This window comes from Pseudomonas sp. IAC-BECa141, from assembly GCF_020544405.1.
Classification (GTDB): domain Bacteria; phylum Pseudomonadota; class Gammaproteobacteria; order Pseudomonadales; family Pseudomonadaceae; genus Aquipseudomonas.
The window spans coordinates 1,723,354-1,778,719 of record NZ_CP065410.1; the positions used below are offsets into that span (position 1 = coordinate 1,723,354).

At 61.5% G+C, this 55,366-nt stretch carries 60 protein-coding genes and 1 pseudogene (2 of these 61 running past the window's edge); 51 read left to right on the forward strand and 10 right to left on the reverse strand.

Features of this window, described 5'->3' with window-relative positions; genetic code table 11:
• The 22 genes from I5961_RS07780 to flhB all read left to right on the forward strand — a co-directional run.
• On the forward strand, positions 1–176 hold the 3' portion of the coding sequence (locus I5961_RS07780) for a flagellar protein FliT (RefSeq protein WP_085683003.1). It extends 121 nt beyond the left edge of the window; only the last 176 of its 297 coding nucleotides appear in the window; its start codon lies off the left edge, out of view; its stop codon occupies positions 174–176.
• A gap of 172 nt (positions 177–348) precedes the next feature.
• Positions 349–1,824 carry a sigma-54 dependent transcriptional regulator gene (locus I5961_RS07785; RefSeq protein ID WP_003222863.1) on the forward strand — a complete coding sequence of 492 codons (1,476 nt, stop codon included), beginning with the start codon at positions 349–351 and terminating at the stop codon, positions 1,822–1,824.
• Between the two features lie 110 nt (positions 1,825–1,934).
• Positions 1,935–3,146 (forward strand): sensor histidine kinase, encoded by a 1,212-nt coding sequence (locus I5961_RS07790; protein WP_085703342.1) that lies wholly within the window; start codon positions 1,935–1,937, stop codon positions 3,144–3,146.
• 5 nt (positions 3,147–3,151) lie between these two features.
• On the forward strand, positions 3,152–4,543 hold the full coding sequence (locus I5961_RS07795; RefSeq protein WP_227234837.1) for a sigma-54-dependent transcriptional regulator: 1,392 nt from the start codon (positions 3,152–3,154) through the stop codon (positions 4,541–4,543).
• A gap of 128 nt (positions 4,544–4,671) precedes the next feature.
• Positions 4,672–5,001: a flagellar hook-basal body complex protein FliE gene (gene fliE / locus I5961_RS07800; RefSeq protein ID WP_227234839.1), complete on the forward strand. Its 330-nt coding sequence runs from the start codon at positions 4,672–4,674 to the stop codon at positions 4,999–5,001.
• Between the two features lie 15 nt (positions 5,002–5,016).
• Positions 5,017–6,804, forward strand: coding sequence for a flagellar basal-body MS-ring/collar protein FliF (gene fliF, locus I5961_RS07805; protein ID WP_085699463.1), 1,788 nt, complete (start codon positions 5,017–5,019; stop codon positions 6,802–6,804).
• Positions 6,797–7,816 carry a flagellar motor switch protein FliG gene (gene fliG / locus I5961_RS07810; RefSeq protein WP_007958288.1) on the forward strand — a complete coding sequence of 340 codons (1,020 nt, stop codon included), beginning with the start codon at positions 6,797–6,799 and terminating at the stop codon, positions 7,814–7,816. The genes fliF and fliG overlap by 8 nt, the downstream gene beginning before the upstream one ends.
• A gap of 4 nt (positions 7,817–7,820) precedes the next feature.
• On the forward strand, positions 7,821–8,627 hold the full coding sequence (gene fliH, locus I5961_RS07815; RefSeq protein WP_227234840.1) for a flagellar assembly protein FliH: 807 nt from the start codon (positions 7,821–7,823) through the stop codon (positions 8,625–8,627).
• Positions 8,617–9,975, forward strand: coding sequence for a flagellar protein export ATPase FliI (fliI, locus tag I5961_RS07820; protein ID WP_085699459.1), 1,359 nt, complete (start codon positions 8,617–8,619; stop codon positions 9,973–9,975). The genes fliH and fliI overlap by 11 nt, the downstream gene beginning before the upstream one ends.
• A 6-nt stretch (positions 9,976–9,981) precedes the next feature.
• Entirely contained in the window at positions 9,982–10,431 is a 450-nt protein-coding gene (fliJ, locus tag I5961_RS07825) for a flagellar export protein FliJ (RefSeq protein ID WP_085699457.1), read from the forward strand.
• Between the two features lie 101 nt (positions 10,432–10,532).
• Entirely contained in the window at positions 10,533–10,832 is a 300-nt protein-coding gene (locus I5961_RS07830) for an STAS domain-containing protein (protein ID WP_011333053.1), read from the forward strand.
• A 5-nt stretch (positions 10,833–10,837) separates the two neighbouring features.
• Positions 10,838–12,541 carry a fused response regulator/phosphatase gene (locus tag I5961_RS07835; protein ID WP_085699455.1) on the forward strand — a complete coding sequence of 568 codons (1,704 nt, stop codon included), beginning with the start codon at positions 10,838–10,840 and terminating at the stop codon, positions 12,539–12,541.
• A gap of 30 nt (positions 12,542–12,571) precedes the next feature.
• Positions 12,572–12,919, forward strand: coding sequence for an Hpt domain-containing protein (locus I5961_RS07840; protein WP_085699453.1), 348 nt, complete (start codon positions 12,572–12,574; stop codon positions 12,917–12,919).
• A 105-nt stretch (positions 12,920–13,024) separates the two neighbouring features.
• Complete coding sequence (locus I5961_RS07845) at positions 13,025–14,386, forward strand: flagellar hook-length control protein FliK (protein ID WP_227234842.1); 1,362 nt, start codon at positions 13,025–13,027, stop codon at positions 14,384–14,386.
• Between the two features lie 212 nt (positions 14,387–14,598).
• Positions 14,599–15,102: a flagellar basal body-associated protein FliL gene (gene fliL / locus I5961_RS07850; RefSeq protein ID WP_085699449.1), complete on the forward strand. Its 504-nt coding sequence runs from the start codon at positions 14,599–14,601 to the stop codon at positions 15,100–15,102.
• A gap of 9 nt (positions 15,103–15,111) precedes the next feature.
• On the forward strand, positions 15,112–16,080 hold the full coding sequence (fliM, locus tag I5961_RS07855) for a flagellar motor switch protein FliM (RefSeq protein ID WP_003222890.1): 969 nt from the start codon (positions 15,112–15,114) through the stop codon (positions 16,078–16,080).
• A 57-nt stretch (positions 16,081–16,137) separates the two neighbouring features.
• Positions 16,138–16,596, forward strand: a complete 459-nt coding sequence (fliN, locus tag I5961_RS07860) for a flagellar motor switch protein FliN (protein WP_085699447.1) — start codon at positions 16,138–16,140, stop codon at positions 16,594–16,596.
• Positions 16,597–17,055 carry a flagellar biosynthetic protein FliO gene (gene fliO / locus I5961_RS07865; protein ID WP_007951949.1) on the forward strand — a complete coding sequence of 153 codons (459 nt, stop codon included), beginning with the start codon at positions 16,597–16,599 and terminating at the stop codon, positions 17,053–17,055. It abuts the gene before it with no gap.
• Entirely contained in the window at positions 17,055–17,813 is a 759-nt protein-coding gene (gene fliP / locus I5961_RS07870) for a flagellar type III secretion system pore protein FliP (protein ID WP_039765605.1), read from the forward strand. Before fliO ends, fliP begins: the two co-directional genes overlap by 1 nt.
• Entirely contained in the window at positions 17,810–18,079 is a 270-nt protein-coding gene (gene fliQ / locus I5961_RS07875) for a flagellar biosynthesis protein FliQ (protein WP_007951951.1), read from the forward strand. Before fliP ends, fliQ begins: the two co-directional genes overlap by 4 nt.
• A gap of 3 nt (positions 18,080–18,082) precedes the next feature.
• Entirely contained in the window at positions 18,083–18,868 is a 786-nt protein-coding gene (gene fliR / locus I5961_RS07880; RefSeq protein ID WP_085699443.1) for a flagellar biosynthetic protein FliR, read from the forward strand.
• A 3-nt stretch (positions 18,869–18,871) separates the two neighbouring features.
• Positions 18,872–20,011, forward strand: a complete 1,140-nt coding sequence (flhB, locus tag I5961_RS07885; protein WP_085703347.1) for a flagellar biosynthesis protein FlhB — start codon at positions 18,872–18,874, stop codon at positions 20,009–20,011.
• A gap of 225 nt (positions 20,012–20,236) precedes the next feature.
• Here the strand turns inward: flhB and I5961_RS07890 are convergent, their stop codons facing one another.
• Positions 20,237–20,611, reverse strand: a complete 375-nt coding sequence (locus tag I5961_RS07890; protein ID WP_227234843.1) for a DUF6124 family protein — start codon at positions 20,609–20,611, stop codon at positions 20,237–20,239.
• Between the two features lie 553 nt (positions 20,612–21,164).
• Here I5961_RS07890 and I5961_RS07895 point away from each other — a divergent pair.
• From I5961_RS07895 to I5961_RS07965, 15 genes are all read left to right on the forward strand, one after another.
• Positions 21,165–21,896 carry a hypothetical protein gene (locus I5961_RS07895; RefSeq protein ID WP_227234845.1) on the forward strand — a complete coding sequence of 244 codons (732 nt, stop codon included), beginning with the start codon at positions 21,165–21,167 and terminating at the stop codon, positions 21,894–21,896.
• 197 nt (positions 21,897–22,093) lie between these two features.
• Positions 22,094–24,223: a flagellar biosynthesis protein FlhA gene (gene flhA, locus I5961_RS07900; RefSeq protein WP_085699437.1), complete on the forward strand. Its 2,130-nt coding sequence runs from the start codon at positions 22,094–22,096 to the stop codon at positions 24,221–24,223.
• A gap of 11 nt (positions 24,224–24,234) precedes the next feature.
• Complete coding sequence (flhF, locus tag I5961_RS07905; protein WP_085605801.1) at positions 24,235–25,575, forward strand: flagellar biosynthesis protein FlhF; 1,341 nt, start codon at positions 24,235–24,237, stop codon at positions 25,573–25,575.
• 113 nt (positions 25,576–25,688) lie between these two features.
• A complete protein-coding gene (fleN, locus tag I5961_RS07910) occupies positions 25,689–26,519 on the forward strand; it encodes a flagellar synthesis regulator FleN (protein WP_003222917.1) in 831 nt (276 codons plus the stop codon).
• Positions 26,516–27,256: an RNA polymerase sigma factor FliA gene (gene fliA / locus I5961_RS07915; protein ID WP_085682981.1), complete on the forward strand. Its 741-nt coding sequence runs from the start codon at positions 26,516–26,518 to the stop codon at positions 27,254–27,256. Before fleN ends, fliA begins: the two co-directional genes overlap by 4 nt.
• A 167-nt stretch (positions 27,257–27,423) precedes the next feature.
• On the forward strand, positions 27,424–27,795 hold the full coding sequence (locus I5961_RS07920; protein WP_003183998.1) for a chemotaxis response regulator CheY: 372 nt from the start codon (positions 27,424–27,426) through the stop codon (positions 27,793–27,795).
• An 18-nt stretch (positions 27,796–27,813) separates the two neighbouring features.
• A complete protein-coding gene (locus tag I5961_RS07925) occupies positions 27,814–28,602 on the forward strand; it encodes a protein phosphatase CheZ (RefSeq protein ID WP_007951961.1) in 789 nt (262 codons plus the stop codon).
• A gap of 39 nt (positions 28,603–28,641) precedes the next feature.
• Positions 28,642–30,921, forward strand: a complete 2,280-nt coding sequence (locus tag I5961_RS07930; RefSeq protein WP_085699435.1) for a chemotaxis protein CheA — start codon at positions 28,642–28,644, stop codon at positions 30,919–30,921.
• Positions 30,922–30,970: 49 nt separating this feature from the next.
• Positions 30,971–32,107: a protein-glutamate methylesterase/protein-glutamine glutaminase gene (locus I5961_RS07935; RefSeq protein ID WP_227234847.1), complete on the forward strand. Its 1,137-nt coding sequence runs from the start codon at positions 30,971–30,973 to the stop codon at positions 32,105–32,107.
• The gene (locus I5961_RS07940; RefSeq protein ID WP_064384022.1) at positions 32,107–32,847 is read left to right on the forward strand and encodes a flagellar motor protein; all 741 of its coding nucleotides are present in this window, start codon (positions 32,107–32,109) and stop codon (positions 32,845–32,847) included. Before I5961_RS07935 ends, I5961_RS07940 begins: the two co-directional genes overlap by 1 nt.
• Before the next feature lie 12 nt (positions 32,848–32,859).
• Positions 32,860–33,750, forward strand: a complete 891-nt coding sequence (motD, locus tag I5961_RS07945; protein WP_085699430.1) for a flagellar motor protein MotD — start codon at positions 32,860–32,862, stop codon at positions 33,748–33,750.
• Positions 33,751–33,793: 43 nt separating this feature from the next.
• Entirely contained in the window at positions 33,794–34,582 is a 789-nt protein-coding gene (locus I5961_RS07950; RefSeq protein ID WP_227234849.1) for a ParA family protein, read from the forward strand.
• 2 nt (positions 34,583–34,584) lie between these two features.
• Positions 34,585–35,538 carry a CheW domain-containing protein gene (locus tag I5961_RS07955; protein ID WP_227234850.1) on the forward strand — a complete coding sequence of 318 codons (954 nt, stop codon included), beginning with the start codon at positions 34,585–34,587 and terminating at the stop codon, positions 35,536–35,538.
• Positions 35,539–35,611: 73 nt separating this feature from the next.
• Positions 35,612–36,097, forward strand: coding sequence for a chemotaxis protein CheW (locus I5961_RS07960; protein ID WP_065260749.1), 486 nt, complete (start codon positions 35,612–35,614; stop codon positions 36,095–36,097).
• The gene (locus I5961_RS07965; RefSeq protein ID WP_227234852.1) at positions 36,098–36,490 is read left to right on the forward strand and encodes a DUF2802 domain-containing protein; all 393 of its coding nucleotides are present in this window, start codon (positions 36,098–36,100) and stop codon (positions 36,488–36,490) included.
• 112 nt (positions 36,491–36,602) lie between these two features.
• On the opposite strand, the gene I5961_RS07970 is transcribed toward I5961_RS07965, so the two are convergent.
• Both I5961_RS07970 and I5961_RS07975 read right to left on the reverse strand, forming a co-directional pair.
• On the reverse strand, positions 36,603–36,932 hold the full coding sequence (locus I5961_RS07970; RefSeq protein WP_227234853.1) for an EscU/YscU/HrcU family type III secretion system export apparatus switch protein: 330 nt from the start codon (positions 36,930–36,932) through the stop codon (positions 36,603–36,605).
• Complete coding sequence (locus I5961_RS07975; RefSeq protein ID WP_227234855.1) at positions 36,929–38,503, reverse strand: flagellar hook-length control protein FliK; 1,575 nt, start codon at positions 38,501–38,503, stop codon at positions 36,929–36,931. The genes I5961_RS07970 and I5961_RS07975 overlap by 4 nt, the downstream gene beginning before the upstream one ends.
• 197 nt (positions 38,504–38,700) lie before the next feature.
• On the opposite strand from I5961_RS07975, the gene ccmA reads away from it, so the two are divergent.
• The 13 genes and pseudogenes from ccmA (at position 38,701) to I5961_RS08040 (ending at position 46,936) form a co-directional block, all read left to right on the forward strand.
• On the forward strand, positions 38,701–39,336 hold the full coding sequence (gene ccmA / locus I5961_RS07980; RefSeq protein WP_007959232.1) for a cytochrome c biogenesis heme-transporting ATPase CcmA: 636 nt from the start codon (positions 38,701–38,703) through the stop codon (positions 39,334–39,336).
• Positions 39,333–40,001, forward strand: coding sequence for a heme exporter protein CcmB (gene ccmB, locus I5961_RS07985; protein WP_007959235.1), 669 nt, complete (start codon positions 39,333–39,335; stop codon positions 39,999–40,001). The genes ccmA and ccmB overlap by 4 nt, the downstream gene beginning before the upstream one ends.
• 78 nt (positions 40,002–40,079) lie before the next feature.
• On the forward strand, positions 40,080–40,835 hold the full coding sequence (locus tag I5961_RS07990) for a heme ABC transporter permease (protein WP_227234857.1): 756 nt from the start codon (positions 40,080–40,082) through the stop codon (positions 40,833–40,835).
• Complete coding sequence (gene ccmD, locus I5961_RS07995; protein ID WP_011333085.1) at positions 40,832–41,008, forward strand: heme exporter protein CcmD; 177 nt, start codon at positions 40,832–40,834, stop codon at positions 41,006–41,008. The genes I5961_RS07990 and ccmD overlap by 4 nt, the downstream gene beginning before the upstream one ends.
• Positions 41,005–41,460, forward strand: a complete 456-nt coding sequence (gene ccmE / locus I5961_RS08000; RefSeq protein ID WP_227234859.1) for a cytochrome c maturation protein CcmE — start codon at positions 41,005–41,007, stop codon at positions 41,458–41,460. The genes ccmD and ccmE overlap by 4 nt, the downstream gene beginning before the upstream one ends.
• 3 nt (positions 41,461–41,463) lie before the next feature.
• Entirely contained in the window at positions 41,464–43,452 is a 1,989-nt protein-coding gene (locus I5961_RS08005) for a heme lyase CcmF/NrfE family subunit (protein ID WP_227234860.1), read from the forward strand.
• On the forward strand, positions 43,449–43,985 hold the full coding sequence (locus I5961_RS08010) for a DsbE family thiol:disulfide interchange protein (RefSeq protein WP_011333088.1): 537 nt from the start codon (positions 43,449–43,451) through the stop codon (positions 43,983–43,985). Before I5961_RS08005 ends, I5961_RS08010 begins: the two co-directional genes overlap by 4 nt.
• Positions 43,982–44,452 (forward strand): cytochrome c-type biogenesis protein, encoded by a 471-nt coding sequence (locus I5961_RS08015; protein WP_227234862.1) that lies wholly within the window; start codon positions 43,982–43,984, stop codon positions 44,450–44,452. The genes I5961_RS08010 and I5961_RS08015 overlap by 4 nt, the downstream gene beginning before the upstream one ends.
• A complete protein-coding gene (gene ccmI / locus I5961_RS08020; protein ID WP_085699414.1) occupies positions 44,449–45,651 on the forward strand; it encodes a c-type cytochrome biogenesis protein CcmI in 1,203 nt (400 codons plus the stop codon). The genes I5961_RS08015 and ccmI overlap by 4 nt, the downstream gene beginning before the upstream one ends.
• Before the next feature lie 25 nt (positions 45,652–45,676).
• Complete coding sequence (locus I5961_RS08025; RefSeq protein ID WP_085682968.1) at positions 45,677–46,084, forward strand: hypothetical protein; 408 nt, start codon at positions 45,677–45,679, stop codon at positions 46,082–46,084.
• The gene (locus tag I5961_RS08030; RefSeq protein WP_170929746.1) at positions 46,084–46,254 is read left to right on the forward strand and encodes a hypothetical protein; all 171 of its coding nucleotides are present in this window, start codon (positions 46,084–46,086) and stop codon (positions 46,252–46,254) included. Before I5961_RS08025 ends, I5961_RS08030 begins: the two co-directional genes overlap by 1 nt.
• A gap of 66 nt (positions 46,255–46,320) precedes the next feature.
• Positions 46,321–46,532: pseudogene (locus I5961_RS08035) on the forward strand (type II toxin-antitoxin system HicA family toxin).
• Entirely contained in the window at positions 46,532–46,936 is a 405-nt protein-coding gene (locus I5961_RS08040; RefSeq protein ID WP_227234864.1) for a type II toxin-antitoxin system HicB family antitoxin, read from the forward strand. Before I5961_RS08035 ends, I5961_RS08040 begins: the two are co-directional and overlap by 1 nt.
• 46 nt (positions 46,937–46,982) lie before the next feature.
• Here I5961_RS08040 and I5961_RS08045 read toward each other — a convergent pair whose 3' ends face one another.
• Entirely contained in the window at positions 46,983–48,170 is a 1,188-nt protein-coding gene (locus tag I5961_RS08045) for an MFS transporter (RefSeq protein ID WP_227234866.1), read from the reverse strand.
• Positions 48,171–48,411: 241 nt separating this feature from the next.
• Between I5961_RS08045 and I5961_RS08050 the strand changes: the two genes are divergently transcribed.
• Positions 48,412–49,032 carry a DUF5666 domain-containing protein gene (locus I5961_RS08050; RefSeq protein ID WP_227234868.1) on the forward strand — a complete coding sequence of 207 codons (621 nt, stop codon included), beginning with the start codon at positions 48,412–48,414 and terminating at the stop codon, positions 49,030–49,032.
• 54 nt (positions 49,033–49,086) lie between these two features.
• On the opposite strand, the gene I5961_RS08055 is transcribed toward I5961_RS08050, so the two are convergent.
• From I5961_RS08055 to I5961_RS08080, 6 genes are all read right to left on the reverse strand, one after another.
• Positions 49,087–50,085 carry a sulfate ABC transporter substrate-binding protein gene (locus I5961_RS08055; protein WP_085699406.1) on the reverse strand — a complete coding sequence of 333 codons (999 nt, stop codon included), beginning with the start codon at positions 50,083–50,085 and terminating at the stop codon, positions 49,087–49,089.
• Positions 50,086–50,189: 104 nt separating this feature from the next.
• Positions 50,190–51,014: an ion transporter gene (locus tag I5961_RS08060; RefSeq protein ID WP_064378643.1), complete on the reverse strand. Its 825-nt coding sequence runs from the start codon at positions 51,012–51,014 to the stop codon at positions 50,190–50,192.
• A gap of 21 nt (positions 51,015–51,035) precedes the next feature.
• The gene (locus I5961_RS08065) at positions 51,036–51,950 is read right to left on the reverse strand and encodes an urea transporter (protein ID WP_085703354.1); all 915 of its coding nucleotides are present in this window, start codon (positions 51,948–51,950) and stop codon (positions 51,036–51,038) included.
• A gap of 151 nt (positions 51,951–52,101) precedes the next feature.
• The gene (gene pyk, locus I5961_RS08070) at positions 52,102–53,517 is read right to left on the reverse strand and encodes a pyruvate kinase (RefSeq protein ID WP_085703356.1); all 1,416 of its coding nucleotides are present in this window, start codon (positions 53,515–53,517) and stop codon (positions 52,102–52,104) included.
• Complete coding sequence (locus I5961_RS08075) at positions 53,514–54,788, reverse strand: glycerate kinase (protein ID WP_114881924.1); 1,275 nt, start codon at positions 54,786–54,788, stop codon at positions 53,514–53,516. The genes pyk and I5961_RS08075 overlap by 4 nt, the downstream gene beginning before the upstream one ends.
• 161 nt (positions 54,789–54,949) lie before the next feature.
• Positions 54,950–55,366: the 3' portion of a 2-hydroxy-3-oxopropionate reductase gene (locus tag I5961_RS08080; protein ID WP_227234870.1), read on the reverse strand. Its footprint extends 477 nt past the window's final position; only the last 417 of its 894 coding nucleotides appear in the window; its start codon lies off the right edge, out of view — the gene reads right to left on this strand; the stop codon is at positions 54,950–54,952.

A 55,366-nucleotide genomic window follows, 5' to 3' on the forward strand; every position in this document is an offset into this window, starting at 1 on the left:
TCATGAGTGAGGCGTCTCTTGATGAGGTAGCGCTGCGGGACAATCTTGAGGAGTTGCTGCACGTTTACAAGCAGCTGCTTGAAGTCGCCATGGGTGAGCGTCAGGCGATAGTCGACGAGATGTCGCAGATCACCCAAGCGCAGAATGCGGCAAAGGTTTACCATCTGTTTGGTTAATTAACCCTCAGTTAATCCAGACATGTGCGCCATAAATTTGACTGTGCACGGTTTTTTGACTTAACTAGTGGCTGTTTTCAGATTTCAGGCGTCTACAGGCACAAGGTGTCCTGCAAGCGTCTCGCTTGCCCCTCATTTTGGGCATTGAGTTGACTAGGGAAGTTGCTATTGCATGTGGCGTGAAACCAAAATTCTGCTGATCGATGACGATAGCGTCCGCCGCCGCGACCTGGCGGTGATCTTGAATTTTCTTGGCGAAGAAAATTTACCCTGCGGAAGCCATGACTGGCAGCAGGCAGTCGGCTCTTTGTCGTCTAGTCGTGAGGTCATTTGCGTACTGATCGGGACGGTCAATGCTCCTGGTGCGCTTTTGGGCCTGTTAAAGACACTCTCAACCTGGGATGAGTTCCTTCCGGTTTTGCTGATGGGCGATAATTCTTCGGTTGACTTGCCCGAAGACCAGCGCCGCCGGGTACTTTCGACCCTCGAAATGCCGCCGAGCTACAGCAAACTGCTGGACTCCCTGCACCGCGCCCAGGTCTATCGCGAGATGTACGACCAGGCCCGCGAGCGCGGCCGTCATCGTGAGCCCAACCTGTTTCGTAGTCTCGTCGGCACCAGCCGCGCGATCCAGCATGTGCGTCAGATGATGCAGCAAGTGGCCGACACCGACGCCAGCGTACTGATCCTCGGCGAGTCCGGCACCGGCAAGGAAGTGGTTGCGCGCAACCTGCATTACCATTCCAAGCGCCGCGACGCGCCGTTCGTGCCGGTCAACTGTGGAGCAATCCCGGCCGAGTTGCTGGAAAGCGAGCTGTTCGGTCACGAGAAGGGTGCCTTCACCGGCGCGATCACCAGCCGTGCCGGTCGTTTCGAGCTGGCCAACGGCGGTACGCTGTTCCTCGATGAAATCGGCGACATGCCGCTGCCGATGCAGGTCAAGCTATTGCGTGTGCTGCAGGAGCGCACCTTCGAGCGCGTGGGCAGCAACAAGACCCAGAGCGTCGACGTGCGCATCATCGCGGCGACCCACAAGAATCTCGAAAGCATGATCGAGATCGGCACCTTCCGCGAAGACCTCTACTATCGCCTGAACGTGTTCCCGATCGAGATGGCGCCGCTGCGTGAGCGCGTCGAAGACATTCCGTTGCTGATGAACGAGCTGATCTCGCGCATGGAGCACGAGAAGCGCGGTTCGATCCGCTTCAACTCTGCTGCGATCATGTCTCTGTGCCGCCACGGCTGGCCGGGCAACGTCCGCGAGCTGGCCAACCTGGTGGAGCGCATGGCGATCATGCATCCGTACGGGGTGATCGGCGTGGTCGAGCTGCCGAAGAAATTCCGCTACGTCGACGACGAAGACGAGCAAATGGTCGACAGCCTGCGCAGCGATCTGGAAGAGCGTGTGGCGATCAACGGCCATACGCCGGACTTCACCGCCAACGCCATGCTGCCGCCGGAAGGTCTTGACCTGAAGGACTACCTCGGTGGTCTGGAGCAGGGCTTGATCCAGCAGGCGCTGGACGACGCCAACGGCATCGTGGCCCGCGCCGCCGAACGCCTGCGCATTCGCCGCACCACGCTGGTGGAGAAGATGCGCAAGTACGGCATGAGCCGTCGTGAAGGAGATGAACAGGCGGATGATTGACGCCTGTTTTTCAACTGCTTCATTTATAGGCGGTTTTTTTTAGGCACGGGTATTGCTACATCCCTCGCAACGTTCCGTTTAACTGACGGTCAGCCAAGCGAGAGAGCACAATGCCCCAAGCCTCCCAGATGTCTTCTGTCCCCGAGTCCTCGGGGCAACTGCCGTCCGTAGAGCAGGCGAGCCGCCAAGGGCTTGAGCAGGCATTCGCCCTGTTCAATCAAATGTCCAGCCAGCTGACCGACTCCTACAGCATGCTCGAAGCCCGGGTTACCGAGCTCAAGGGTGAGCTGGCCGTAGTCAGCGCCCAGCGCATGCAGGAACTGGCGGAAAAAGAACGGCTGGCCAACCGTCTGCAAAACCTTCTCGATCTGTTGCCCGGTGGCGTCATCGTCATCGACGGTCACGGCATCGTGTGCGAGGCCAATCCCGCCGCCATAGAATTGCTTGGCCTGCCGCTGGAAGGCGAGTTGTGGCGCCATGTCATCGCCCGTTGCTTCGCGCCCCGTGAAGATGACGGCCACGAAATTTCCTTGAAAAACGGTCGACGCCTGTCGATTGCCACCCGCTCGCTGGATGCCGAGCCGGGGCAGTTGGTGCTGCTCAACGACCTGACTGAAACCCGTCACTTGCAGGATCAGTTGGCCCGCCACGAGCGACTGTCGTCCCTGGGGCGGATGGTCGCGTCGCTGGCTCATCAGATTCGCACGCCGTTGTCCGCCGCATTGTTATACGCCAGTCATTTGACCGAGCAGCAATTGCCGGTCGCCACCCAGCAGCGTTTCGCCGGGCGCCTCAAGGAGCGCCTGCACGAGCTGGAGCATCAGGTGCGCGACATGTTGGTGTTCGCTCGCGGTGAGCTGCCGCTGACCGATCGCGTCACGCCCGGCGCCTTGATGCAGTCGTTACAGGCTGCGGCGCTGACCCATGTGCAGGATCTGCCGATTCGCTGGCAGTGCGACAGCCACGCCGGCGAGTTGCTGTGCAACCGCGACACGCTGGTCGGGGCGTTACTCAATCTGATTGAAAACGCGATTCAGGCGAGTGCCGGCGAGGTGCGTCTGAAGGTGCATTGCTATACCCGCGACAACACCTTGCGCCTGTGTGTGAGTGACAGCGGCAGCGGTATCGATGCGGCAGTGCTGGCGCGGTTGGGCGAGCCCTTTTTCACCACCAAAGTCACCGGCACCGGCCTGGGCCTGACCGTGGTCAAGGCCGTGGCGCGTGCGCATCAGGGAGAATTGCAGCTGCGTTCGCGGGTCGGGCGCGGTACGTGCGCGCAGGTCATCCTGCCGTTGTTTTCTGCTGTACAGGGAGCTGAGTGAAGGTCATGGGCATCAAGGTTCTGCTGGTCGAGGATGACCGCTCGTTGCGCGAGGCGCTGGCCGATACGCTGTTGCTGGCCGGCCACGACTACCACGCAGTGGGTTCGGCCGAAGAGGCGCTGAAGGCCGTCGAGCGCGAAGCGTTCAGTCTGGTGGTCAGCGACGTCAACATGCCGGGCATGGACGGCCATCAATTGCTCGGCTTGCTGCGCGCGCGGCAGCCGCAATTGCCGGTGCTGCTGATGACTGCCCATGGCGCAGTCGAGCGCGCGGTCGATGCGATGCGCCAGGGGGCGGCGGATTATCTGGTCAAACCGTTCGAGCCCAAGGCCCTGCTGGATCTGGTAGCGCGTCACGCCCTGGGCAGTCTCGGTATCAGCGACGCTGAAGGGCCGATCGCGGTCGAGCCCGCCAGTGCTCAATTGCTGGATCTGGCGGCGCGGGTCGCACGCAGCGATTCCACCGTGCTGATCTCCGGCGAGTCCGGTACCGGCAAGGAAGTGCTGGCGCGCTACATTCACCAGCAGTCTCATCGCGCCAGTCAGCCGTTCATTGCGATCAACTGTGCGGCGATCCCGGACAACATGCTCGAAGCGACCCTGTTCGGTCACGAAAAAGGCTCGTTCACCGGCGCCATCGCAGCCCAGGCCGGCAAGTTCGAACAGGCGGACGGCGGCACCATTCTGCTCGATGAAATTTCCGAAATGCCCCTGGGCTTGCAAGCCAAGTTGCTGCGGGTGTTGCAGGAGCGGGAAGTGGAGCGGGTCGGTGCGCGCAAGCCGATCACCCTCGATATTCGCGTGGTGGCGACCACCAACCGGGATCTGGCCGGCGAAGTCGCGGCGGGGCGGTTTCGTGAAGACCTTTACTATCGTCTGTCGGTATTTCCCCTGGCCTGGCGTCCGTTGCGCGAGCGCACCGCCGATATCCTGCCGCTGGCCGAGCGTCTGTTGGCCAAACACGTCAATAAAATGAAGCATGCGATGGCGAAGTTTTCGCCCGAGGCGCAAGCGTGCCTGATTGGTTATCCGTGGCCGGGCAACGTGCGCGAGCTGGATAACGCGGTCCAGCGGGCCTTGATTCTCCAGCAGGGCGGGTTGATCCAGCCGCAGGATTTCTGTCTCTCCGGGCCTGCGCTGTTCGCTCCATTGCCGGCGGTTGCGCCGGTTGTACCGGTCATTCGTGAAGTCGAGATCGAGGCGGACTCGGCCGGTGCGCTGGGCGATGACCTGCGTCGCCGCGAGTTCCAGATGATCATCGACACCCTGCGCACCGAGCGCGGTCGGCGCAAGGAAGCGGCGGAAAAACTCGGCATCAGCCCGCGCACCCTGCGTTACAAACTGGCGCAAATGCGCGATGCGGGCATGGATGTCGAAGGCTACCTGTTCGCGACCTGACCAGTGGCGCAAACGTTTGAAACGGCTTTTCTGAAAGCGGTGCCCATGAGCTGGCACCGTTGTTGCTAACACCTGAGTACCCGCCGAGTGAGTGTCAAAAAATTGCGGGCCGCCCAAGAGAGTAGACCATGAGCCAAGGTATTGAATTTAATCGGTTGATGATGGACATGAAGGCCATGCAAATGGACGCCATGTCGAAGCCGAAATCGACTTCCGTTGTCCCGGAAGTGGCAGGCAGCAACTTTTCCGACATGCTCGGTCAGGCCATCAACAAAGTGAACGATACCCAACAGGCTTCGAGTCAATTGGCCAACGCGTTCGAAATCGGCAAGAGCGGCGTCGATCTGACGGACGTGATGATTGCCTCGCAAAAAGCCAGCGTGTCGTTCCAGGCCCTGACCCAGGTGCGCAACAAGCTGGTTCAGGCTTATCAAGACATCATGCAGATGCCGGTTTAAGGACGAGATTGAGTCATGGCAGAAGCAGTCGCCGATAACGTTCCGGCCAAGGCCACCCCGATAGACGGCAAACCGCCGCTGTTCGGCCTGTCCTTCCTGGAAAACCTCTCCGAGATGACCGTGCTGCGTCAGGTGGGCCTGTTGGTCGGCCTGGCCGCGAGCGTGGCGATTGGCTTTGCCGTGGTGCTGTGGTCGCAGCAACCGGACTACCGGCCTCTGTACGGCAGCCTTGCCGGCATGGACGCCAAGCAGGTCATGGACACTCTGGCCTCCGCCGACATTCCCTACACCGTCGAACCGAACTCCGGCGCCTTGCTGGTCAAGGCCGATGACCTGTCCCGTGCGCGACTGAAACTTGCGGCCGCTGGTGTCACTCCCAGCGACGGCAACATCGGTTTTGAAATCCTCGACAAGGAACAGGGGCTGGGCACCAGCCAGTTCATGGAAGCGACCCGTTACCGTCGCGGCCTCGAAGGTGAGCTGGCCCGCACCATTTCCAGCCTGAACAACGTCAAGGGCGCGCGCGTTCACCTGGCGATCCCGAAAAGTTCGGTGTTCGTGCGTGACGAACGCAAGCCAAGCGCTTCGGTACTGGTCGAGTTGTACTCCGGTCGTTCGCTGGAGCCTGGCCAGGTGGTTGCCATCATCAACCTCGTGGCAACCTCCGTTCCCGAGCTGAGCAAATCGCAGATCACCGTCGTCGACCAGAAGGGCAACCTGCTGTCGGATCAGGCGGAAAACGCCGAAATGACCATGGCCGGCAAGCAGTTCGATTACAGCCGCCGCATGGAAAGCATGCTGACCCAGCGTGTGCACAACATTCTGCAACCGGTACTGGGCAACGATCGCTACAAGGCTGAAGTCTCGGCCGACATTGATTTCAGTGCCGTCGAATCGACCGCCGAGCAGTTCAACCCGGATCAACCGGCCCTGCGCAGCGAGCAGTCGGTCAACGAACAACGCACCGCCAGCAATGGCCCGCAAGGTGTGCCGGGTGCCCTGAGCAACCAGCCGCCGTCGCCGGCTTCGGCACCGCAAACCACCGGTGGCGCAGCGGCCCCGGCGAGCATGGTGCAACCTGGCCAGCCACTGGTTGATGCCAACGGTCAGCAGATCATGGACCCGGCCACCGGCCAGCCAATGCTCGCGCCGTACCCGGCGGACAAGCGTCAACAATCCACCAAGAACTTCGAGCTCGACCGTTCCATCAGCCATACCAAACAGCAGCAGGGTCGCCTGAATCGCCTGTCGGTGTCGGTCGTGGTGGACGATCAGGTCAAGATCAACCCGGCCAACGGCGAAACCACCCGTGCGCCGTGGAGCGCCGACGAATTGGCGCGCTTCACCCGTCTGGTGCAGGACGCCGTCGGCTTCGATGCCAGCCGTGGCGACAGCGTCAGCGTGATCAACATGCCGTTCTCCGCCGAGCGCGGCGAAGTGATCGCTGATATTCCGTTCTACTCCCAGCCATGGTTCTGGGACATCGTCAAACAAGTGCTGGGCGTGTTGTTCATCTTGGTGCTGGTGTTCGGCGTGCTGCGTCCGGTGCTCAACAACATCACCGGTGGCGGCAAAAGCAAGGAGCTGGCCGGTCTGGGCGGCGACATGGAACTCGGTGGCATGGGCGGTCTGGATGGTGAACTGTCCAACGATCGCGTCAGCCTCGGCGGCCCGACCAGCATCCTGCTGCCGAGCCCGAGCGAGGGTTATGACGCTCAGTTGAACGCAATCAAGAGTCTGGTGGCAGAAGATCCGGGTCGTGTGGCCCAGGTCGTGAAAGAGTGGATTAACGCAGATGAGTGATAACCGAGCCGCCGTCGCCAAACTGTCCCGGGTCGATAAAGCCGCGATCCTGCTGCTGTCCCTGGGTTCGACCGATGCCGCACAAGTGCTGCGCCACATGGGCCCCAAAGAGGTCCAGCGCGTGGGTGTGGCCATGGCCCAGATGGGCAACGTCCACCGTGAGCAGGTCGAGCAGGTCATGAGCGAGTTCGTCGACATCGTCGGCGACCAGACCAGCCTGGGCGTCGGCTCCGACGACTACGTGCGCAAAATGCTCACCCAGGCCCTGGGTGAAGACAAGGCCAACGGCCTGATCGACCGCATTCTGCTGGGCGGCAACACCAGTGGCCTCGACAGCCTGAAATGGATGGAGCCGCGCGCCGTTGCCGACGTGATCCGTTACGAGCACCCGCAGATCCAGGCGATCGTGGTCGCGTACCTCGATCCGGATCAGGCCGGTGAAGTGCTGGGCAACTTCGACCACAAGGTGCGTCTGGACATCATCCTGCGTGTCTCGTCGTTGAACACCGTACAGCCGGCCGCGTTGAAAGAGTTGAACCAGATCCTCGAGAAGCAGTTCTCCGGCAACTCGAACGCCTCGCGCACCACTCTGGGTGGCATCAAGCGGGCGGCGGACATCATGAACTTCCTCGACAGCTCGATCGAAGGCCAGCTCATGGACTCGATCCGCGAAGTCGACGAAGACCTGTCCGGTCAGATCGAAGATCTCATGTTCGTGTTCAACAACCTGGCCGATGTCGACGACCGCGGAATCCAGGCGCTGTTGCGCGAAGTGTCTTCCGATGTGCTGGTGCTGGCCCTCAAGGGTTCGGACGAAGGCGTCAAGGAGAAAATCTTCAAGAACATGTCCAAGCGTGCCGCCGAACTGCTGCGCGACGACCTCGAGGCCAAGGGCCCGGTGCGCGTCAGCGACGTGGAGACCGCGCAGAAGGAAATCCTCACCATCGCCCGCCGTATGGCCGAAGCCGGAGAAATCGTGCTCGGTGGCAAGGGCGGCGAGGAAATGATCTAAGCCCATGGACAAGCATGACGACGATGTGACGGACCTGATCCGTGCCCGGGACGTCCGCGGCTTCGATACCTGGGCCTTGCCCAGCTTCGACCCGCCGAAACCGGAGCCCGAGCCGGAACCGGAGCCTGAACCGCCGGAAATGGAAGAAGTGCCGCTGGAAGAGGTCCAGCCACTGACTCTGGAAGAACTCGAAAGCATCCGTCAGGAAGCCTACAACGAGGGCTTCGCCATCGGCGAAAAGGAAGGCTTTCACAGCGCCACCCTCAAGGTGCGCCAGGAAGCCGAAGTGGTCCTGACGGCCAAGGTCAACAGCCTTGAGCAACTGATGGGCCACCTCTTCGAACCCATCGCCGAGCAAGACACCCAGATTGAAAAGTCGCTGGTCGACCTCGTGCAGCACATCGCCCGTCAGGTGATCCAGCGCGAACTGGCCATCGACTCGACGCAGATCGAACACGTCATGCGCGACGCCCTCAAGCTGTTGCCGCTGGGCGTGGGCAATGTGCGGCTGTACGTCAATCCGCAGGATTTCGAACAGATCAAAGCCTTGCGCGAACGTCATGAGGAAACCTGGCGCATCGTCGAGGATGAATCGCTGCTGCCGGGCGGTTGCCGGGTCGAGACCGATCACAGCCGGATCGACGCCAGCATCGAAACCCGCGTCAGCCAGGTCATGGCCAAGCTGTTCGACCAGTTGCACGAACAGGCCCTGCACCCGGCTGCGCCGGACCTGAGCCTGGACCTGCCGGAGTCGCCAAAACCGGCACCGGTCGCAGAAGAACCGCTCGCGGACGCCCCCGATGCGCCTTGAACGCACCAGTTTCGCCAAGCGCCTGAGCACTTACGCCGAGGCCACCGAAATCGCCGGCGCGCCGATCCTCGAAGGGCGCCTGCTGCGCATGGTCGGCCTGACGCTCGAAGCCGAAGGCCTGCGCGCCGCCATGGGCACCCGCTGCATGGTGATCAACGACGACACCTATCACCCGTCCCAGGTTGAAGCCGAAGTCATGGGCTTTTCCGGCAGCAAGGTGTTCCTGATGCCGGTCGGCAGCGTGGCCGGCATTGCGCCGGGCGCCCGTGTGGTGCCGCTGGCTGACACCGGTCGCCTGCCGATGGGCATGAGCATGCTCGGTCGCGTACTGGACGGCGCCGGACGTGCGCTGGACGGCAAGGGCGGCATGAAGGCCGAAGACTGGGTGCCGATGGACGGCCCGACCATCAACCCGCTCAACCGTGACCCGATCAGCGTGCCGCTGGATGTCGGCATCCGTTGCATCAACGGTTTGTTGACGGTCGGTCGTGGTCAGCGTCTGGGCCTGTTCGCCGGTACCGGTGTCGGTAAATCGGTGCTGCTGGGCATGATGACCCGCTTCACCGAAGCCGACATCATCGTCGTCGGCCTGATCGGTGAGCGGGGTCGTGAGGTTAAGGAATTCATCGAGCACATCCTCGGTGAAGAAGGCCTCAAGCGTTCCGTGGTGGTGGCGTCGCCGGCGGACGATGCGCCACTGATGCGTCTGCGCGCGGCGATGTATTGCACGCGGATCGCCGAGTATTTCCGTGACAAGGGCAAGAACGTCCTGTTGCTGATGGATTCCCTGACCCGTTTCGCCCAGGCCCAGCGGGAAATCGCCCTGGCCATCGGCGAGCCGCCGGCGACCAAGGGTTATCCGCCGTCGGTATTCGCCAAACTGCCGAAACTGGTGGAGCGCGCCGGTAACGCGGAGAAGGGCGGTGGGTCGATCACCGCGTTCTACACCGTATTGTCCGAAGGCGATGACCAGCAGGACCCGATCGCCGACTCCGCGCGGGGTGTACTCGACGGGCACATCGTGCTGTCGCGGCGGCTGGCCGAGGAAGGTCATTACCCGGCCATCGATATCGAAGCCTCGATCAGTCGGGTGATGCCGGCGGTGGTGTCGCCGGAACACATGACGCGCGCGCAATACTTCAAGCAGCTGTGGTCGCGCTATCAACAGAGTCGCGACCTGATCAGCGTCGGTGCCTATGTCGCGGGCGGCGACCGCGAAACCGACACGGCCATCTCCCTTCAACCGCAGCTGGTCAGGTATCTGCGTCAGGGTCTCAACGACAACATCAGTCTGGGTGAAAGCGAGGCGTACCTCAGCACGATTTTCGCCCCGGCGGCCGGCGGGTAATCCGTCATGGCCCTGAGTCGAGCCGCGCGCCTGGCGCCGGTGGTGGACATGGCCGAGAAGGCCGAGAAAACCGCCGTGCAGCGCCTGGGTTATTTTCAGGGGCAGGTGAAAGTGGCCGAGAGCAAACTCGCCGACTTGCATGCCTTCCGTCTGGATTACTCCGAACAATGGATCGTGCGTGGCAGCACCGGCGTGTCCGGGCAATGGCTGCTCGGTTTTCAGGGCTTTCTCGCGCAACTCGACACCGCTGTCGATCAGCAGCGCCAGAGCCTGCAATGGCACCAGAACAACCTGGACAAGGCTCGTGATGCCTGGCAGCAGGCATTCGCCCGGGTGGAAGGTCTGCGCAAGCTTGTACAACGCTATATGGAAGAAGCGCAGCGCGCCGAAGACAAGCGCGAACAGAAGCTGCTGGACGAATTGTCCCAGCGTTTGCCTCGCCACGAGGCGTTTTGACGGGCAGATCTCGCACAAATCCCGACGCCATCGCGCCTTGCCCATGGCCCCTCCAAGTGCTAAACCTTGTACACGTTCGTCAATGACAAGGAAGCCAGTACATGTCAGTCGTTACAGAAGTTTCTGCGGACAAGAAAAAACTGACGATTTCGGTCAAGGGGCGATTCGATTTCGCCAAGCATCAGGAATTTCGCCAATCCTACGAAAAAGAGCAGCCCGAGTCGGTGATTGTCGACCTCAAGGAGGCGACTTATCTCGACAGTTCGGCACTCGGCATGCTGCTTCTGTTGCGTGATCACGTCGGTGGCGACGACTCGGAAATTCGCGTGGTCAACAGCAGTTCCGACGTGAAGAAAATCCTCGCCATCTCCAACTTCGACAAACTGTTCGACATCAGTTGACGGCCATGCAGCCGCAAGAGCCGCTGACAATCCTGATCGCCGAAGACAGTGCCGCCGACCGGCTGCTGTTGTCGACCATCGTCCGTCGTCAGGGGCATGAAGTGCTGACGGCCACCCACGGTGCGGAGGCGGTCGAGGCGTTTATCCGGCAAAAGCCGCATCTGGTGCTGATGGACGCCATGATGCCGGTGATGGACGGGTTCGAAGCCGCGCGGCAGATCAAGAAGCTGGCGGGTGAGAGCCTGGTGCCGATCATCTTCCTCACCTCGCTGACCGAGAGTGAAGCCCTGGCCCGTTGCCTTGAGGCCGGCGGTGACGACTTTCTGGCGAAGCCTTACAACCAGGTGATCCTCGCCGCCAAAATCAAGGCGATGGATCGCTTGCGGCGTTTGCAGGCCACGGTTCTTCAGCAACGCGACCTGATCGCCAGGCATCACGACTATCTGCTCAACGAGCAACGGGTCGCCAAGGCCGTATTCGACAAGGTCGCGCATTCCGGTTGCCTGAGCGCACCGAACATCCGTTACCTGCAATCGCCCTATGCGCTGTTCAACGGCGATCTGTTGTTGGCCGCGTACACCCCGTCCGGCGACATGCATGTGTTGCTCGGTGACTTCACCGGTCATGGATTGCCCGCGGCCGTCGGCGCGATGCCGCTGGCCGAAGTGTTCTATGGCATGACCGCCAAAGGTTACGGTCTGGCCGAGACCCTGCGGGAAATGAACGCCAAGCTCAAGCGCATCCTGCCGGTGGACATGTTCTGTTGCGCCACGCTGTTGTGCCTGAGTTTTCAGCGACGTTCGGTGGAGGTCTGGAACGGCGGCATGCCTGACGGTTATCTGCATTGCCTCGCCACCGGGGAGCGTACGCCGCTGGCGGCACGCCACTTGCCGTTGGGGGTGCTCAGCCCGCAGACCTTCGATGACCGCACCGAGGTTCACCCGATGGCGGTGGGTGACCGGGTATTCCTGCTCTCGGACGGCGTCATCGACACCTGCGATGCCAACGATCAGTTGTTCGGTGTCGAGCGCTTGCACAAGGTGTTCGCCGCCAATCGCCAGCCGGATCGGCTGTTCGAGGAAATCGAGCAGGCGTTGCAGGACTTTCGCGGCCAGGCCCGGGACGATGTGAGCATGGTCGAGGTCAGCCTGCTGGAAATGGCGCAGGTCAATCCAACGGCGCCAGTGTATTCCGACAGTGGCCAGTCCTGTCCGCTGGACTGGTCGGTGAGCTTCGAATTTCGCGGTGCCACGCTCAAACGCTTCAATCCGCTGCCTTACCTGTTGCAGTTGCTGCTTGAGGTGCATGGCTTGCGGGCGCAGAGTGGCGCACTGTACAGCGTGCTGGCCGAGCTTTATTCCAATGCGCTGGAACATGGCGTGCTGGGTCTGGATTCAAGCCTCAAGCGCGATGCCTCAGGTTTCGCCCGTTATTACGAGCAGCGCAATGCGCGCCTCGAGGCCTTGCAGGACGGTTACGTGCGCGTGCATTTGCAGGTGCGGCCGGAAGGCGAGGGCGGTTGTCTGGTGGTGCGAGTCGAGGACAGCGGCCAGGGATTCGATGTCTCGCGCGTGATGGAACAGCCGCTCGACGATGTCCGTCTGTCGGGACGCGGTGTCAGTCTGATCCGGCAGTTGAGCAAAAACCCGAGCTGGTCGGACGATGGTCGCAGTGCCCGCGTGGAGTTTTTCTGGGAGGCTCTGGCATAATCCGCGCATTCTTGATCAAGGAGTGAACAAGTGGCTGATACACATGTGGACCACGAGGCGCTAAGCGCGCTGCGGGAAGTGATGGAAGACAGCTATCCGGAACTGCTGGATACCTTTCTTGCCGATTCCGAAAATCGCCTGCGGGAGTTGCAGCAGACTGCCGATGCCGATGCATTGTCATCCGTTGCGCACAGCTTCAAGGGCAGCAGCAGCAACATGGGCGCGATTCGTCTTGCGGTGTTGTGCCAGGAGCTGGAACAGCATGCCAAAGACAAAAGCCCTTCTGAAATCATCAAGCTGGTCGCCGATATCCATAGCGAATTCGCCGATGTGCGGCCCGTTTATGTCGCCGAGCGGCAGCGCTCGCTGACCCACTGAACCTGCCGTCGGGCGGTTTTGTCGCAATTCTGACGAAACTGGCCCGGCACTTGCAGTCATCTATCCCAACTGTACCTACGATCCCAGTGCAGCGGAGACCGTGCCATGCCTGCAAGCCCCAACATTCTTCTTCAGACCGCCGCCCAGGCCAAGGCGCAAGCTGCCTCGGCCAAATCATCGGCAGTGGCCGCAGAGCCCGGGGACAAGGCCTCCAGCTTCGCTCAGGTGTTCGCCGATCAAGGCCCGAACAAACCCTCGGTAAGCGTCGACAATTCGGCAAAACCTGCCCGTGACAAGGTGGCTGACAACAGCGGCAAGAAAGACCTGGGCAAGGATCAGTCTGCCGCCCCGGCGCCGGCGGTTGCCGATAGCGGCAAAGCCTTGCCCGCCGACAAACCGGCGACGGCGGCAACGGACGACAAGACTGCTGCTGATGATGAGACTGCCGATACCGCAACGACTCCTGTTGTCGACACAGCACCGGTGGATCCGGCACTGGTGGCAGCGGTAGAGCCCGTCGTTACCGCACCGGTAGCCGCCACCCCTGTCGTCGATACCGCCGCAAAACCGGAAACCGACAAATCAGCCGTGGCGGCATTGCCGGGTATGGTCAAGGATCCGGCACCGGCCACTGACCCGGCTTTCGACCCCGAGGCGGATCCGCTGGATTCGCTGCCTGCCGTGCGCATGGCCATGGAGCAGAGTGGGCACATTTCCGCGTCCAGTCAGTCTCAACCCAAGGCCACCCCGGCCCAGGCTCAGGCTGACGGTGAATTGACCTCGGCGCAGAACTTCGCTGCCGGCATGGCCAGCATGCTTGATGTGCAGGCGGACAAGGACAGCACCAGCCAGGGCGGCGAAAAGGCATTCAGCGGTCTGATCGATGACGGCCTGAAAGACCTGAAGACTGCCACCAGCGATACCCGCGTGGATGATTTCGCCAACCGTCTGGCGGCGCTGACTCAGGCTGCCACGCCGAAAACCGCCAACGCGGTGCCGGTGAACCAGCCGATTGCCATGCACCAGAACGGCTGGACCGAAGAAGTGGTCAACCGCGTCATGTACCTGTCGAGCAACAACTTGAAGGCGGCTGACATCCAGTTGCAGCCGGCCGAGCTGGGACGGCTGGATATCCGGGTGAACATGGTGCCGGACCAGCAGACCCAGGTGACCTTCATGAGCGCGCATCCGAGCGTGCGTGAAGCCCTCGACGGTCAGATGCACCGCCTGCGCGAGATGTTCACCCAGCAAGGCATGGGCCAGGTCGACGTCAACGTTTCCGACCAGAACCGTGGCTGGCAGGGTCAGAGCCAGGAGCAGGCGCAACAAGGCCAGACGGGGCGCACCCGTGCTGCTGGTGGTCGCCTGGACTCTTCGGAAGAAGAGTTGACGTCTGCGACCGTGGCTGAAGCGGCTGCTACGGCCACACACGTGATCGGCTCCAGCGCCGTCGACTACTACGCCTGATATTCAAGGCAAATTAACTGTGGGAGCGAGCTTGCTCGCGAAGGCTTTTTGACGAACAACACCTGTGTTGAATGTTAAACCGCTTTCGCGAGCAAGCTCGCTCCCACAGTTGTTTGCGCTGCCCCTGTCTACCCCTCCAACACTTCTGGCATAACACTTGCTCTTGCCTTGCCGTGCGACTGTGAAAACCCGATTAGTGACGGATTATTGGCATGGCGAAGAGCGAAGCTGCAGCAGTAAAAGACCCCGCAACCAAAGGCAAACTCAAGCTGATCATCATGATCGTGCTGGGTCTGTTGCTGGCGATCGGTACGTCCGTGGGGGCGACCTGGTTCTTCATGCACAGTGCCCAGAGCAAGCCCCAGGCGGCCGCCGAAGCGGCACCGGTCGGCAAGCAACCGGCGATTTTCGAGCCGATGGCGCCGGCCTTCGTGGCCAACTACAACCAGAACGGCCGTCAGCGCTACATGCAGGTGAGCATCACCATGCTGGCGCGCAATCAGGCGGATCTGGAAGCGCTCAAAGTGCACATGCCGGTAATCCGCAACAACCTGGTGATGCTCTTCTCCGGTCAGGATTTCGCCACGCTGGCGACCCCGGTCGGTCAAGAGATGCTGCGCCAGAAGGCCACAGCCAGCGTCCAGGAAGTGGCGCAGAAAGAGCTGGGCAAAGTGGTGATCGAACAGTTGCTTTTCACTAATTTCGTACTGCAGTAGGAACACGACATGGCCGTGCAGGATCTGCTGTCCCAGGATGAAATCGACGCGCTGTTGCATGGCGTCGACGATGGTCTGGTACAGACCGATAACGCTGCCGAACCCGGCAGTGTCAAAAGCTACGACCTGACCAGCCAGGATCGCATCGTCCGTGGACGCATGCCGACTCTGGAAATGATCAACGAGCGTTTTGCCCGCTACACCCGTATCAGCATGTTCAACATGCTGCGCCGCTCGGCGGACGTTGCCGTCGGTGGCGTACAGGTGATGAAGTTCGGCGAATACGTGCACTCGCTGTACGTGCCGACCAGCCTCAACCTGGTCAAGATCAAACCCCTGCGCGGCACCGCGCTGTTCATCCTCGACGCCAAACTGGTGTTCAAGCTGGTGGACAACTTCTTCGGCGGCGATGGCCGTCACGCCAAGATCGAAGGGCGTGAATTCACCCCGACCGAACTGCGCGTGGTGCGCATGGTGCTGGAGCAGGCGTTCGTCGATTTGAAAGAAGCCTGGCAGGCGATCATGGAAGTCAACTTCGAGTACATCAACTCGGAAGTGAACCCGGCCATGGCCAACATCGTCGGCCCGAGCGAAGCGATCGTGGTTTCCACGTTCCACATCGAACTCGACGGCGGTGGCGGCGACCTGCACGTGACCATGCCGTACTCGATGATCGAGCCGGTGCGTGAAATGCTCGACGCCGGTTTCCAGTCGGACCTCGACGACCAGGACGAACGCTGGGTCAACGCCCTGCGCCAGGACGTGCTCGACGTCGACGTGCCGATCGGTGCCACCGTGGCTCGCCGCCAGTTGAAACTGCGCGACATCCTGCACATGCAGCCGGGTGACGTGATTCCGGTCGAAATGCCGGAAGACATGATCATGCGCGCCAACGGCGTGCCGGCCTTCAAGGTCAAGATGGGCTCGCACAAAGGCAACCTCGCGTTGCAGGTGATCGAGCCGATCGAGCGCCGCTGAAGCGGCGCCCTCACTCCCTGATTCTTTTACCGGTTTTTTGCCCGCCGAGGACAAATGATGAACGACGATATGAACACCCAGGACGATCAGGCACTGGCCGATGAATGGGCTGCCGCCCTGGAAGAAACCGGTGAAGCCGGACAGGCCGACATCGACGCGCTGCTGGCCGCCGACGCCAGCGCTTCGGGCTCCAACCGTCTGCCGATGGAAGAGTTCGGCAGCGTGCCGAAAAGCAACGAGCCGGTGTCGCTGGACGGCCCGAATCTGGATGTGATTCTCGACATCCCGGTGTCGATCTCGATGGAAGTGGGCAGCACCGACATCAACATCCGCAACCTGCTGCAACTCAACCAGGGTTCGGTGATCGAGCTTGATCGTCTGGCCGGTGAGCCGCTGGACGTGCTGGTCAACGGCACCCTGATCGCCCACGGCGAAGTGGTGGTGGTCAACGAAAAGTTCGGCATCCGTCTGACTGACGTGATCAGCCCGAGCGAACGCATCAAGAAGCTGCGCTGAGTGAAAAAGGTTCTGGGGGCTTTGTTCGGTCTGGCGCTGGCGTTGCCGTTCAGCGTGCTGGCGGCCGAGCCGGTGGCGACCACCGCAGCGGCGGCTGCCCCGGCCGTCAACAGCGGCGTGGCGGGTCAACTGACGCAACTGGTGCTGGGGCTGTTGCTGGTGCTGGGGTTGATCTTCTTCCTCGCCTGGTTGTTGCGCCGGGTGCAGCAGGCAGGTCCCGCCGGCAAGGGCCAGGTGATCGAGTTGATCGGTTCCCGCGCGCTCGGGCCGCGTGACCGTCTGATGCTGGTGCAGGTGGGCAACGAGCAGATTCTGCTCGGCCTCAGCCCCGGAACCATCACTGCGCTGCACGTGCTCAAAGAGCCGGTCGAGGTGCCGAGCACCGCCGACAAAGCGACTCCGGAATTTGCCCAGCATCTGTTGAAGATCCTCGGCAAGGATCAGAAGGATAAGAAGTAATGGGTGCGTTGCGCATCGTCTTGACCCTGGCCCTGATGTTGGCCGCGCCGCTGGCGTTTGCCGCCGATCCGTTGTCGATCCCGGCGATCACGCTGGGCACCAACGCCGAGGGCGCGCAGGAGTATTCGGTCAGCCTGCAGATCCTGTTGATCATGACGGCGCTGAGCTTCATTCCGGCCGCCGTCATCCTGATGACCAGCTTCACCCGGATCATCATCGTCTTCTCGATCCTGCGTCAGGCCCTGGGTTTGCAGCAGACGCCGTCGAACCAGATCCTCACCGGCATGGCCCTGTTTCTGACGCTGTTCATCATGGCGCCGGTGTTCGACCGGGTGAACAACGATGCCTTGCAGCCGTACCTCGCGGAAAAGCTGACCGCCCAGCAGGCAGTGGAAAAGGCCCAGGTGCCGATCAAGGACTTCATGCTCGCCCAGACCCGCTCCAGCGATCTGGAGCTGTTCATGCGCCTGTCCAAACGTACCGACATCGCCACTCCGGATGCTGCGCCGCTGACGATTCTGGTGCCGGCGTTCGTGACGTCTGAGCTGAAAACCGCGTTCCAGATCGGCTTCATGATCTTCATTCCGTTCCTGATCATCGACCTGGTGGTCGCGAGTGTGCTGATGGCGATGGGTATGATGATGCTCTCGCCGCTGATCATTTCCCTGCCGTTCAAAATCATGCTGTTCGTGCTGGTGGATGGCTGGGCGCTGATCATCGGCACCCTGGCCAGCAGTTTCGGAGGTGTATCGCCATGACGCCGGAAGTAGCGGTCGACATCTTTCGCGAAGCCCTGTGGCTGACCACCATGATGGTGGCGATCCTGGTGGTCCCGAGTCTGTTGGTGGGCCTGCTGGTGTCGATGTTCCAGGCCGCCACCCAGATCAACGAACAGACCCTGAGCTTCCTGCCGCGTCTGCTGGTGATGCTGGTAACGCTGATCGTCGCCGGCCCGTGGCTGGTGCAGACGTTCATGGAATACATCACGCAGTTGTACAAAAACATTCCGATGGTCATCGGCTAAGCCATGCAATCGCTGCTTCAGCTGACCGACACCCAGATCAGTACCTGGGTGGCGACGTTCATGCTGCCGCTGTTTCGTGTCGCCTCGATGTTGATGGTGATGCCGGTCTTCGGGACCACGCTGGTGCCCCGGCGTATCCGTCTGTACTTCGCTTTCGCGATCACCGTGGTGATCACGCCCAACCTGCCGCCGATGCCGGCGGTCAGCCCGCTGGATCTCAGCGGTCTGCTGATGATTGCCGAGCAGATCCTCGTGGGTGCGGTGCTGGGCTTCTCCTTGCAATTGTTCTTTCAGGCCTTCGTGGTGGCGGGGCAGATCGTCGCGATCCAGATGGGCATGGGCTTCGCGTCGATGATCGACCCAACCAACGGCGTGTCGGTGGCGGTGATCGGGCAGTTCTTCACGATGCTGGTGACCCTGCTGTTCCTGTCGATGAACGGGCATCTGGTGGTCTTCGAAGTGCTCACCGAAAGCTTCACCACGCTGCCGGTCGGCGGCGGGCTGATGACCACGCATTACTGGGAGCTGGCCGGCAAACTCGGTTGGGTGCTGGGCGCCGCGTTATTGCTGGTGCTGCCGGCGGTCACTGCGCTGCTGGTGGTCAACATCGCTTTTGGCGTGATGACCCGCGCTGCACCCCAGCTGAACATTTTCTCCATCGGCTTTCCGCTGACCCTGGTGCTCGGCCTGTTCATTGTCTGGGTCGGGCTGGCGGACATTCTCAATCAGTATCAACCGCTGGCCACCGAGGCCTTGCAGTTTTTACGCGAACTGGCAAAGGCGCGCTGAGTCATGGCTGAGAGCGAAAGCGGTCAGGACAAAACAGAAGACCCCACCGAGAAGCGCAAAAAGGACTCCCGGGAAAAGGGTGAGATTGCGCGTTCCAAGGAACTCAACACCCTGGCGGTCATGCTGGCCGGTGCGGGTGCGCTGCTGGTTTTTGGCGGAATGCTGGCGCAGGAGTTGATGGATCTGATGCGCCAGAACTTCACGCTGTCGCGGGAAGTGATCATGGATGAGCGTTCCATGGCGACCTTCCTGATGAACTCCGGGTTACAGGCATTGCTGGCCATCCAGCCGATCATGATTACCCTGTTGCTGGCCGCTTTCCTCGGGCCGATCGCGTTGGGTGGCTGGTTGTTCGCCGCCGGTTCGCTGGCACCCAAGTTCAGCCGGATGAACCCGGCGGCGGGCCTCAAGCGGATGTTCTCGATGAAGGCCGTGATCGAGCTGCTCAAGGCGCTGGCCAAGTTTCTCATCACGTTGGGTGTGGCGCTGGTGGTGCTCAACTCGGACATCGACGATCTGTTGCGCATCGCCCATGAGCCGCTGGACCGGGCGATCATCCACAGCCTGCAACTGGTGGGCTGGAGCTCGCTGTGGCTGGCGTGCGGGTTGATCATCATCGCGGCTGTCGATGTGCCCGTGCAGATCTGGGAGAGCATCAAAAAACTCAAGATGACCAAGCAGGAAGTGCGCGACGAGCACAAGGACCAGGAAGGTCGGCCGGAGGTCAAACAGCGGATTCGCCAGGTCCAGCGCGAGATGTCGCAACGGCGGATGATGGCCGCGATACCGGATGCCGACGTGGTCATCACCAACCCGACCCACTACGCCGTGGCGCTCAAGTACGACGCCGAGAAGGGTGGGGCGCCAATGCTGCTGGCCAAGGGCAGCGACTTCCTGGCGCTGAAGATCCGCGAAATCGCCGTGGCCAACAACGTCATGCTTCTCGAGTCGCCGGCGTTGGCGCGTTCGATCTATTACTCCACGGAACTGGAAGAAGAAATTCCCAGTGGCCTGTATCTGGCAGTCGCCCAGGTACTGGCCTACGTCTACCAGATCCGCCAGCATCAGGCCGGCAAGGGCAAGCGCCCGGATCCGCTCAAGGACGACCTGCCGATTCCGCCGGATCTGCGGCGCGATTCCTGATTGTGATGACGCAAAAAAACCGCCATCCGGTTGAATCCGGTGGCGGTTTTTTCATGCCCGATGACCTGTGTTGCCTGTGAGGTCGCTTTCGCGAGCAAGTCGAATCGTCGCACCGCCGCTCCCACAGGTTTAGCGTCGCTCTGAAAATATGAGCACACCACAAATCACTGTGGGAGCGAGCTTGCTCGCGATGACGTCAGCAGTCATGACACATCACTCAAGCCTTTACACCGGATTCGGCGACGTCGGTAGTTCCAGATTGTCCAGCACCCGATTTACTGCCAGCTCCCCGAGCATGATCAGTTGTGCAACCCCCACCAGCGTCCTGCGCTGCGAGGCGGGCATGAGATGGGTGAAGTCATTGACGATGGTTCTGGCGGAAGCCAGGGTTTCGCAGGCATCGACCAGCAGCTCTTCGTTTTTGAAGTCGGCGGTGACGGCGTACATTCTGCGGGTTTTGCGCGGTGGTGGTGTGGCGCCGGGCGGGCAGAGATAGTGATCGAGGGCGCGGTCGGCGGCTTCGTGAAGCTTTCTGGAATCGAGGGATTCGTAGGGCGAAGCAGGATCGGATTCGGGTGGGTTGGGTGTTGGTTTGATCATGGTGAAGCTCCTGAGTTATGGGGCCACTCTTACCTATCGCTAAACAAGTGAAGGTGGCAGCTGTACGCAGGTTAGCGAACCGGTCTCAGGCACCCCGGCAGACCCAAAGGTCTCCCGCATACAGCCGCCATAACGTAATTGCGGACGAAAAGTCCCACAACGAAGTCACGAACGCCGATGCACTGAGAAAGTTCGGGTCGCTAAACCCGATCGCTGATTCGTCAGCGACCGATCCACAATAGAACCCGACCCCAAGGCGCACAAGCCGGCGGATTCTGGCGTAGCTGTAGGCAATGGCGCAAGAATTCGTAGCCTCCAAGGCGTGTCTGAAGGTGTCTTTTAAACATCCGAATTTAAAAGACACTTCGTGCTGCTTTCTCGGGCCCCTTCGCGAGCGTGCGGCATTGCGGTCAGCAGAAAATCACGCTCAAAACCTCCTTTTCCCTACCCAAGCGAGCTGTGCCTTTTATCTGAAATAGTTCAACACCTGTCAGATCTGACAGTAGACAACCATTACTCTTTGGCGCCCCATAAACCCGGCACTCTTGCCATCATGAGCTCGCGCACCGTGAGTGTGATGGCTGACGATTCTTTCTTTGGAAGTCGGGGATTCATCATGGCGACGCGCGTTTACCGAAAACTGTCGGGCATGGAGCTGGAGTTTGTTTCAGGGAGGCTGGAAAGGGACGCAGGAGAGCGGGCCATCTTCTATGAGGTGACGTTCGACCTGAAGCTGGACTTTCTCAATTTCATGGTCATGGCCAATCAGTACATCCCGAATTATCTTGATTGGCCGATCAATGCGATCCGGCCTGAAATGGGTGGGTTCGCCTATCACTATGCCTACAATTACTTCTTCGATGCGGCAGGTAATATCCGCGATAACCAAGCGTTGTTTGCCCTGTTTACCCACTCCAGCTTTTACATGGATCAATGGTCGAGTGGGGGTGAACCGCTGGAGCGTAGGTATGAAAAACCCTCGTTCGTTGTCGTCAACAATTGGCTTCGTGTGACAGCCAGGCAGTACTTTCGCCTGAGTGCGGGCTATCCACTGATCGAGATCAGCGACCTGCCGCGCATATTCTTCGAATGGGCCCTGAATCTGATGGAGAGTGATGATCTGTTCTCTGGCGCCGCACCTGAAACCAGAGTGGTGCTTATGCAGGCTGACGAGGAGGTTGTTGATGTCGGCGGGGAAAGTGTGTTCAAGGGAACGCACTACCTCGATAGCGCAGCGCTGTCTTTCGGTCCTATTACGAAAGCCCATGTTTTGGTTGCCGGTTGACCGGCGAGATTTCAAATCTTCGCATTGCTCTGTCGCTGGGGCAGGCTTGCGCCGGACTCGGTGCACTTGCCCCCTCTCATTCAGGTCCGTCGCCCCTCTATTTCAATCCCCCGCAAAAGTTGGAAGGCTTCTTGCAGTAGCCGCCGTGCGCCTGCTTCGGGCGTCAAAAGTTTGCTTTAAAGGAACGGGGAAAACCGGTGGATCGCTCTCAGTTAATCAACAGTGCTCGCTCGAACATTGCCGACCTCAGTCGGGGCAATCTGGGTGTGCCGCTGTTGCTGCTGGTCATGCTGGCGATGATGATGTTGCCGGTGCCGCCGTTCCTGCTCGACGTGTTCTTCACCTTCAACATTGCCCTGTCCATCGTCGTGCTGCTGGTCTGCGTGTACGCCTTGCGGCCGCTGGATTTCGCGGTGTTCCCGACGATCCTGCTGGTGGCGACGCTGTTGCGACTGGCGCTGAACGTGGCCTCGACCCGTGTGGTGATGCTCCACGGTCAGGACGGCCACGCCGCTGCCGGTAAGGTGATCCAGGCCTTCGGTGAGGTGGTGATCGGCGGTAACTACGTGGTCGGTATCGTGGTTTTCGCGATCTTGATGATCATCAACTTCGTCGTGGTGACCAAGGGTGCCGGGCGGATTTCCGAGGTGAGCGCGCGTTTCACCCTCGATGCGATGCCCGGCAAACAAATGGCGATCGACGCCGACCTTAACGCCGGTCTGATCGATCAGGCCCAGGCCAAGGCCCGTCGTCAGGAAGTGGCCCAGGAGGCAGAGTTCTACGGTTCGATGGACGGTGCCAGCAAATTCGTGCGTGGTGATGCCATCGCTGGCTTGCTGATTCTGTTCATCAACCTGATCGGCGGCATGGCCGTCGGTATCTTCCAGCACAACATGAGCTTCGCCGATGCGGGCAAGGTTTACGCCTTGCTGACTATCGGTGACGGTTTAGTGGCGCAATTGCCATCACTGTTGTTATCTACAGCAGCAGCAATCATGGTGACCCGTGCTTCCGGCTCGGAAGACATGGGCAAGCAGATCAACCGCCAGATGTTCGCCTCGCCCAAAGCGCTGGCGGTGGCTGCCGGTCTGATGGCGGTCATGGGCCTGGTGCCGGGCATGCCGCACTTCTCGTTCCTGAGCATGGCTGCTCTGGCTGCCGGTGGCGCTTACCTGTTCTGGAAGAAGCAGAACGTGGCCAGGGTCGTCGCGCTGGAAGAGGTCAAGCGCCAGCAGGAGCTGCTGCCGTCGCCGGCCCGCGCCATGGAAACCAAGGAGTTGGGCTGGGACGACGTGACCCCGATCGACATGATCGGCCTGGAAGTCGGCTACCGCTTGATTCCGCTGGTGGACCGCAACCAGGGCGGCCAGTTGCTGGCGCGGATCAAGGGCGTGCGCAAGAAGCTTTCGCAGGATCTGGGCTTCCTGATGCCGACCGTGCACATCCGCGACAACCTCGACCTGGCGCCGAGCGCCTATCGCCTGACGCTGATGGGCGTGATCCTGGCCGAGGCCGAGATCTACCCGGATCGCGAACTGGCGATCAACCCGGGGCAGGTCTACGGCACGCTCAACGGGATTACCGCCAAAGATCCGGCTTTCGGCCTGGAGGCGGTGTGGATCGAGGTCAGCCAGCGCGCGCAGGCGCAATCGCTCGGTTACACCGTGGTCGATGCCAGCACCGTGGTTGCGACCCACTTGAACCAGATTCTGTACAAGCACTCCAGCGAGCTGATCGGCCACGAAGAAGTACAGCAACTGATGCAATTGCTGGCCAAGAGCTCGCCGAAGCTGGCCGAAGAGCTGGTGCCGGGCGTGGTCACGCTGTCGCAGCTGCTCAAAGTATTGCAGGCGTTGCTGGCCGAACACGTGCCGGTGCGCGATATCCGCAGCATTGCCGAAGCCATCGCCAACAATGCCGCCAAGAGTCAAGATACCGCCGCTTTGGTGGCCGCTGTGCGGGTCGGCGTTTCCCGTGCCATCGTCCAAAGCATTGTAGGGACTGAGTCGGAGCTGCCAGTTATCACGCTGGAGCCAAGGTTGGAACAAATATTGCTCAATAGTCTGCAGAAGGCAGGACAAGGCTCGGAAGAGGGCGTTCTGCTGGAGCCGAGCATGGCCGAGAAGCTGCAGCGTTCGCTGATTGAAGCGGCGCAGCGCCAGGAAATGCAAGGTCAGCCGGTGATCCTGTTGGTAGCAGGCCCGGTTCGCGCGATGCTCTCGCGCTTTGGTCGCCTGGCAGTTCCCGGACTGCATGTGCTGGCCTACCAGGAAATTCCGGACAACAAGCAAGTGACCATCGTTGCGACAGTAGGGCCCAACGGCTGAGGTAGTGGTTTATGCAAGTTAAGCGTTTTTTCGCCGCCGATATGCGTCAGGCCATGAAGCTGGTTCGTGATGAGCTGGGCGCTGATGCCGCCATTATTGGCAACCGCCGCATCGCCGGCGGCGTCGAGCTGACGGCGGCGCTCGATTACAAACTGTCGGCGCTGGCCCCGCGTGTTCCGAACATGGAACTCGAGGATGAGCTGCGCAAGACTCAGTCGCGCATCGTCACCGCCCAGGCCGAGCTGAGCCTGCGTGGCGAAGCCGACGGCAACACCAATCGCCAGCTGTTCGCCGGGTTGCCGTTGACGGCCGGCCTGCCGCTGACCGCTGCCGAACCGCTGACCGAACCGACCTACGAGGCTCCGGCCCGTCCGGCACCGGCGCCTGCACCGGTTTCCGCTGGCGTTGACCCGCGTGCGCTGGACTCGATGCGTTTTGAACTCAACAGCCTGCGCGAACTGATGGAAGTGCAACTCGGCACCCTGGCCTGGAACCAGTTGCAAGGCAGTCGTCCGGCCCAGGCCAATCTGTACCGTCGTCTGCAACGCATCGGTTTGTCCGGCCCGCTGTCCCGCGATCTGCTGTCGATGATCACCGAGATCGACGAGCCTCGTCAGGCCTGGCGCATGCTGCTGGCGCATCTGGCACGAATGATTGCCGTGCCGGAAGTCGAGCCGCTGGAAGAGGGCGGGGTCATTGCCATGGTCGGTCCTGCCGGCATGGGCAAGACCACCACCCTGGCCAAACTGGCCGCCCGCTACGTGCTCAAGTACGGCGCGCAGAACATCGCGCTGGTGAGCATGGACAGTTTCCGCATCGGCGCGCAGGAGCAGCTCAAAACGCTGGGCCGCATCCTCAATGTGTCGGTGACCCACGTCGATCCGGGCCAGTCCCTGGTGCAGGCGCTGGATCCTCTGCTGCGCAAGCGCGTGGTGCTGATCGACACCGCCGGCCTGCAGGCCAGCGATCCGGCCCTGCGCATGCAGCTGGAAAGTCTGGCCGGTCGTGGCATTCGGTCAAAAAATTATCTGGTGCTGGCAACCACCAGCCAGAAACAGGTTCTAACCGCCGCTTATCACAGTTACAAGCGTTGCGGGCTGGCCGGGTGCATCCTGACTAAACTGGATGAGACGGCAAGCCTTGGCGAAGTGTTGAGCCTGGCGATCAGTCACGAACTGCCGGTTGCCTACCTGACCGATGGGCCGCGTATTCCGGATGATCTGCATCTGCCGCGCCGTCATCAACTGGTCAGCCGCGCCGTCAGTGTGCAAATGCAGGAAGAACCCAGCGAAGAAGCCATGGCTGACATGTTCGCTGATATCTACCACAGCCCGACCAAGCAGGTTGGCTGAGGTAATGAACCGTTTTTGTACCTACATCGATGGTCTGCCATGCATTGTTCCGGTTGTGAACGCGCAGCCAGTAATGTGGCCTCCGTCTATGCAAGACAAGGTAAAGAAATAACATGGGCAGCATGCATCCCGTACAGGTGATCGCGGTGACCGGCGGCAAAGGTGGCGTCGGCAAGACTAATGTGTCAGTGAACTTGTCCCTGGCCCTGGCAGAGCTTGGCCGTCGGGTCATGCTGCTGGACGCCGACCTGGGGCTGGCGAACGTCGACGTTCTGCTGGGCCTCACCCCCAAACGTACCCTGGCCGATGTGATCGAAGGCCGCTGCGAGCTGCGCGACGTGCTGTTGCAGGGCCCCGGCGGGATCCGCATCGTGCCGGCCGCTTCCGGCACCCAGAGCATGGTTCACTTGAGCCCGGCCCAGCATGCCGGCCTGATCCAGGCCTTCAGCGACATCGGCGACAACCTCGACGTGCTGGTGATCGACACCGCTGCAGGTATTGGTGACTCGGTAGTCAGTTTCGTTCGCGCAGCGCAGGAAGTGTTGCTGGTGGTCTGCGACGAGCCGACCTCGATCACCGACGCCTACGCGCTGATCAAGCTGCTGAACCGCGATTACGGCATGAACCGCTTCCGCGTCCTGGCCAACATGGCCCAGAGCCCGCAGGAAGGTCGCAATCTGTTCGCCAAGTTGACCAAGGTCACGGATCGCTTCCTCGACGTCGCCCTACAATACGTCGGCGCGGTGCCCTACGACGAAAGCGTGCGCAAAGCGGTGCAGAAGCAGCGTGCGGTCTATGAAGCCTTCCCGCGTTCCAAGTGCGCACTGGCGTTCAAGGCGATCGCACAGAAGGTCGACACCTGGCCGCTGCCCGCCAATCCGCGCGGCCACCTCGAATTTTTCGTCGAGCGCCTCGTGCAGCAAACGGCAGGACCTGTGCTATGACCGCCAGCGGTATGAACCTTTACAAAAAGTCGGCGCGTGATGCGCAGTACGAGCTGATCGAGCGTTACGCGCCGCTGGTCAAGCGCATCGCCTACCACTTGCTGGCGCGATTGCCGGCCAGTGTGCAGGTCGAAGACCTGATCCAGGCCGGGATGATCGGCCTGCTTGAAGTCTCGACCAAATACGACGCGAGCAAGGGCGCCAGTTTTGAAACGTACGCGGGCATCCGGATCCGCGGTGCGATGCTCGATGAAGTCCGTAAGGGGGACTGGGCACCGCGCTCGGTTCACCGCAATACGCGCATGGTCAGCGACGCGATTCGAGCAATTGAAGCTAAAACCGGCCGTGACGCTAAAGATCACGAAGTTGCGGCCGAACTCCAATTGAGTCTCGACGATTACTACGGGATTTTGAACGACACCCTGGGCAGCCGGCTGTTCAGTTTCGACGACCTGTTGCAGGACGGCGAACACGAAGGGCTGCACGAGGATGGCGCCAGTGCTCATCTGGAGCCGTCGCGCGATCTGGAGGACGAACGTTTCCAGGCCGCGCTGGCGGACGCGATTGCCAATTTGCCGGAGCGTGAGCGACTGGTGTTGGCGCTGTACTACGACGAAGAGCTGAACCTCAAGGAGATCGGTGAAGTCCTTGGCGTCAGTGAATCGCGGGTCAGCCAGTTACACAGCCAGTGCGCGGCCCGCTTGCGGGGGCGTTTGGGGGAGTGGCGAGCGCGCTGAAGGCAGTGTGGGGACACTGCGAACGAGGCTGGTGCGGTGGTGAACGGCACCGGTCTCGATCTGTTGTGCTCCAGACAGTCATCGAGTGTTTTGCCGGATTGATTGAAATGGCGCGTCCAGGTGCTGGGCGCGTTTAAGACTGCTTGGAGGTCGAATTGAACAAAGACATGAAAATCCTCATCGTTGATGACTTCTCAACGATGCGGCGGATCATCAAGAACCTGTTGCGTGATCTGGGGTTCACCAACACCGTTGAAGCCGACGATGGCACCACCGCCATTCCGGTGCTCAACAGCGGCAGCATCGACTTTCTGGTGACCGACTGGAACATGCCCGGCATGACCGGTATCGACCTGCTGCGCCACGTGCGCGCCGATGAAAAACTCAAGCACCTGCCGGTGCTGATGGTGACCGCTGAAGCCAAGCGCGAGCAGATCATCGAAGCGGCCCAGGCCGGCGTGAACGGCTATGTGGTCAAACCTTTCACGGCCCAGGCGTTGAAAGAAAAAATCGAGAAGATTTTCGAACGCATCGGCTGATGAACGCGCGGGGGAGCTATGGAGCATAAAGAATCTTCACAGGGCGACTTCGAGTCGACCCTGAAAAAACACGCGGTCGAACTGGTCGAAAGCCTTGAAAAGGGCAGGTTCGGCGACGCGGTGCAACTGATCCATGAGCTCAATCAGACCCGTGACCGTGGCCTGTACCAGGAAGTGGGCAAGCTCACGCGTGAACTGCACAGTGCGATCGTCAATTTCCAGATCGATCCGCACATGCCACAGGCTGAGGAAGTGTCGCAAATCACCGACGCTACCGAGCGCCTGGGCTACGTGGTCAAACTGACCGAAGCTGCCGCCAACCGCACCATGGATCTGGTGGAGAGCGCGACCCCTGTGGTCAATGGCCTGGCTGACGAAGCCCAGGCCTTGAGCGCCGACTGGGGCCGCTTCATGCGCCGTGAGGTCGGGGCTGAAGAGTTCCGTGAACTGGCGCGCCGGGTCGACGGTTTTCTGGCACGCAGCAGCGCGGACAACCGCGCGGTGTCGAGCAATCTGAACGACATTCTGCTCGCCCAGGATTACCAGGACCTCACCGGTCAAGTGATCAAGCGTGTGACCCAATTGGTCACCGAAGTCGAAAGCAACCTGCTCAAGCTCGTGCTCATGGCCAGCCAGGTGGACCGCTTTGCGGGCATCGAACATGACCGTGCGGCGATGCTTGCTGAAAAAGATCCACAAAAACATCTCTCGCAGGGTGAAGGTCCGCAGATTCATGCCGATAAACGAGAAGACGTTGTGTCCGGTCAGGACGATGTGGACGATTTGCTATCCAGCCTTGGATTTTGAGTTTTTTTGGGTTTTTAGACCTGTAGGAGCACCCCATTAATGAGCTTCGGCGCCGATGAAGAGATCCTTCAGGATTTCCTGGTTGAGGCCGGCGAGATTCTTGAGCAACTGTCCGAACAACTGGTCGAGCTGGAAAGCCGCCCGGATGACGCAGATCTGCTCAACGCAATTTTTCGCGGTTTCCACACTGTAAAAGGGGGCGCCGGCTTCCTTCAGCTCAACGAGCTGGTGGAGTGCTGTCACATCGCCGAAAACGTGTTCGACATCCTGCGCAAGGGTGAGCGACGCGTCGATGCAGAACTGATGGACGTGGTGCTCGAAGCGCTGGACGCGGTGAACAGCATGTTCGGCGAAGTCCGTGATCGCAGCCCGATCACCGCCGCCACCCCGGAACTGCTGGCCGCTCTGGCGCGCCTGGCCGAGCCGCAATCGGCGGATGAAGCCCCGGCTTCGCCCGTTGCCGAGATGATCGAAGAGCTGGTCGTTGAAAACGAAACCGGCGACTCCGGCGACATCACCGATAACGAATTTGAACAGTTGCTGGACTCGCTGAGCGCCGTCAAGGCTGAAGCCGAGGCCCCGGCGGCTGCCGCCGCGCCTGCTTCCGACGAGGCGGCCAGCGATGAAATCACCGACGCCGAGTTCGAGTCGCTGCTCGACCAGTTGCATGGCAAGGGCCAGTTCGCGGCCGACGCCGTGGCCCCGGCGGCCGCTGCCCCGGCGGCTCCGGCGGCGGGCGACAGCTCGGACATCACCGACGACGAATTCGAAGCCTTGCTCGATCAGTTGCACGGCAAGGGCAACTTTGCCGTCGATGCGCTGGAGTCGGCGATTGCTTCGGTTCCTGCGACGACTGCTCCGGCAGCGGCTGCGGCCGGTAGCGATCTGATCACCGACCACGAGTTCGAAGCGCTGCTCGACGATCTGCATGGCAAAGGCAAGTTCACTGATGTCGCCACCGGCGCCGTCGTGACCGCCGGCAATGCTGCAGCTGTTGCAGCGCCTGCTGCCAAGGCCCCGGCCGCTGCGGCAAAACCCGCCGCGAAAGCGCCTGAGCCGAAAGCCGAACCGGCGAAACCGGCTGCCGCTGCGGCACCGGCTCCGGCCCGTGCACCGGCGACTCCGCCACCGGAAAAACCGGCGAGCGAAGCCGAGACCACCGTTCGCGTTGACACCGCGCGTCTCGACGAAATCATGAACATGGTCGGTGAGCTGGTGCTGGTGCGTAACCGTCTGGTACGTCTGGGCCTGAACAGCGGCGACGAGTCGATGCAGAAGGCCGTGTCGAACCTGGACGTAGTCACCGCCGACTTGCAGACCGCCGTCATGAAGACCCGGATGCAGCCGATCAAGAAAGTCTTCGGCCGCTTCCCGCGTCTGGTTCGCGACCTGGCGCGTCAGCTCAAGAAAGAGATCAACCTGGAACTGGTGGGTGAAGAGACCGACCTCGACAAGAACCTCGTCGAGGCGCTGGCCGACCCGCTGGTCCACTTGGTGCGCAACGCGGTCGACCACGGCATCGAGTCGCCGGAAGAACGCGAAGCCTCGGGCAAGGCCCGTGGCGGCAAGGTGATCCTGGCTGCCGAGCAGGAAGGCGACCACATCCTGCTGTCGATCTCCGACGACGGCAAAGGCATGGACCCGAACGTCCTGCGTGCCATCGCCGTGAAACGCGGTGTGATGGACAAGGATGCCGCCGATCGCCTGAGCGACACCGAGTGCTACAACCTGATTTTCGCCCCGGGTTTCTCGACCAAGACCGAGATCTCCGATGTGTCCGGCCGTGGTGTCGGCATGGACGTGGTGAAGACCAAGATTTCCCAGCTCAACGGCTCGATCAACATCTACTCGACCAAGGGCCAGGGCTCGAAGATCGTCATCAAGGTGCCGCTGACGCTGGCGATCATGCCGACCCTGATGGTGATGCTCGGCAACCAGGCGTTCGCGTTCCCGCTGGTGAACGTCAACGAAATCTTCCACCTCGACCTGTCGACCACCAACGTGGTGGACGGCCAGGAAGTGGTGATCGTGCGGGACAAGGCGCTGCCGTTGTTCTACCTCAAGCGCTGGCTGGTCAGCTCCGCCGCTCACGAAGAGCAGCGCGAAGGCCATGTGGTGATCCTTTCGGTGGGCACCCAGCGGATCGGCTTCGTCGTCGATCAACTGGTCGGCCAGGAAGAAGTGGTCATCAAGCCATTGGGCAAGATGCTGCAGGGAACCCCGGGCATGTCCGGCGCCACCATCACCGGTGACGGCCGCATTGCACTGATTCTCGATGTTCCGAGCATGCTCAAGCGTTACGCCGCACGGCGTATTTGAATCCGGGGCGGCGGGGCGACAACGTCCCGCCGCACCTAATGGAGTGTTTATGGCAGTCAAAGTCCTGGTGGTGGACGATTCGGGTTTTTTCCGCCGCCGCGTCTCGGAAATTCTTTCAGCGGATCCGAGCATCCAGGTTGTCGGCACGGCAACCAACGGTAAAGAGGCGATCGATCAGGCCCAGGCCCTCAAGCCGGATGTGATCACCATGGACTACGAGATGCCGATGATGGATGGCATCACGGCCGTGCGGCACATCATGCAGCGCTGCCCGACGCCGGTGTTGATGTTCTCCTCGCTGACCCACGAAGGCGCCCGGGTCACCCTGGATGCGCTGGATGCCGGCGCGGTGGATTTCCTGCCGAAGAATTTCGAAGACATCTCCCGCAATCCGGAGAAGGTCAAGCAACTGCTGTGCGAGAAGGTACACAGCATCTCGCGCAGCAACCGTCGTTTCAGTGCCTACAGTGCGCCGGCGCCTGCCGCTGCACCTGCACCTGCGCCGACTCCTGCGCCGGCGACTTCGAGTTTTGGCAGCCACAGTGCTCCGGCCCGTCCGGCACCTGCGCCTGCACCGACTCGCGCGCCAGCGGCCAGCGCTTCGTCGCCAGCCCCGAAACGCAAAAACTACAAGCTCGTCGCCATTGGTACATCGACTGGCGGCCCGGTAGCGCTGCAACGGGTTCTGACCCAGTTGCCGGCCAGTTTCCCGGCACCGATCGTGCTGATCCAGCACATGCCGGCAGCCTTCACCAAGGCTTTCGCTGAACGTCTGGACAAGCTGTGCCGCATCAGCGTCAAGGAAGCCGAGGATGGCGACATCCTGCGTCCGGGCCTGGCGCTGCTGGCACCGGGTGGCAAGCAGATGATGATCGACGGCCGTGGCGCGGTGAAAATCCTGCCGGGCGACGAGCGTCTGAACTACAAGCCGTGCGTGGACATCACCTTCGGCTCTGCGGCCAAATCCTACAGCGACAAAGTTCTGGCGGTCGTACTGACCGGCATGGGCGCCGACGGCCGTGAAGGTGCACGCCTGCTCAAGCAGGGCGGCAGCACGATCTGGGCGCAGGACGAAGCCAGTTGCGTGATCTACGGCATGCCGATGGCCATCGTCAAAGCTGACCTCGCCGACGCGGTGTACAGCCTGGACGATATCGGCAAGCACCTGGTCGAGGCATGCGTCTGATGGATGTTCTAAGCCTTATCGGGATCATCATGGCGTTCGTCGCCATCATCGGCGGCAACTACCTTGAAGGTGGTCACCTCGGCGCGCTGGCCAACGGCCCGGCGGCGCTGATCGTGCTCGGTGGCACCATCGGTGCCGCGCTGCTGCAATCGCCGATGAGCGCGTTCAAGCGCGCCATGCAGATTCTGGCCTGGATCTTTTTCCCGCCGCGTGTGGATCTGGCGGGCGGCATCGACCGCGTCGTCAACTGGAGCCTCACCGCCCGCAAGGAAGGTCTGCTGGGCCTGGAAGGCGTGGCGGATGCCGAGCCCGACGCTTACTCGCGCAAAGGTCTGCAACTGCTGGTCGACGGCGCCGAGCCGGAAGCGATCCGCAGCATCCTCGAAGTGGATTTCTACACTCAGGAAGCCCGCGATGTCGAAGCGGCCAAAGTGTTTGAAAGCATGGGTGGCTACGCGCCGACCATCGGCATCATCGGTGCGGTGATGGGCCTGATCCACGTGATGGGCAACCTGGCCGATCCGTCGCAGCTGGGCAACGGGATTGCGGTCGCGTTCGTCGCTACCATCTACGGTGTGGCCAGTGCCAACCTGGTATTGCTGCCGGTTGCCGCCAAGCTCAAGTCAATCGCGTTGCGACAGTCGCGTTATCGCGAAATGTTGTTGGAAGGGATCCTGTCGATCGCTGAAGGTGAAAACCCACGCTCCATCGAGTTGAAGCTTCAGGGCTTCATGGATTAAGGGACTAACCTCATGGCACGTCGTCGCCAGCATGAAGAGCACGTAAACCATGAACGTTGGCTGGTTTCCTACGCCGACTTCATCACCTTGCTCTTTGCCTTTTTCGTGGTGATGTACTCCATCTCGTCGATCAACGAAGGCAAGTACAAGATCATCTCCGAAGCGCTGATCGGGGTCTTCACCGACTCCGACCGCGCGCTCAAGCCGATTCCGATCGGTGAAGAACGACCGAAGACCGTGACCCCGGCCAAGCCGCTGGTCAAGGACGCCGAACAGGTCGACGCCGGCATCGCCGGGGCCAGCGATCCGCTCAAAAGCATCGCCGATGACATCAGCGCCGCATTCGGCGACCTGATCGCAAGCAACCAGATGACCGTGCGCGGCAACGAGCTGTGGGTCGAGATCGAACTCAACTCCAGCCTGTTGTTCGGCAGCGGTGATGCGATGCCGAGCGACATCGCGTTCAACATCATCGACAAGGTCGCGGCGATCCTCAAACCGTTCGATAACCCGATCCACGTCGAAGGCTTCACCGACGATCAACCGATCCGCACCGCGCAGTACCCGACCAACTGGGAATTGTCCTCGGCGCGTTCGGCGAGCATCGTGCGCATGCTGGCGATGCAGGGCGTGAACCCTGGGCGTCTGGCCTCGGTGGGCTACGGCGAATTTCAGCCGGTTGCCAACAACGCCACGGCCGAAGGCCGGGCGAAGAACCGTCGCGTGGTGCTGGTGGTGTCGCGCAATCTCGATGTGCGCCGCAGCCTGACCGGCACCGGAACCGCCAATGCAACACCGGACGCCGCGTTGAAGCGTGCTGGCACACAAACTGCACCGACCCCGGTCAAGACGCCGGGACGCGAGAGTGCCGTCAATTCTCCGTCGCCCGCATTAATACGCTGAACCATGTCTCGGCCGAGTATCCCGGCCGGGAGGAACGATCTGAATGAGAGTCTGGGCAGTCGCCAATCAAAAGGGTGGTGTTGGTAAAACCACTTCTTCCATCGCTTTAGCCGGTTTGCTGGCAGAGGCGGGCAAGCGCGTGGTCGTGGTCGATCTCGACCCGCACGGCTCGATGACCAGCTATTTCGGTTACGACCCCGACAGCCTGGAACACAGCAACTACGACCTGTTTCTGCACAAGGGCGGCGTGCCGCAAGGCCTGCCGGGCCAGTTGCTGCTGTCCACCAGCGATGAACGCATTTCCCTGTTGCCGTCGAGCACCGCGCTGGCCACCCTCGAGCGCCAGTCGCCGGGGCAGAGTGGCCTGGGCCTGGTGATCGCCAAGAGTCTGGCGCAGCTGTGGCAGGACTTCGATTACGCGATCATCGACAGCCCGCCATTGCTCGGCGTGCTGATGGTCAACGCCTTGGCCGCCAGTCAGCAACTGGTGATCCCGGTGCAGACCGAGCACCTGGCCGTCAAAGGCCTGGAGCGCATGGTCAACACCCTGGCGATGATCAACCGCTCGCGCAAACAGGCGCTGCCGTTCAGCATCGTGCCGACCCTGTTCGACCGCCGCACTCAGGCGTCGATGGGCACCTTGCGCGTGCTGCGCGACAAATTCCCCGACGAGATCTGGCAGGGTTACATCCCGGTCGATACCCGTCTGCGCGACGCCAGTCGTGCCGGTGTCACCCCTTCGCAGTTCGACGGCAAGAGCCGTGGCGTGCTGGCTTACCGCGCACTGCTCAAGCATCTGCTGGCGCAGCAACTCGTTGCGCAGGTGGCTTGAGCATGAATCGGCCGATCAAACTGACTTCGCGTCCGCAACTGGCTGTGCAGTCCTATCTGGACAGCTTGCTGCAGGAAGTGACAGACGAGGTCGAGCAGGAAATCGCAGCGCCGGCCAAGGAGGTCGAAACTGCTGCGGCACTCGATGAATTCCAGGCTGCCGTGCTTGAAGAGCAGGCCCGGGATGCGCAAAAAGCCGCCCGGCCGGTCGCCCCGGTCGTAGCGCCTGCCGCTGTGGTGGCGAAGGCACCTGCGACGTTGATCAAAGAGCCTGAACCGGTGCGCGTGGTTTCGACCCTGGCACCGCTGCTGCAATCCCAGCTTCTGCAAAGCCCTCCGGCTCCGGCGGTGCCAGAGCCCGCGCCTGAAGCGCCTGCGCCAGCCCCGGTCGAGCCGACCCTGGTGGCGCCGCTGGTCGAAGTGCATCTGCCACCCAGCAATACGCCGCCACCGGTGGAAACCGATGGCCGTCCGGCCTGGGCGTCGGAAGCGTTCGAGTGCCTGCTGTTCGACGTGGCCGGGCTGACGCTGGCGGTGCCGTTGGTGTGCCTGGGCTCGATCTATTCGCTGGCCGGCCACGAACTGACGCCACTGTTCGGTCAGCCGGAGTGGTTCCTCGGCATCCTGCCGAGCCAGGCCGGCAACCTGAAGGTGCTGGACACCGCGCGCTGGGTCATGCCGGATCGCTATCGCGATGACTTCCGTCAGGGTCTGCAATACGTGATTTCGGTTCAGGGTTACGAGTGGGGCCTGGCGGTGCATCAGGTCAGTCGCTCGCTGCGTCTGGATCCGAATGAAATCAAATGGAGAAGTCAGCGGGGTCAGCGGCCATGGCTCGCCGGCACGGTGATTGAACACATGTGCGCCTTGCTCGATGTCTCCGCTCTGGCCGAGTTGATCGCCAGCGGTGGGGCAAAGCACATGTCCGGCAGTAAGCCGAACCACAAACCGACATAAAGAGAGTACCGGCATTCAAATGCCGGCGAACGAAACACACACCGCCAGGCGCGGTTTTTCGAGGGGCTAGGGTATGAACGACAAGGCTACGGCGGCAAAGGGTTCCGAAGATCCGATCCTGCAATGGGTGACCTTCAAGCTGGACAACGAAACCTACGGCATCAACGTGATGCGCGTTCAGGAAGTCCTGCGCTACACCGAGATCGCTCCGGTTCCGGGTGCGCCAAGCTACGTGCTGGGCATCATCAACCTGCGCGGCAACGTGGTGACCGTGATCGATACCCGTCAGCGCTTCGGCCTGATGAGCGGCGAGATCAGCGACAACACCCGTATCGTCATCATCGAAGCCGACAAGCAAGTGGTCGGCATCATGGTCGACAGCGTGGCTGAAGTGGTTTACCTGCGTCAGTCGGAAATCGAGACCGCACCGAACGTCGGTAACGAAGAGTCGGCCAAGTTCATCCAGGGCGTATGCAACAAGAACAACGAGTTGCTGATCCTGGTCGAGCTGGACAAGATGATGACTGAAGAAGAATGGTCGGAACTGGAGAACATCTGATTGATTCTGGAGGTAGCGGTCATTGTCCTGTTCCTGTTCTGGGCAGGCACGCTGGCGATGTTTCTGGCGTACATCAAGGCGCAGCGCCTGATTGCTGCGCAACAGGCCCAGGGCGATGCGCTGCGTGATCAGCGCATCAAGGACCTGGCCAAGCGTGTCGACGATTACCAGAACGGCAACGTGCGCATGGGCGAAGCCCTGCACGAGCTGCGCTCGGTCGTCGGTCCGATCCCGGACAAAATCTCCCAGCTCGAACAGCGCGATCCTTCCAGCCTGTCATTCGCCCAGGCGGCGAAGCTGGTGGGGATGGGCGCGAGTGTTGATGAGCTGACCCAGTCCTGCGGGTTGACCCAGGCTGAGGCGGAGTTGATGCGCAAGCTGCACAAGAACTGATTTTTGCGCTCAAGCTGATGGCCTATTCGCGAGCAAGCTCGCTCCCACATTAGATCGGTGTACGCCGAACCAATGTGGGAGCGAGCTTGCTCGCGAAGGCGTCTTTGAAGTCTCAATAATCGTCGCCGCGATCGGTGACGTCTTTCTCGACCATCGGCGCATCCGGATTGTGTCCCGCCGGGAACTTGCCCTTGAGGTTCCAGGCAAACGCGATGATTTCGGCGATCGTGCGGTACAGCTCTTCAGGAATGCTGTCGCCCAGTTCCATGCGCGCCAGCAACTTCACCAGTTCGGCGTTCTCGTAGATCGGTACTTCACAGTCGCGGGCGATCCGCAGGATTTCTTCGGCCAGTTCTTCGTCGCCCTTGGCGGTGAGGGTCGGGGCGTGGCTGCCGTCGTATTTGAGGGCGATGGCCTGGCGTGGAGCGGTGGTGTCATTCATGCGGTTTCATCGACCCAGCGGTGTTCGAGGCGGGTTTGGATGCCTTGCGGCGGGGTGCCGAGGTGGCAGTCGAGGTCGCCGACATTCAGCCCGGAATCCAGCAGACGCTGGCGCAGTGCGGTCAGATTGCTTTCGATCAGGCTCGCGGTGTACGGCCGCTCGGCCCACAACTGGCTGGACAGGCTGCCGCTGATCAACTGTGCCTGAATCTGCATCGGCCCCAGCGGTTCCATGTCGAACGCCAGATCGACGCGCCACAGTTGTTGTTTCGGTTCCCGTTCATCGCGGCGCTGCTCGTTCGATTCCTGGTTCTGCGGCGCTTCTTCGCGCTGGAACTTGACCTGCAGCGGCACGATGTCCTGCAGGTTGCGCATCGGGATTTCCAGTTGCCAGGTGCTGAGCAGGCGGCCGTCGTCGGTGACGCCGGTCTGCTCCAGGCTCGACAGCTGATGACTCTGCAGGCGTGACACGGCGGCTGCGGCGAGGCGCAGCAGATGCTCCAGATCGCCTTCGCCTTCCAGACTTTGCAGCAACCGGTCGGGCAGCGGGAAACTGCTTGGCACCGGTTTCGCGCTGACCTGACCGAGCATGCCGAGGGCGTTGCGCACGAAACTCGGTAGCGCCTGGGCCAGGGTGTTGGCAGCGATGATCGCGTTCAGGTTGGTGTTGCCCGGCAGGCCGGGGGTGAGCTGGGCGATCAGCTTGAGCAGATCGGCTTTCATGTCCGGAACCAGCGTCGGGTTCTGTCCGGTCAGCAGTTTGGTCTCCAGGAACACACCGCTGTTGGCCAGCGCCTGGGCCAGACCTTTTGGGGTGCTCAGTTGCTGCACGTCGGGCAGGTTGGCGAGCAGCCTGTCCACGGCGGCGCGCAAATCCCGGGACGTCTGATCAGTGGCGGGCGGCAGGCTCTGGAGCATTTTCAGCAAGCCGTCGAGCGAACCCTGACGGCTTTGCTGACTGACCAGTTGCTGGCTGACCGCCAGTTGTTCCTGGCGATTGCTCAGCGGCAGGAACTTCAGGGTCTGCGAGTCTTGCACCAGCGCCGACAGCAGGGTGCCGATGCGCAACGGTTGCGGGCTGTCGATGCTCAGGGTGCTGCCGCTGAGCGCGGTGTTGAGCAGGCTGACCATCGAGCGGAACACCGTCGGTTGCCCCGGCACCTGTGGCAGGGCCTGAGCCGTCAGCACCTTGCCTTGCAGCAGCGTGCCGACCGGCAATTGCGCGGTGTCGATGCGGGTGAGGGTGGCGACGCTGCTGGCGATGGCCTGTTGCACGGTGATCGCCAGATTGCCCGCCGACGGCTGGGTGATCGCCAGGCTGGTGCCCTGAGGCAGCGGCAGATTGCTGGTGGCTTGCACGGTGGTCTGACGGCCGCTGTCCAGTGTCACCTTGAGCAGCAATTGAAAGGTCTGATCCGCCTGCTTGAGCGACAACACCTCGGCCTTGGCGCTCTGGCCGGCGGCAATCAGCCCGTCGACCGGCGTCAGCAACTTCAACAGCTCACCCACCTGCGGGCGAGCGGTCGCCGGGGTGGTGGGCGGGAGCGGGAGGATGTTCATTTCGCCTGTCATACGCGGACACAACCTGAGGAAAATGCACTCTGGAGAGAAGATGGCGACATGTATAATGCCGCCCGTCCTTCCATTCGTTCAAAAAACATAGCAATTGTTTGACGCAGCTCTCTGGATTGAGCCGTCATTGCATTTATGCTGCAACTCTTTAACGGCCGCGCCAGAGCCGACTTGAACCGTATAAGGCCCGTGATCCCTTGACCAGTCCTGTCCTGCAAACCGTTGCCCTCGCGTGTGAACGTGATCTCAGACTGCTCTTCGACAATCTCGAATTGAGACTGGCCAGTGGCGATATGGTGCAGATCAGCGGTCCCAACGGCAGCGGCAAGACCAGCTTGTTGCGCTTGCTGGCCGGCCTGATGCAGCCGACTGACGGTCAGGTGCTGCTCAACGGCAAGCCGCTGGGCGAGCAACGCAGCGAACTGGCACGCAACCTGTTGTGGATCGGTCACGCCGCCGGGATCAAGGACTTGCTTACGCCGGAAGAAAACCTCGCCTGGCTCTGCGCCCTGCATCAACCCGCCGAACGCGACGCCATCTGGCAGGCCCTGGCGGCGGTTGGATTGCGTGGTTTCGAGGATGTTCCCTGCCATAGTCTGTCTGCCGGCCAGCAGCGCCGCGTGGCGCTGGCGCGGTTGTATCTGGACAGCCCGCCGTTGTGGATTCTCGACGAACCCTTCACCGCCCTCGACAAGCAGGGCGTGGCACAGCTTGAAGAACACCTGGCCGGGCACTGCGAACGGGGAGGGCTGGTGGTGCTCACCACGCACCACACCTTGAGCCGGATGCCGGCCGGTTATCGCGACATCGATCTGGGGAATTGGGCGGTATGAGTGTGTTCGGCCTGCTGGTTGCCCGTGAATCCCGACTGCTGTTCCGCCGCCCGGCGGAGCTGGCCAATCCGCTGATTTTCTTCGCCATCGTCATTGCCCTGTTCCCGCTGGCCGTCGGACCGGAAACTCAAGTATTGCAAAACTTGTCCCCGGGGTTAGTCTGGGTGGCGGCACTTTTGTCGGTCCTGCTCTCGCTGGACGGGCTTTTCCGCAGTGATTTCGAAGACGGATCCCTCGAACAGTGGGTCCTTTCGCCGCACCCCCTGCCACTTCTGGTATTGGCCAAGGTGCTGGCACACTGGCTTTTTTCCGGGCTGGCACTGGTTTTGCTCTCGCCGTTACTGGCGTTGATGCTCGGGTTGCCGGCTGCGTGTCTGCCGGTATTGTTGCTTTCGTTGCTGCTGGGTACTCCGGTGCTGAGTTTGCTCGGCGCGGTGGGCGCGGCGCTGACGGTCGGTCTGAAGCGCGGTGGCCTGTTGCTGGCGCTGCTGATTCTGCCGTTGTACATCCCGGTGTTGATCCTGGGCAGTGGCGCCTTGCAGGCGGCGTTGCAGGGGATGCCGGCGATTGGTTATCTGTTGTGGCTTGGTAGCCTGACCGCCCTGGCGATAACCCTGACACCCTTTGCAATAGCTGCTGGCCTGAAGATCAGCGTCGGCGAATAATGAGGTCTGGTTAATATTTAACCAGCAAAGACCCTGAGACTGCTCACACCGATGAGCGGCACCCGTGATGGAAACAGTATGAACTGGACCTGGTTTCACAAGCTCGGCTCGCCCAAGTGGTTCTACGGCATCAGCAGCAAGTTCCTGCCGTGGCTGAGCATCGCAGCGTTGCTGCTGATCGCTGTCGGCGTCGTCTGGGGCCTGGCCTTCGCGCCGCCGGACTATCAGCAAGGCAACAGCTTTCGCATCATCTATATCCACGTACCCGCTGCGATGCTCGCTCAGTCGAGCTACGTGATGCTGGCGGTGTGCGGTGTGGTCGGGCTGGTGTGGAAGATGAAACTGGCCGACGTCGCCCTGCAATGCGCCGCGCCGATCGGCGCGTGGATGACCGCCGTGGCGCTGATCACCGGGGCGATCTGGGGCAAGCCGACCTGGGGTTCGTGGTGGGTCTGGGACGCGCGGCTGACCTCGATGCTGATTCTGCTGTTCCTGTATTTCGGCGTGATCGCGCTGGGCAACGCCATCAGCAACCGCGACAGCGCCGCCAAGGCCTGCGCGGTGCTGGCCATCGTCGGTGTGATCAACATTCCGATCATCAAATACTCGGTGGAGTGGTGGAACACCCTGCACCAGGGCGCGACGTTCACCCTCACCGAAAAACCGGCCATGCCCGTCGAGATGTGGCTGCCGCTGCTGCTGACGGTGCTGGGTTTCTATTGCTTCTTTGGCGCCGTGCTGTTGCTGCGCATGCGCCTTGAAGTGCTCAAGCGCGAAGCCCGCGCCAGTTGGGTGAAAGAAGAAGTGCAGAACAGCCTGGAGGCCGCTCGATGAGTTTCGCGTCATTCGGCGACTTCCTCGCCATGGGCCATCACGGCCTGTATGTCTGGTCGGCCTACGGCATCTGTCTGGCGGTACTGATCCTCAACGTGGCGGCGCCGATCGCGGCCCGCAAGCGTTATCTGCAACAAGAGGCGCGTCGTCTGCGCCGGGAGAACGGCAAGTGAATCCGCTGCGCAAAAAACGCTTGATCATCATCCTGGCAATTCTGGTCGGGGTCGGCGCTGCCGTCGGCCTGGCCCTGAGCGCCCTGCAGCAGAACATCAACCTGTTTTACACCCCGACCCAGATCGCCAACGGCGAAGCGCCGCAGGGCACCCGCATCCGCGCCGGCGGCATGGTCGAGAAAGGTTCGCTGCAACGTTCCCCTGATTCGCTGGACGTCAAATTCGTGGTCACCGACTTCAACAAGTCCGTGACCATTACTTATCGCGGGATCCTCCCGGACCTGTTCCGCGAAGGGCAGGGCATTGTGGCGCTCGGCAAGCTCAACGCCGATGGCGTGGTGGTTGCCGATGAAGTACTGGCCAAGCACGACGAGAAATACATGCCGCCGGAAGTGACCAAAGCCCTGAAGGACAGCGGTCAATCCGCGCCAACCCCTGCGAAGGAGGGTTGATCGATGACATCCACCATTTTCATTCCCGAGCTTGGCCATCTGGCCATGATTCTCGCGCTGTGTTTTGCGCTGGTGCAGGCCGTGGTGCCGTTGCTCGGTGCCTGGCGCGGTGATCGTCTGTGGATGGGCCTCGCTCAACCGGCAGCGTGGGGCCAATTCGCATTTTTGCTGTTCGCCTTCGGCGTCCTGACCTACGCGTTCATGACCGACGATTTCTCCGTGGCTTATGTCGCGATGAATTCCAACAGCGCGCTGCCGTGGTACTACAAGTTCAGCGCGGTGTGGGGTGCCCACGAAGGTTCGTTGCTGCTGTGGGCGTTGATCCTCGGCGGCTGGACCTTCGCCGTGTCGGTGTTCTCCCGACAGTTGCCGCAAGTCATGCTCGCTCGCGTGCTGGCGGTGATGGGCATGATCAGCACCGGTTTCCTGTTGTTCCTGATCCTCACGTCGAACCCGTTCTCGCGGATCCTGCCGCAGATTCCGGCCGACGGTCGTGACCTCAATCCGTTGCTGCAGGACATCGGCCTGATCGTGCATCCGCCGATGCTGTACATGGGTTATGTCGGGTTCTCGGTGGCCTTCGCCTTCGCCATCGCCGCACTGCTGGGCGGTCGCCTCGATGCGGCGTGGGCACGCTGGTCGCGTCCGTGGACCATCGTTGCCTGGGCCTTCCTGGGTATCGGCATCACCCTGGGTTCGTGGTGGGCTTATTACGAACTCGGTTGGGGGGGCTGGTGGTTCTGGGACCCGGTGGAAAACGCCTCCTTCATGCCATGGCTGGTGGGCACTGCGCTGATTCACTCGTTGGCGGTCACCGAGAAACGTGGTGTGTTCAAGAGCTGGACGGTGTTGCTGGCGATTGCCGCGTTTTCCCTGAGCCTGCTCGGCACCTTCCTTGTGCGTTCCGGGGTACTGACGTCGGTGCATGCGTTTGCCTCCGATCCCGCGCGCGGCGTGTTCATCCTGATTTTCCTGCTGTTCGTGGTCGGTGGTTCGCTGACCCTCTTTGCTTTGCGCGCTCCGGTGGTCAAGAGCCAGGTCGGCTTCAATCTGTGGTCGCGGGAAACCCTGCTGCTGGGCAACAACCTGGTGCTGGTGGTGGCTGCCTCGATGATCCTGCTCGGCACGTTGTATCCGCTGATCCTCGATGCCATCAGCGGCGCCAAGCTGTCGGTCGGCCCACCGTACTTCAATGCACTGTTCATACCGTTGATGGCGTTGCTGATGGTGGTGATGGCGGTCGGCGTGATCGTGCGCTGGAAAGACACCCCGGTGAAATGGCTGGCCAACATGTTGACCCCGGTGCTGTTGGGCAGCGTCGCTCTGGCGGTCGTTGCCGGTATTGCCTATGGCGATTTCAACTGGGCGGTGATCGCAACCTTCCTGCTGGCGGCCTGGGTGTTGCTGGCCGGCGTGCGCGACATCTTCGACAAGACGCGCCACAAAGGCCTGATCAAAGGCCTGCCGACCCTGACCCGCAGTTACTGGGGCATGCAACTCGCCCACCTCGGTATCGCCGTCTGCGCGCTGGGCGTGGTGTTGTCGAGCCAGAACAGTGCCGAACGTGACCTGCGTCTGGCGCCGGGCGAGTCGATGGATCTGGCCGGTTATCAGTTCGTGTTCGAAGGCGCCAAACATTTCGAAGGCCCGAATTTCACCTCCGACAAGGGCACCATCCGGGTGATCCGCGATGGCCGTGAAGTCAGCGTGCTGCACCCGGAAAAACGCCTGTACACCGTGCAGAGTTCGATGATGACCGAAGCCGGGATCGACGCCGGCTTCACCCGCGACCTCTATGTCGCGCTGGGTGAACCACTGGGCGACGACGCCTGGGCGGTGCGGGTGCATGTGAAGCCGTTCGTGCGCTGGATCTGGTTCGGCGGTCTGCTGACCGGCCTGGGCGGGCTGCTGGCGGCGCTGGACCGGCGTTACCGAGTCAAGGTCAAAGCCAAAGTGCGTGAAGCGCTGGGCATGGAAGGAGCCGCTGCATGAGACGTTGGTTGATGCTGGTGCCACTGGCGATTTTCTTGCTGGTGGCGGTATTTCTTTATCGCGGTCTGTACCTGGATCCGGCGGAGCTGCCGTCGGCGATGATCGGCAAACCGTTCCCGGAGTTTTCCCTGCCGGCGGTGCAGGGCGACAAGACCCTGACCAAGGCTGACATCCTCGGCAAACCGGCGCTGGTCAACGTCTGGGGCACCTGGTGCATTTCCTGCCGGGTCGAGCACCCGGTGCTGAACAAACTCGCCGAGCGCGGCGTGGTGATCTACGGCATCAACTACAAGGACACCAACGCCGATGCGCTGAAGTGGCTGGCCGAGTTCCACAATCCGTATCAACTCGACATCCGCGATGACGAAGGCTCCCTGGGCCTGAACCTCGGTGTCTACGGCGCGCCGGAAACCTTCTTCATCGACGCCAAGGGCATCATCCGCGACAAGTACGTCGGCGTGATCGACGAGCAGGTCTGGCGGGAAAAGCTGGCGGCCAAATATCAGGCGCTGGTCGATGAGGCCAAGCCATGAAGCGCTTTTTAGCTGCCATGGTGCTGGGCTTGAGCATGGCCGGTGTGGCCCACGCCGCTATCGACACCTACGAGTTTGCCAAAGAAGGCGATCGCGAGCGTTTTCGCGAACTGACCAAGGAGCTGCGCTGCCCCAAATGCCAGAACCAGGACATCGCCGATTCCAATGCGCCGATTGCCGCCGACCTGCGCAAAGAGATTTTCCGCATGCTCGGCGAGGGCAAGGACAATCAGCAGATCATCGACTTCATGGTCGACCGCTACGGTGATTTCGTCCGCTACAAGCCGGCGCTCAATGCCAAGACCGCGTTGCTCTGGTTCGGCCCGGCCGGTTTGTTGCTGGGCGGGTTCGTGGTGATTGCCGTGATCGTCCGCCGCCGTCGCGGGCAACGCGCCGAGACGCCGCAATCGCTGTCCCCTGAAGAGCGTCAGCGCCTCGACCAACTGTTGGATAAAAACCAAGAATGATTGATTTCTGGCTTGCCGCAGGGCTGTTGCTTCTGGTCGCCCTGAGTTTTCTGCTGATCCCCGTTCTACGCGAACGTCGCGCCCAGCGTGAAGAGGATCGAACCGCTCTCAACGTCGCCCTGTATCAGGAACGCGTCGCCGAACTGCAATCGCAGCAGGCCGAAGGCGTTCTCGATGCCGCGCAAATGGACAGCGGCCGTGCCGAAGCGGCCCGTGAATTGTTGGCCGATACCGAAGGTGTGGCGCCGGCGCGGGTGTCGCGTCTGGGTAAGCCGCTGCCTTTGCTGGCGGCCGTGCTGGTGCCGGTGTTGGGCCTCGGTCTGTACCTGCACTTTGGCGCGAGCGACAAGGTCGAGCTGACCCGGGAATTCGCCCAGGCGCCACAGTCGATGGAAGAGATGACTCAGCGTCTGGAGCGCGCAGTCGCCGCGCAACCGGATTCCGCTGAAGGCGTGTATTTCCTCGGTCGCACCTACATGGCCCAGGATCGTCCGGCGGACGCGGCGAAGATGTTCGAGCGCGCCGTCAATCTCGCCGGTCGTCAACCGGAGCTGCTGGGTCAGTGGGCGCAGGCCCAGTACTTTGCCGACAACAAAAAATGGTCGGACAAGGTGCAGGCGCTGACCGATGAAGCGCTGAAAGCCGATCCGAAGGAAGTCACCAGCCTCGGCCTGCTGGGCATCGCCGCGTTCGAAGGCGAGCGCTATCAGGAAGCGATCGACTACTGGAACCGTCTGCTGGCGCAACTGCCGCCGCAGGACAAATCCCGCGAGGCCCTGCAGGGCGGCATCGCCCGCGCCACCGAAAAACTGCAGGCCAGCGGCGGCAAGGTTGCCCAGGCGCCAGCGGCGAAAGCGGCGGCGCTGTTGAAAGTGCGGGTGGATCTGGCCAGCGAGTTGAAAGGCAAGGTGCAACCGGGCGACAGCGTGTTCATTTTTGCCCGCGCCACCTCGGGCCCGCCGGCGCCGCTGGCGGCCAAGCGCCTGACCGTCGCCGATCTGCCGGTGACCGTCGAACTGGGCGATGCCGACGCGATGATGCCGCAATTGAAACTGTCGAACTTCCCCGAAGTCCAACTGGTTGCGCGCATCTCCCGTGCCGGTCAGCCGACCGCCGGTGAGTGGGTCGGTCGCAGCGGGCCTCTGGCCAGCAGCACCACCGCGCCACAGACACTGACCATCGACAGCCCGGACAAATAGCCGGAACCAACAGGAACGCACCGCCATGAACGCCATCGCCCGAATCACAGTCCTCACACTGGCCCTGGGCTTGAGTGCATGTGCGGTGCAACGACCGGAGCCGAGCACCAGGCTGCCGCCGATCCCGCCGTCACAACCCAGCCCGACCCCGTCGACCAGCCCGACGCCGAGCAAACCGGGGATTCCGGCCAAGCCCGCCAAACCCGTCCCGCGCACCTCCGCCAGCTTCGCCCCGCCACCGGGCGGCAACAGCCACTGGGACCAGAAGCTGGGCGTGTATGTGCTCGACGACCAGACCAACACCTTCTACCGCCAGCGCACCTACTATCGCTGGAACAACGGCTGGAGCCGCTCGATCAGCCCCAACGGCCCGTGGGAAGAAACCAACATCCACGGCGTACCGGCGGGACTGGGCAAACAGTTCGGGGAGTAATGAAAAACGGCGATCTTTGGATCGCCGTTTTGCTGTCTGGGGTGATGAACAATGCCTCACTCGTATCCAGTCCTTACCGCCTGAGCTTTCTTTGCGAGAAGCGCCATCGCCTGCTCGCCGGGCCACTGCATCAATCACATGCTGCAAAACAACCGAACGTCGTGCTGTGAATTTCTGTGCTTGAGTAAAGATAACTCTAGGGTTACTTTTGTTAAGCCGAAGCAAGGAGGCGGTTGGTGCAGAGCAGGCTATTGATCAAGGAGCTGGAGGAGGCAGGCTGGACGCTGGACCGGATAACCGGCAGTCACCACATCTTCACGCACCGTTACAACCCATACACGATTCCCGTCCCTCATCCGAAAAGGATTTGCCGGTCGGGACGGTCAAGAGCATCAGAAGGCGTGCCGGGTTGTACAACCCGCCAGCCAGTGACACAGGAGATTCGTAATGCAATACCCAATCTGCATCGAGTGGGGTGACGAGAACACCGCCATCGGGATTCAAATCCCTGACATTCCCGGCGCGGTAACCGCCGGGGATACGTTTGAGGATGCCTACAACGCGGCCGTCGAGATTGCCCATATCATGCTGCAGGAGATCGCGACTGATGGCGACTCGATCCCGATGCCGACTTCGGCGGCCGCCCATCGCAACAATCCGGAATTTGCCGACATGGGTTGGGGCATGCTGGAGCTGGATATTTCGCCGTACATGGGCAAGACCGAAAAAGTCAATGTGACGTTGCCCGGCTATGTTATCCAGCGCATTGACCGCTACGTGCGTGAACACAACGTCAAAAGCCGTTCCTCTTTTTTGGCAGATGCCGCCATGGAAAAACTGGTCCGGCATTGAGCCTCGAGCACTGTCGGATCAGCGATCCGGCAGTGCTTTTCAGCTTCTAGGCAGTTGCCAGAACAGGCTTTTGCGAAGCACTCAAAAACCGCACCAGCGCCAGCAGCGGAAACGCACTGCCAACAATCACGATCCACAACCAGCCGCCATGCTCGTACACCGCACTCGCCACCGAGGAGCCGAAGGCGCCGCCGACGAAGATGCTGGTCATGTACAGCGCATTGAGGCGGCCGCGGCTTTTGGCGTCGAGGGAGTAGACCGCGCGCTGGCCGAGCACCATGTTCATCTGTACGCAGAAGTCGAGCACCACGCCGGTCACGGCCAGGCCGATCACGCTGTAGGCCGGATGGATGAAGGCGGGCAGGAAGCTCAGGCTGGCGAACAGCATGGCCAGCAGCGAGGCGATGCGGGTGTGGCCGGCATCGGCCAGGCGTCCGCTGATCGGCGCTGCGATGGCACCAATGGCGCCGACCAGGGCGAAGATCGCGATTTCACTCTGGGACAGACCATGGTTGCGTGCCAGTTCCAGCGGCACGGCGGTCCAGAACAGGCTGAAGGTGGCGAACATGCAGGCCTGGTAAAACGCCCGCTGACGCAGCACCGGTTGCTTGCGCAGCAGCGTCCACAGCGATCCGAGCAACTGACCATAAGAAGCACTGTGATCCGGCTGGCGCTTGGGCACGGTCAACACCAGCACCACGCTGATTGCTGCCATCAAGGCTGCTGCAATCATGAACATCGCCCGCCAGCCGAGATGGTCGGCGACCACGCTCGACACCGGACGTGCCAGCAGAATCCCCAGCAACAGACCGCCCATGATCCCGCCGACCACCCGGCCACGGGATTGCTCCGGCGCCAGATGCGCTGCCAGTGGAATCAGCACCTGCACCGACACCGAGCTGAAACCTACCAGCAACGAAATCAGCAGGAACACATTCGGTTGATCGGTAAACGCCGCACCCAGCAGGCTGGCAATCGCCACCACGGTGGTGATGATCATCAGACGGCGATTTTCCAACAGGTCGGCCAGCGGCACCAGGAAAAACAGGCCCAGCGCATAGCCGATCTGGGTCAGCGACACGATGAAACTGGCCATGGTGTCGGTCAGGCCGATGTCCGGCGCGATCAGGCCGATGATCGGCTGGGCGTAGTAGATGTTGGCAACGATGGCGCCGCAGCAGAAAGCGAACAGCAGCACCATGCCTCGGGTCATTGCGTGAGTTGTGGCGGTCATAGGGTTTCTCGATCCAGCGAAAAGGAATGCGGTGAGGCTAAGGGACGGGCCGAGCCGGCAGTAGAGGCTTCTGATCGATATCAGTTATTCCGTTGCGGAACAGGTGGCGCCGAGCAATCCAATGTTCATCGGCGAACCTTGCGTCCGACCGTTGAGTGGCGATGATACATTCACTTACATCTTGTTCGATAGCGTGCTTATGTTGTGACCGGGTTTCAACGTTCATCAACGGAGGATTGCGATGTTTCGTCAGTTGCTTCGCCACACCAAAACCATTGCCCTGATCACCCTGCTCGGCGTCACTGCCGCACAGGCCGCCGAAGCGCCGGGGATGCGCATGGGCGTGCGCGGCGAGATCACCGGGGTCAGCCCCGACTCGCTCAAGGTTCACGTCACCAGCGGTGAAAACGTGGTGGTCCGGTTGACCCCGGACACCAAGGTCCGCGCGGTCACTCTGGCCAATATCGAAGACATCAAGCCCGGCAGCTATATCGGTTCGGCCGCCATTCCCCAGGAGGATGGCACGCTCAAGGCGCTCGAGGTTCACGTCTTCCCACCGGAGCTGGCCGGCAGCGGCGATGGCCATCGGCCGTTCGATCTCGCCAAGGGCAGCAGCATGACCAACGGCAGCGTCGGCGATCTGGTGGTCAGCAACGGCCGGGTGCTGACCGTCAATTACAAGGGCGGCCAGCAGAAGATCCTGGTGCCGGAGGATGTGCCGATCGTCAACCTGACGCCGGGCGATCGCAGCCTGCTCAAGGTCGGGGTGAAGATCGTCACTTTCGTGACCCAGAGCGCGGACGGCACGTTGACTGCGCAATCGATCTCGGCGGGCAAGGATGGCGTCAAGCCGCCTATGTAGCCGCAGACAAAAAGGCGACCTCTTCAGGTCGCCTTTTTCATGTCAGCTCACGCCTTACTGGCCGTTGTAGATCTGGTCGAAGATCCCGCCGTCGTTGAAGTGGGTCTTCTGCACGGTGCGCCAGTCGCCGAAGGTCTTCTCGACCGACAGAAAGTCGACTTTCGGGAAACGGTCGGTGTACTTGGCCAGTACCGCCGGGTCACGTGGACGCAGGTAGTTGGCGGCGGCGATTTCCTGGCCTTCCGGCGACCACAGGAACTTCAGGTATTCCTCTGCCGCGGCGCGCGAGCCTTTCTTCTCGACGACTTTGTCGACTACCGACACCGGCGGCTCGGCTTCGGCGGAGACGCTCGGGTAGATGACTTCGAACTGGTCGCGGCCGAATTCGCGGGCGATCATTTCCGCTTCGTTTTCGAAGGTCACCAGTACGTCGCCGATCTGGTTGGTCATGAACGTGGTGGTCGCGGCGCGGCCACCGGTGTCCAGTACCGGCGCTTGCTTGAACAGCTTGCCGACGAAGTCTTTGGCCTTGTTCTCGTCACCGCCGTTCTTCAGCACGTAGCCCCAGGCCGACAGGTAGGTATAGCGGCCGTTGCCCGAGGTTTTCGGGTTCGGCACGATCACTTGCACGCCGTCCTTGAGCAGGTCCGGCCAGTCTTTCAGGGCTTTCGGGTTGCCCTTGCGGACGATGAACACGGTGGCCGAGGTGAACGGTGCGCTGTTGTTCGGCAGGCGGGTGACCCAGTCTTTCGGCACCAGTTGACCGTTGTCGGCCAAGGCGTTGATGTCGGTGGCCATGTTCATGGTGATGACGTCAGCCGGCAGGCCGTCGATCACCGAACGGGCTTGTTTGCTCGAACCGCCAAAAGACATCTGCACGGTGATGTTCTCTTTGTGCTCGGCTTGCCAGTGTTTCTGGAACGCAGTGTTGTAGTCCTTGTAGAAATCGCGCATCACGTCGTAGGAAACGTTAAGCAGAGTCGGTGCGGCCTGAGCCACGCTGCCGAAGGCGAGACCAGCGGCGAGAAGTGAGGCGCCAAAGAGTTTTTTCACTGCGCATTCCTTGTTCTGTGGGGGTGTTTTTACAAAGGTGAGGCCATTTGCCAGCGACTATAGCGGGGCGCGCATAGTCGCTTAAAGATTAAAAAGAACTTTGCTTATTCCATTTTTTTGAATAACGGATTACCGCACCGCGAACAGAATGCGGCGCTGCTTTCATGGCTCTTTTTCTGGCAAACCGGGCAGTCGTGTTGCAACTGTTCACCACGCATCGCATTGGCCAGTTCAGCGGTGAAGATTCCGGTGGGCACTGCGATGATCGAGTAACCGGTGATCATCACCAGCGATGAAATCACCTGCCCCAATGGCGTCTTCGGCACGATGTCACCGAAACCGACGGTGGTCAGGGTCACGATAGCCCAATAGATACCCTTGGGGATGCTGGTGAAACCGTGCTCCGGGCCTTCGATCACGTACATCAAGGTGCCGAAGACCGTTACGAGTGTGCAGACGCTCACCAGAAACACCACAATCTTCTGCTTGCTGCCGCGCAGCGCCGACATCAGGTAGTTGGCTTGTTTGAGGTAGGGACTGAGTTTGAGGACTCGGAAAATTCGCAGCATCCGGATGATCCGGATAATCAGCAGGTACTGCGCATCGCTGTAGTAGAGCGCGAGGATGCCCGGCACGATCGCCAGCAGGTCCACCAGTCCATAAAAACTGAATGCATAGCGCAGAGGTTTGGGCGAGCAGTACAGACGCAGAATGTACTCGCCGGCAAAGATGATGGTGAACCCCCACTCGATATATGCCAGCACGTCGGCGTAATTGCGGTGAACGCTGTCGATGCTGTCGAGCATCACGATCACCAGGCTGGCAAGAATGATCAGCAGCAGGATGCCGTCAAAACGTCGCCCGGCGGGGGTGTCGCTCTGGAAAATCATGACGTAAAGCTGTTCACGCCAGTGCTTGTTACTGTCCATGGATAACGCCTGAATCAAAGATCAGCGCAGCCTAGGTTGATTCTCCCCGTCAGCGCAAGGCGCGACGTTGATCTGCGGTTGGTGCATCAGGCGAATGCCGGTGCGCAGCAACCAGCAGGCGAGAATGAACGGTGCCGTGAGAGTCGCCAGACCCAGGGCACTGAACAGCGGCGTCAGCAGCAGCGCCAGACCAATGCCCAACAGCGGCAGCCAGGGTTGCTGGCGCTGGGCGCTGAAGGCGAGGGCGGCGAGCACAGCGTTGTAACCCCCCAGGCCCAACAGCGCGACCTGGCTGTCGTGGTGCAACAGGCTGGAACCCAGGCCGATCGCCGACGCCAGCAGCGCCCAGGCAAAGGCCCGGCGATCGGCGATCAGCAAACCGGCGGCGATCAATCCACCGGCCAACGGATGGTCGAGGAACATCACCTGACCGAAGCTTTTCAGCGCGGCGCCGAGCAGGTTCGCGGTATTCATCTCAAGCGCCGGAGCTGGCGTCGAAGGCTCGGCGAAACACAGGAACACCCAGCTCAACAATACGAACGGCGCAGTGTAGGCGGGCAGGTACTCGGTGAGGCGTGCGCGCTTGAGCCACTGCTGCGTGATCATCGCGCTCAGGCCACCGGCCGCCAGAATCAGCGGTGGCAGCATCGGCGACCAAGGGAAATACAGGCTCAGCAAAAGGCCGACCAGTACGCCGTTGTAGCTGAACAGTCCGGCCTGACGATCAGCCTTGGCGTAGTTGCGCCGTTGCGCGGTGAGCAACCCGGCGACCGCGCCGAGCAGCGCGCCGGCAAACAGCACCGGCGCGGTGAATAGAATGGCCAAAAGGCACAGCAGGCCGCACAGCGGATGACGCTGGAGGAAGATCTGACTGAAACCGTTGAGCAAAGCCTCGGCCCAGTCAGGGCAGTGGGTGTTGAAATGATTGGCAGGCATGGCAGGTCATTCGGTACTGATCGTTCCCACGTCGAGGCGTCGAACCGTCTGCGTGGGAATGCCTCAAAGGACGCTCTGCGTCTGCTCTTGGGACGCAGAGCGCCCCGGGCCGCATTCCCACGCGGAGCGTGGGAACGATCTTGGTCAGTGGTTAAATCAATGTTTCGATCCGCAGCGAATTAGTCGACCCCGGCTGCCCGAACGGCACACCCGCGGTGATCAGCAACGTATCGCCACGCTCGGCCATTCCTTGAGCCTGAGCGATTTCCAGCGCGGTCGAGCACACCTCATCCACCTGACGCAGGCGATCATTGACCACCGAGTGAATGCCCCACGCCACGCTCAAGCGGCGAGCGGTCTGCAGGTTCGGCGTCAGGTTGAGGATCGGCGCTTTCGGCCGTTCCCGTGCCGCACGCAGACTCGATGCACCGGATTCGCTGTAGTTGACCAGCACCGCCACCGGCAGCACGTTGCTGATGCGGCGGATCGCACAGCTGATCGCATCGGACACGGTCGCTTCGGCTTTCGGCCGGCTGACGTCGAGTTGGGTCTGGTAATCCGGACCGTTCTCGACCTGGCGGATGATCTTGCTCATCATCTGCACGGCTTCCAGCGGGTACTCGCCGGACGCCGTTTCTGCCGACAGCATCACCGCATCGGCGCCTTCGGCCACGGCGTTGGCCACGTCGGTGACTTCGGCGCGGGTCGGGGCCGGGGAGAAGCGCATCGACTCAAGCATCTGCGTCGCCACCACCACCGGTTTGCCGAGCTGGCGGCAGGTGGTGATGATGTTCTTCTGGATCTGCGGCACGCTCTCGGCCGGCACCTCCACGCCCAGGTCACCGCGAGCCACCATGATCGCGTCGCTCAGTTCGGCGATCTCGCGCAGTTGCTCGACGGCCGACGGCTTCTCGATTTTTGCCATCAGGAACGCCTTGTCGCCGATCAGGGCGCGGGCTTCGCGGATGTCTTCAGGACGTTGCACGAACGACAGCGCGACCCAGTCCACACCCAGCTCCAGACCAAAGCTCAGGTCGCGACGATCCTTGGTGGTCAGCGGGCTCAGGTCGAGCACCGCTTGCGGCACGTTCACGCCTTTGCGGTCCGACAGCTCGCCGCCGTTGAGCACAGTGGTGTCGATCGCATCGCTGTATTTGGTGACGACCCGCAGACGCAGTTTGCCGTCATCGAGCAGCAGGTCCATCCCGGCTTCCAGTGCCGCGATGATCTCCGGATGCGGCAGATTCACCCGGCGTTCGTCGCCCGGTGTCGCGTCCAGATCGAGGCGGAAGGCCTGACCGCGATGCAACTGAACCTTGCCGTCAGCGAACTTGCCGACCCGCAGTTTCGGCCCTTGCAGATCCATCAGGATGCCGAGCGGATAGTTGAGCTGGCGCTCGACTTCGCGGATCCACTGATAGCGCTTGGCGTGGTCGGCGTGATCGCCGTGGCTGAAGTTGAGGCGGAAGATGTTGACCCCGGCCTCGACCAGCTCGCGGATGTCTTCGATGCCGTCGACGGCAGGCCCGAGGGTGGCGAGGATTTTGACCTTTTTGTCAGGCGTCATGATTTGGAACTCTCGAGGATCAGAATGGCGCGGAAGTCGTTGACATTGGTGCGGGTCGGCTCGGTGACGATCAGCGCATCGAGCGCCGCGAAGTAACCGTAACCGTTGTTGTTATCCAGCTCGTCGCTGGCGCTCAGACCCAGGGCGGCGGCGCGGGCGTAGCTGTCCGGGGTCATGATCGCGCCGGCGTTGTCTTCCGAGCCATCGATGCCGTCGGTGTCACCGGCCAGCGCATAGACGCCGGGCTGGCCCTTGAGGCTGTCGGTGAGGCTGAGGAGGAATTCGGCGTTGCGTCCGCCACGGCCATTGCCGCGCACGGTCACGGTGGTTTCGCCGCCGGACAGGATCACGCACGGCGCTGCCAATGGCTGGCCGTGATGAATGATCTGGCGTGCGATGCCGGCATGGACTTTCGCCACTTCGCGGGATTCGCCTTCCAGGTCGCCAAGGATCAGCGTGCTGAAACCGGCCTGACGGCATTTCACCGCCGCCGCATCGAGCGATTGCTGAGGGCGGGCGATCAGCTGGAAGTGACTGCGGGCCAGGCTCGGATCGCCGGGTTTGACGGTTTCCGATTCCGGGCTTTGCAGCCAGGTGCGCACGGAGGCCGGAATCTCGATGCCGTAGCGCTTGATGATCGCCAGCGCTTCGGCGCTGGTGCTCGGGTCGGCCACGGTCGGGCCGGAGGCGATGACCGTGGCGAGGTCGCCCGGTACATCGGAAATCGCGTAGGTATAAACAGTCGCCGGCCAGCAGGCTTTGCCCAGCCGTCCGCCCTTGATCGCCGAGAGGTGCTTGCGCACGCAGTTCATCTCGCCGATGGTCGCGCCGGATTTGAGCAGGGCTTTGTTGATCGACTGCTTGTCGGCCAGGGTGATGCCTTCGGCCGGCAGCGCCAGCAGGGCAGAGCCACCGCCGGACAACAGGAAGATCACGCGGTCGTCTTCGGTCAGGTTGCTGACCAGTTCCAGCACCCGTTTGGCCACGGCCAGACCGGCAGCGTCCGGCACCGGGTGCGCGGCTTCGACCACTTCGATTTTTTCGCACGGGGCGCCGTGACCGTAACGGGTCACCACAAGGCCCGAGACTTCACCTTCCCAGCAGCGCTCGACCACTTGCGCCATGGCAGCGGCAGCCTTGCCGGCGCCGATGACAATCACGCGACCTGTGCGATCGGCCGGCAGATGAGCTTCGAGGACCTGGTTCGGATGGGCCGCGTCGATGGCTGTGGCAAACAGCTCGCGCAGCAGTTGTTGCGGATCGACCGACATGGCGGGCTCCCGGAATTCTTGTTATTGGGATAGAGCGCTACAGGATCTGCGGGAGCGAGCTTGCTCGCGAAGGCGGTGGATCAGTCAATATCCATGTCGACTGACAGACCCAATTCGCGAGCAAGCTCGCTCCCACAGGTTTCAAACGTTGCAGCAGAGACTTACTTCTTGTCGCGAATCGAGAAGTTGGCCATGTGTTCCAGGCCCTTGATCAGCGCCGAGTGGTCCCAGTTGCTGCCACCGATGGCCGCGCAGGTGCTGAACACTTGCTGGGCGTTGGCGGTGTTTGGCAGATTGATGCTCAGCTCCTTGGCGCCTTGCAGGGCCAGGTTCAGGTCCTTCTGGTGCAGGCTGATGCGGAAGCCCGGATCGAAGGTGCCCTTGATCATGCGCTCGCCGTGCACTTCGAGGATCTTCGAAGAGGCGAAACCGCCCATAAGCGCTTCACGCACCTTGGCCGGATCGGCACCGTTTTTCGAAGCGAACAGCAGGGCTTCGGCGACGGCCTGAATGTTCAACGCAACGATGATCTGGTTCGCCACTTTCGCGGTCTGACCGTCGCCATTGCCACCGACCAG

Excerpts from the sequence above, each read along its gene's own strand:
- I5961_RS07785 (WP_003222863.1), top strand. The coding sequence starts at position 349 with ATGTGGCGTGAAACCAAAATTCTGCTGATCGATGACGATAGCGTCCGC.
- I5961_RS07790 (WP_085703342.1), top strand. The coding sequence starts at position 1,935 with ATGCCCCAAGCCTCCCAGATGTCTTCTGTCCCCGAGTCCTCGGGGCAA.
- I5961_RS07795 (WP_227234837.1), top strand. The coding sequence starts at position 3,152 with ATGGGCATCAAGGTTCTGCTGGTCGAGGATGACCGCTCGTTGCGCGAG.
- fliE (WP_227234839.1), top strand. The coding sequence starts at position 4,672 with ATGAGCCAAGGTATTGAATTTAATCGGTTGATGATGGACATGAAGGCC.
- fliF (WP_085699463.1), top strand. The coding sequence starts at position 5,017 with ATGGCAGAAGCAGTCGCCGATAACGTTCCGGCCAAGGCCACCCCGATA.
- fliG (WP_007958288.1), top strand. The coding sequence starts at position 6,797 with ATGAGTGATAACCGAGCCGCCGTCGCCAAACTGTCCCGGGTCGATAAA.
- fliH (WP_227234840.1), top strand. The coding sequence starts at position 7,821 with ATGGACAAGCATGACGACGATGTGACGGACCTGATCCGTGCCCGGGAC.
- fliI (WP_085699459.1), top strand. The coding sequence starts at position 8,617 with ATGCGCCTTGAACGCACCAGTTTCGCCAAGCGCCTGAGCACTTACGCC.
- fliJ (WP_085699457.1), top strand. The coding sequence starts at position 9,982 with ATGGCCCTGAGTCGAGCCGCGCGCCTGGCGCCGGTGGTGGACATGGCC.
- I5961_RS07830 (WP_011333053.1), top strand. The coding sequence starts at position 10,533 with ATGTCAGTCGTTACAGAAGTTTCTGCGGACAAGAAAAAACTGACGATT.
- I5961_RS07835 (WP_085699455.1), top strand. The coding sequence starts at position 10,838 with ATGCAGCCGCAAGAGCCGCTGACAATCCTGATCGCCGAAGACAGTGCC.
- I5961_RS07845 (WP_227234842.1), top strand. The coding sequence starts at position 13,025 with ATGCCTGCAAGCCCCAACATTCTTCTTCAGACCGCCGCCCAGGCCAAG.
- fliL (WP_085699449.1), top strand. The coding sequence starts at position 14,599 with ATGGCGAAGAGCGAAGCTGCAGCAGTAAAAGACCCCGCAACCAAAGGC.
- fliM (WP_003222890.1), top strand. The coding sequence starts at position 15,112 with ATGGCCGTGCAGGATCTGCTGTCCCAGGATGAAATCGACGCGCTGTTG.
- fliN (WP_085699447.1), top strand. The coding sequence starts at position 16,138 with ATGAACGACGATATGAACACCCAGGACGATCAGGCACTGGCCGATGAA.
- fliP (WP_039765605.1), top strand. The coding sequence starts at position 17,055 with ATGGGTGCGTTGCGCATCGTCTTGACCCTGGCCCTGATGTTGGCCGCG.
- fliQ (WP_007951951.1), top strand. The coding sequence starts at position 17,810 with ATGACGCCGGAAGTAGCGGTCGACATCTTTCGCGAAGCCCTGTGGCTG.
- fliR (WP_085699443.1), top strand. The coding sequence starts at position 18,083 with ATGCAATCGCTGCTTCAGCTGACCGACACCCAGATCAGTACCTGGGTG.
- flhB (WP_085703347.1), top strand. The coding sequence starts at position 18,872 with ATGGCTGAGAGCGAAAGCGGTCAGGACAAAACAGAAGACCCCACCGAG.
- I5961_RS07890 (WP_227234843.1), bottom strand. The coding sequence starts at position 20,611 with ATGATCAAACCAACACCCAACCCACCCGAATCCGATCCTGCTTCGCCC.
- I5961_RS07895 (WP_227234845.1), top strand. The coding sequence starts at position 21,165 with ATGAGCTCGCGCACCGTGAGTGTGATGGCTGACGATTCTTTCTTTGGA.
- flhF (WP_085605801.1), top strand. The coding sequence starts at position 24,235 with ATGCAAGTTAAGCGTTTTTTCGCCGCCGATATGCGTCAGGCCATGAAG.
- fleN (WP_003222917.1), top strand. The coding sequence starts at position 25,689 with ATGGGCAGCATGCATCCCGTACAGGTGATCGCGGTGACCGGCGGCAAA.
- fliA (WP_085682981.1), top strand. The coding sequence starts at position 26,516 with ATGACCGCCAGCGGTATGAACCTTTACAAAAAGTCGGCGCGTGATGCG.
- I5961_RS07920 (WP_003183998.1), top strand. The coding sequence starts at position 27,424 with ATGAAAATCCTCATCGTTGATGACTTCTCAACGATGCGGCGGATCATC.
- I5961_RS07925 (WP_007951961.1), top strand. The coding sequence starts at position 27,814 with ATGGAGCATAAAGAATCTTCACAGGGCGACTTCGAGTCGACCCTGAAA.
- I5961_RS07930 (WP_085699435.1), top strand. The coding sequence starts at position 28,642 with ATGAGCTTCGGCGCCGATGAAGAGATCCTTCAGGATTTCCTGGTTGAG.
- I5961_RS07935 (WP_227234847.1), top strand. The coding sequence starts at position 30,971 with ATGGCAGTCAAAGTCCTGGTGGTGGACGATTCGGGTTTTTTCCGCCGC.
- I5961_RS07940 (WP_064384022.1), top strand. The coding sequence starts at position 32,107 with ATGGATGTTCTAAGCCTTATCGGGATCATCATGGCGTTCGTCGCCATC.
- motD (WP_085699430.1), top strand. The coding sequence starts at position 32,860 with ATGGCACGTCGTCGCCAGCATGAAGAGCACGTAAACCATGAACGTTGG.
- I5961_RS07950 (WP_227234849.1), top strand. The coding sequence starts at position 33,794 with ATGAGAGTCTGGGCAGTCGCCAATCAAAAGGGTGGTGTTGGTAAAACC.
- I5961_RS07955 (WP_227234850.1), top strand. The coding sequence starts at position 34,585 with ATGAATCGGCCGATCAAACTGACTTCGCGTCCGCAACTGGCTGTGCAG.
- I5961_RS07960 (WP_065260749.1), top strand. The coding sequence starts at position 35,612 with ATGAACGACAAGGCTACGGCGGCAAAGGGTTCCGAAGATCCGATCCTG.
- I5961_RS07970 (WP_227234853.1), bottom strand. The coding sequence starts at position 36,932 with ATGAATGACACCACCGCTCCACGCCAGGCCATCGCCCTCAAATACGAC.
- I5961_RS07975 (WP_227234855.1), bottom strand. The coding sequence starts at position 38,503 with ATGACAGGCGAAATGAACATCCTCCCGCTCCCGCCCACCACCCCGGCG.
- ccmB (WP_007959235.1), top strand. The coding sequence starts at position 39,333 with ATGAGTGTGTTCGGCCTGCTGGTTGCCCGTGAATCCCGACTGCTGTTC.
- I5961_RS07990 (WP_227234857.1), top strand. The coding sequence starts at position 40,080 with ATGAACTGGACCTGGTTTCACAAGCTCGGCTCGCCCAAGTGGTTCTAC.
- ccmD (WP_011333085.1), top strand. The coding sequence starts at position 40,832 with ATGAGTTTCGCGTCATTCGGCGACTTCCTCGCCATGGGCCATCACGGC.
- I5961_RS08005 (WP_227234860.1), top strand. The coding sequence starts at position 41,464 with ATGACATCCACCATTTTCATTCCCGAGCTTGGCCATCTGGCCATGATT.
- I5961_RS08010 (WP_011333088.1), top strand. The coding sequence starts at position 43,449 with ATGAGACGTTGGTTGATGCTGGTGCCACTGGCGATTTTCTTGCTGGTG.
- I5961_RS08015 (WP_227234862.1), top strand. The coding sequence starts at position 43,982 with ATGAAGCGCTTTTTAGCTGCCATGGTGCTGGGCTTGAGCATGGCCGGT.
- ccmI (WP_085699414.1), top strand. The coding sequence starts at position 44,449 with ATGATTGATTTCTGGCTTGCCGCAGGGCTGTTGCTTCTGGTCGCCCTG.
- I5961_RS08025 (WP_085682968.1), top strand. The coding sequence starts at position 45,677 with ATGAACGCCATCGCCCGAATCACAGTCCTCACACTGGCCCTGGGCTTG.
- I5961_RS08030 (WP_170929746.1), top strand. The coding sequence starts at position 46,084 with ATGAAAAACGGCGATCTTTGGATCGCCGTTTTGCTGTCTGGGGTGATG.
- I5961_RS08040 (WP_227234864.1), top strand. The coding sequence starts at position 46,532 with ATGCAATACCCAATCTGCATCGAGTGGGGTGACGAGAACACCGCCATC.
- I5961_RS08045 (WP_227234866.1), bottom strand. The coding sequence starts at position 48,170 with ATGACCGCCACAACTCACGCAATGACCCGAGGCATGGTGCTGCTGTTC.
- I5961_RS08050 (WP_227234868.1), top strand. The coding sequence starts at position 48,412 with ATGTTTCGTCAGTTGCTTCGCCACACCAAAACCATTGCCCTGATCACC.
- I5961_RS08060 (WP_064378643.1), bottom strand. The coding sequence starts at position 51,014 with ATGGACAGTAACAAGCACTGGCGTGAACAGCTTTACGTCATGATTTTC.
- I5961_RS08065 (WP_085703354.1), bottom strand. The coding sequence starts at position 51,950 with ATGCCTGCCAATCATTTCAACACCCACTGCCCTGACTGGGCCGAGGCT.
- pyk (WP_085703356.1), bottom strand. The coding sequence starts at position 53,517 with ATGACGCCTGACAAAAAGGTCAAAATCCTCGCCACCCTCGGGCCTGCC.
- I5961_RS08075 (WP_114881924.1), bottom strand. The coding sequence starts at position 54,788 with ATGTCGGTCGATCCGCAACAACTGCTGCGCGAGCTGTTTGCCACAGCC.